Here is a 56,570-nt window from a genome sequence, read left to right on the forward strand (position 1 = left end):
CGCTTGGGTGAAGGGAGGAGGGGCGAAATCTCCCACGGTCTGTACTGCGCGAACAGTCAGAAGCGGATCTAGTCCCTCCTCCTCCCTTCAAGTCCTACCATACAAGCGGCCCCTGTGCCGCGATCGGCCTCGCCAGAGGCCGTAAAATCAGCGACACCTTGCACTCAGGATATACCCGGACGAGCCGCCCTCGCTTACCCATTACCGTACCTTGCCCGCCGTCGGCAACAACGCCTCCTTGTCGAAATCATCCACATCGATGACCTTCCGACGCGCCGTCTCGGCCCGCTGCACGGTCGCCGCCTGCTCGGCATCGAGCACGCCTGCTCGCATCGCCGCATCCAGCAGGGCCTCACCCGGCGCCGGCACGAACTGGCCGTCCTTGAGGGCCTTGTGCAGCGTGCGCTGCAGAGGTGCCGCCAGATCGAGCTGGTCGCACGCGTGTTGCAGCGCCGCGACCGCATCGCCGTCGTGGGTCGGGCGGTAGCAGCCGGTGAGCAGCTCTTCCAGGGCCGGGTCACCCTGATTGCGGCCGATCAGCGCGGCCACTTCGGCGTCCAGGGCATCGCTCGGCCCGGTATGGCGACGGCCGAACGGGAACACCAGCACGCGCAGGGCACCACCGACGAACCGGTTGGGGAAATTGTCGAGCAGCCTGGACAGCGCGTTCTCCGCCTGGCCCAAGCTTTCTTCCATCGCCCAGCGCAGCAGTGGCTGCATGTGCTCGGGCGAGCCGAGGTCGTGGTAGCGCTTGAGCGCTGCCGAGGACAGGTACAGGTAGCTCAACACGTCACCCAGGCGCGCACTCAGCCGCTCGCGGCGCTTGAGCGAACCGCCCAGCAGCATCATAGACAGGTCCGCCAGCAACGCGAACGCCGCCGCCTGACGGTCGAGGGCGCGGAAGTAGCCCTGGCTCAGGGCATCGCCCGGGGCACGCTCGAAGCACCCCAGCCCCAGGCCGAGCACCAGGGTGCTGGCGGCGTTGCGCAGGGCGAAGAGGATGTGCTGGCCGAGCAGGCCGTCGAACGTGCGCAGGGCCTGGTGCGGGTCGTCCTGCGCCGCGGCGGCCATTTCCTTGAGCACGAAGGGATGGCAGCGGATGGCGCCCTGACCGAAGATCATCAGGTTGCGCGACAGGATGTTCGCGCCTTCCACGGTGATGAAGATCGGAGCGCCCTGCCAGTTGCGCGCCAGGTAGTTGTTGGGGCCCATGATGATGCCCTTGCCGGCGTGCACGTCCATGGCGTGCTGGATGCATTCGCGGCCGCGCTCGGTCAGGTGGTACTTAAGGATCGCCGACAGCACCGAGGGCTTTTCACCCAGGTCCACCGCCTGCGCCGTCAGCAGGCGCGCGCTGTCCATCAGCCAGGCGTTGCCACCGATACGCGCCATGGACTCCTGAATGCCCTCGAAGGCCGCCAGGGGCACGTTGAACTGTTCACGGATCCGCGCGTACTGGCCGGTCACCAGGCTGGTGAACTTGGCGGCGCCGGTTCCGACGGCCGGCAACGAGATCGACCGGCCCACCGACAGGCAGTTCATCAGCATCATCCAGCCCTTGCCGAGCATCGGCTGCCCCCCGATCAGGTAGTCCAGGGGGATGAACACGTCCTTGCCGCTGTTGGGCCCGTTCATGAACGCGGCGCCGAGCGGCACATGGCGTCGGCCGATGGTGACACCGGGGGTATCGGTAGGGATCAACGCCAGGCTGATGCCCAGGGTTTCCTGGTCACCCAGCAGGTGATCCGGGTCGTAGGCCTTGAACGCCACGCCGAGCAGGGTGGCGACCGGGCCCAGGGTGATGTAGCGCTTGTCCCAGGTCAGGCGCAGGCCGATCACCTCTTCGCCTTGCCACTGGCCCTTGCACACGATGCCGGTGTCCGGCATGGCGCCTGCGTCCGAGCCGGCCAGCGGGCCGGTCAGGGCGAAGCAGGGGATGTCCTCGCCACGGGCCAGGCGGGGCAGGTAATGGTCGCGCTGGGCGTCGGTGCCGTAGTGCAGCAGCAGCTCGGCCGGCCCCAGGGAGTTAGGCACCATGACCGTCGAGGCCAGGTCGCCGCTGCGGGTGGCCAGCTTCATCGCCACCTGGGAGTGGGCGTAGGCGGAAAAGCCCTTGCCGCCGTACTCTTTGGGAATGATCAGGGCGAAGAAACCATGGCGCTTGATGTGGTCCCAGGCCTCGGGCGGCAGGTCCATGTCCTGGCCGATCTGCCAGTCGCTGACCAGCGCGCAGAGCTCCTCGGTCGGGCCGTCGATGAAGGCCTGTTCTTCCTCGGTCAGGCGCGGGGCCGGGTAGTGCAGCAGCGTGTTCCAGTCGGGGCGCCCGCTGAACAGCTGCCCATCCCACCACACCGTGCCGGCATCGATGGCTTCGCTTTCGGTCTGCGACATCGGCGGCAGGGTCTTGCGGAACCAGTCGAAGATCGGCGCGGTGAACAGCCTCTGGCGCAGGTCAGGCAACAGCACCAGGGCCGCGGTGGCCGCCAGCGCTACCCAGAACACCGCCAGCAGCCAGCCGGACGTGTGACTGAACACCCCCATCGCCACCAGGTACAGCGCCAGGATCGCCAGGATCGCCGTCGGCGCGAGACGCCGGTGCGTGAGGTACGCCGCACCGATCACCAGAACCACCACCCACAACAGCCACATACGCCTTCCTCCGTGAACAGTTCGAATCGAGCCATGTCTCGGAACCGGGAAGTGCGTTCGTCGAACGGCTGGTGTGAACAATGACCTGCCCGCACGCAGGGAGTTCGCAAGCGATTGCCAGAGAATGTGTCTGGAGTAGACTGGGATCTTCCGCGTACTTGACAGGATATCGCCATGCTGAAGATCTGGGGCCGCAAGAATTCGAGCAACGTGCGCAAGGTGCAGTGGATCGCCCAGGAGCTCTGGCTCGACGTCGAGTCGATCGATGCCGGGGGGCATTTCGGGGTGGTCGACGAGCCCCATTACCGAGCGCTCAACCCCAACGGACGGGTGCCGATGCTGGAGGACGGTGACCTGGTGCTCTGGGAGTCCAACGCCATCGTGCGCTACCTCTGCGCCGAGTACGGGCGCGAGCAGGGCTGGTACCTCGAGGACCCGCGCCAGCGCGCCCAGGCGGACAAGTGGATGGACTGGACCACCTCGTCGCTCGCCACGCCCTTCAAGCCGCTGTTCTGGGGCCTGCTGCGCACCCCGGCCGAGCAGCAGGACTGGGTCGCCATCAATGCCGCGCACAAGGCCTGCGCGAGCCTGCTGTCGATCGCCGACCAGGCACTGGCCGAACAACCCTACCTGTCGGGCGAGACCGTCGGGATGGGGGACGTGCCGCTGGGGGCCTTCGCCTACGCCTGGTTCGAGATGCCCATCGAGCATCCGCCGATGACCCACCTGCGCGCCTGGTACGACCGGCTCAAGGCGCGGCCGGCCTACCAGGCCGGGGTCATGACCGAGCTGAGCTGAACACTCAGCCTGATTCGATAGTCACTATCGATACAGGTGACTGTACTTGAGCGGCCTGGCCCCCCACCATGGCCGCCTATCACTGCGTCGGCCCAGGGCCGGTGCGCTCCGACTCCTCTTTCCCGGTAACTGACCTGTTATGAGTTCCGCTCTGTCCATTCGACAGCTGACCAAGACCTACGGCAACGGTTTCCAGGCCCTCAAGGGCATCGACCTGGACGTCGCCGAAGGGGACTTCTTTGCCTTGCTCGGCCCCAACGGCGCCGGCAAGTCCACCACCATCGGCATCCTCTCGACCCTGGTCAACAAGACCAGCGGCACGGTGAAGGTGTTCGGCCATGACCTGGACCGCGACCCGGCGGCGCTCAAGCGTGCCATCGGCGTGGTGCCCCAGGAATTCAACTTCAACCAGTTCGAGAAGACCTTCGACATCGTCGTGACCCAGGCCGGTTACTACGGCATCCCGCCGAAGCTGGCCAAGGCGCGTGCCGAGCAGTACCTGACCCAGCTGGGGCTGTGGGACAAGCGCGACGTGCCTTCGCGCTCGCTGTCCGGCGGCATGAAGCGGCGCCTGATGATCGCCCGTGCGCTGGTGCACGAACCGCGCCTCTTGATCCTCGACGAACCCACTGCCGGGGTCGACATCGAGCTGCGTCGGTCGATGTGGACCTTCCTCACCGAGCTGAACCAGCAGGGCATCGCCATCATCCTCACCACCCACTACCTCGAGGAAGCCGAGCAGCTGTGCCGCCACATCGGCATCATCGATCACGGCACCATCGTCGAGAACACCAGCATGCGCGACCTGCTCGGCAAGCTGCACGTGGAGACCTTCGTGCTCGACCTGCGCCGTGACCTGGCCCAGGCGCCGGTGCTCGAAGGCTACCCGTGCCGGCTGATCACCCCGCATACGCTGGAAGTGCAGGTGGACAAGGCCGTGGGCGTCACCGCGCTGTTCGGCCAACTGGCGCTGCAGGGCATCGAGGTGCTGAGCCTGCGCAACAAGACCAACCGGCTCGAGGAGCTGTTCGTGTCCCTGGTGGAAAAGAACCTGTCGAAGGTGGCGGTATGAGTCTGGACCTGCGCAACAACTGGATCGCCCTCAACACCATCGTCTACCGGGAAGTGCGCCGCTTCCTGCGCATCTGGCCGCAGACGCTGCTGCCGCCGGCGATCACCATGGTGCTGTACTTCGTGATCTTCGGGAACCTGATCGGCCGACAGATCGGCGACATGGGCGGCTTCACCTACATGCAGTACATCGTGCCGGGGCTGATCATGATGTCGGTGATCACCAACTCCTACGGCAACGTGGTCTCGAGCTTCTTCGGCAGCAAGTTCCAGCGCTCGATCGAGGAATTGATGGTCTCGCCGGTGTCGCCTCACACCATCCTGATCGGCTATGCCCTGGGCGGCATCCTGCGAGGGCTGGCGGTGGGCGTGATCGTCACCGTGCTGTCGGGGTTCTTCACCGACCTGCAGGTGCACCACCTGGGCGTGACCGTGCTGGTCGTGCTGCTCACGGCGACGATCTTCTCGCTGCTGGGCTTCGTCAACGCGGTGTTCGCCCGCAATTTCGACGACATCTCGATCATCCCGACCTTCGTCCTGACACCGCTGACCTACCTGGGCGGCGTGTTCTATTCGATCACGCTGCTGCCGCCGTTCTGGCAGACCGTGTCGCTGGCCAACCCGGTGCTGCACATGGTCAACTCGTTCCGCTACGGCATCCTCGGGGTCTCAGACATCCGGATCGGCACGGCCATCACCTTCATGCTGGTGGCCACGGCGGTGCTGTACACCGTCTGCGTGCGACTGCTGGTCAGCGGCCGCGGCATGCGCACCTGACACCCGGGCCTTGCGCCGGCGCCACTGCCGGCCTACCCACCAGCGCCAGTACAGCAGGGTCAGGCTGTAGCCCAGCAGCCCGAGGATCACCCCGCAGACCACCGAGCCGAGCAGAAACGGTTGCCAGACTGTGGACAGCTGCTCGCCGATCCAGGCGAAGGTGAGCTCGTCGGGCAAGTGGCGCGCAGGGACCTGCATCAGCCAGGCGCCGGTCAGGTAGGTCACCAGGAACACCGGCGGCATGGTCAGCGGGTTGGTCAGCCACACCAGGCTGACGGCGATCGGCAGGTTACCGCGCACACCGATGGCCAATGCCGCCGCCAGCAGCATCTGCATCGGCATGGGGATCAACGCCGCGAACAGGCCCACGCCCATGGCCCGGGCGACCGAATGGCGGTTCAGGTGCCAGAGGTTGGGGTCATGCAGCAGCCTGCCCAGAAATCGCAACGACTTGTGTTCGCGGATGCTGGTCGGGTCCGGCATGTAGCGTTTGAAGATTCGGCGCGGCATGGGGGCTCTCGCGGGTGTCGAGCGGCCAGTATGCCCGGATTGCCGAAGGCGCCTTCGACAGAGATTGTGACAATTCTTGAGCAACCGGAACGCGCCAGGCAGCTATGCCTGATCGGGGAATGTTGCCTGGGAGGGCGCTGGCATGCGCGCAAGGATGATGGCGCTGGCGTTGGGGCTGGTCTGTCTGCGGTACCTGCCGGCCTTGCCTTCGGTCGGATGGCTGGGGGCGGGGCTGTTGGTGTCGCTGGGCTGCCTGCTGACGCGAGGGCGGTTACTGGGGTGGTTCGGCCTGGGGCTGTGCTGGGCGTGCTGGTGCGCACACGGTGCCCTGGACGATCGGCTGCCCATGGCCTTGGACGGTCGAACGCTGTGGCTCGAGGGCACGGTCAGCGGCCTGCCTCGGCAGACGGGGCAGGGGGTGCGCTTCGAGCTGAGCGAAGCCCGGTCGCGGCGTGCGGCATTGCCACAGCGCCTGCAACTGAGCTGGTTCGACGGGCCGCCGGTGCGCAGCGGGGAACGCTGGCGCCTGGCGGTGACGCTCAAGCGCCCCCATGGGCTGCTCAACCCGCACGGGCCTGACCAGGAAGCGACGCTGCTGGCACGGCGCATCGGCGCCACCGGTTCGGTCAAGGCCGGCGAGCGGCTTGCTGCCACTGACCCCGGCTGGCGGGACGGCCTGCGCCAGCGGCTGCTGGCCGTCGATGCGCACAGGCGCCAAGCTGCCCTGGTAGCACTGGTGCTGGGCGACGGCAGCGGTCTGTCCCAGGCCGACTGGGACACGCTGCGGGCGACCGGCACGGTGCACCTGATGGTCATTTCCGGGCAGCACATCGGCCTGCTGGCCGGGTTGATCTACGCCCTGGTGGCGGGGGCGGCACGGCTGGGCCTGTGGCCGGCGCGTCTGCCATGGTTGCCGTGGGCATGCGGCCTGGCCCTGGGCGCGGCCCTGGCCTATGGCACGCTTGCCGGTTTCCAGGTGCCGGTCCAGCGTGCCTGCGCCATGCTGGCGATGGTACTGGTCTGGCGCCTGCGCTTTCGCCACCTGGGCGCGAGCTTGCCGTGGTGGACGGCGCTGGTGGGGGTGCTATTGATCGAGCCTTTGGCCAGCCTGTTGCCGGGGTTCTGGCTGTCGTTCGGCGCGGTGGCCGTGCTGCTGTTCTGCTTCAGCGGCCGCCTGGGCGGCTGGCGGCCCTGGCAGGCGTGGACCCGCGCGCAAGGGGTGATCGCCCTCGGCCTGCTGCCGCCCTTGCTCGCCCTCGGCCTGCCGGTCAGCCTGAGTGGGCCGGTGGCCAATCTGCTGGCCGTGCCGGCGATCAGCCTGCTGGTGTTGCCCCTGGCGTTGCTCGGCACGTCGCTGATCGGCCTGCCACCCGTGGGCGACGCCTTGCTCGGGCTGGCCGGCGGGCTGCTGGCCGGGCTGTTTGAGCTGCTGGGTCAGCTCGCGCAATGGCGCCCCGCCTGGCAGCCGCCAGCCCTGTCCCTGGGGGCATGGTGCCTGGTCGGGCTCGGCAGCATGCTGGCGCTGCTGCCCCGTGGCGTGCCGTTGCGCCTGCCCGGCGCGGTGCTGATGGTGGGCGCGCTGTGGCTGCCGAACACCCCGGTGCCCCAGGGCCAGGTGGAGGTCTGGCAACTGGACGTCGGCCAGGGGCTGGCCACGCTGCTGCGCACCCGGACCCACACCCTGCTGTTCGATGCCGGCCCTGCGTACGGCGACGTCGACCTGGGCGAGCGGGTGGTGCTGCCGACCCTGCAGCGGTTGGGCGTGCGCCGGCTCGACCTGCTGATCGTCAGCCATGCCCATGCCGACCATGCGGGGGGCGCGCTGGCCGTGGCCGCCGGACTGCCGCCTGCCCGGACACTGGCAGGGGAGCCCGAGGCGCTGCCTGCGGCATTGCCCGGCCATGCCTGCCGGGCAGGCGAGCGCTGGGACTGGGACGGCGTCACGTTCGCGCTCTGGCAATGGCCTGCCGCACCGGACAGCAACCAGCGCTCGTGCGTGCTGCAGGTCGAGGCCGGGGGTGAACGCCTGCTGTTGACCGGCGACGTGGAGGCGGCCGCCGAACGCCTGTGGCTGGCACAGACCCCCGACCCTCGCACCGACTGGCTGCAGGCGCCCCATCACGGCAGTCGAACCTCGTCCACCGACGCCTTCCTGCGCGCCACGGCGCCGCGCGGCGTGCTGATCTCGCGTGGCCGGCACAACGGCTTCGGCCATCCCCATCCCAGCGTGCTGGCGCGCTACCGGCGCCAGGGCATCGCCCTCCACGACACGGCCCTGCATGGCGCACTGCGCCTGCGCCTGGGCAGCGGGGGCGAGGTCCATCGCCTGCGGGCCGAGCGTCGCTTCTGGCGCGACCCTGGCGAGTGACTTCCGGTGGCTGAGCGCCGCGTCATGCATGTGGTAGAGTGGCGAACTTTTCCGAGGGGTGATTACTGTGTGGGAGTTGGTCAAGTCCGGCGGTTGGATGATGTTGCCGATCATCCTCAGTTCCATCGCTGCCATGGCGATCGTCGTCGAGCGTTTGTGGGTCCTGCGCGCCAGCCGGGTGACCCCGCCGCACCTGCTGGGCCAGGTCTGGATGTGGATCCGCGACAAGCAGCTGACCGGCGACAAGCTCACGGCCCTGCGCGCCGACTCCCCGCTGGGCGAGATCCTCGCGGCGGGGCTGGCCAATTCCCGGCACGGGCGCGAGATCATGAAGGAGTGCATCGAGGAAGCCGCCTCGCGGGTCATCCATGACCTGGAGCGCTACATCAGCACCCTCGGCACCATTGCCGCCATGGCACCGCTGCTCGGCCTGCTCGGCACCGTGCTGGGCATGATCGACATCTTCAGCGCCTTCATGGGCACGCAGATGACCGCCAACGCCGCCGTGCTGGCCGGCGGCATCTCCAAGGCCCTGGTCACCACCGCGGCCGGCCTGATGGTCGGCATCCCGGCCGTGTTCTTCCACCGCTTCCTGCTGCGCCGCATCGATGAGCTGGTGGTGGGCATGGAGCAGGAGGCGATCAAGCTGGTCGAGGTCGTGCAGGGCGATCGCGAGGTCGAGGTGGCCGGAGGCGCGGCGTGAAGTTCCGACGCAACCGTGCCCGCGAGAACGTCGACATCAACCTGGCGTCGCTGATCGACGTGGTCTTCGTCCTCTTGCTGTTCTTCGTCGTCACCACGACCTTCACCCGCGAAACCCAGTTGCGCGTGGAGCTGCCCGAGGCCACCAGCGCCGAAGCGGCGCCAGCGGAGGAAGGCAAGCTGGTGGAAATCACCATCAGTGCCGATGGGGTCTATTCGGTGAACAACCACCTGCTGCCCAGCAGCGACCTGGCGACCCTCACCGAAGCCCTGCAGCGCGAGTCCGGCGGCGACAACCAGCTGCCACTGGCGATCAGTGCCGATGGCAAGACGCCGCACCAGGCCGTGGTGACCGCCATGGACGCTGCGGGCAAGCTGGGCTTCAGCCGTTTGCGCATGACCACCGTCGAGGCGGTTCAGGGAGCGAAGTGATGGCCTTGGGCGAACGCCTGCTTGCCGCCTGGTACGCCGGGCACCCCGCCCTGACCCTGCTGCGGCCCCTGGAATGCCTGTACCGGCGCATCGTGGCCGGCAAGCGGGCACGCTTTCTCGACGGTCGCCGCGAGGCCTACAGGGCGCCGGTGCCGGTGATCGTGGTCGGCAACGTCACCGTGGGCGGCACCGGCAAGACGCCCATGATCCTCTGGCTCATCGCGCAGTGCCGTCGCCACGGCCTGCGGGTCGGGGTGGTCAGCCGGGGCTACGGTGCGCAGCCGCCGCACCTGCCCTGGCGTGTGGAGGCCGGGCAGGGCGCCGAGCAGGCAGGGGATGAGCCGCTGCTGATCGTGCAGCGCACCGCAGTCCCCTTGATGATCGACCCAGACCGCGCCCGCGCGGTGCGTAGCCTGCTGGCCGCCGAACCGCTGGACCTGATCCTGTGCGACGACGGCTTGCAGCATTACCGGCTGGCGCGCGACCTGGAGCTGGTGCTGATCGACGCCGCCCGTGGCCTGGGCAATGGCCGCTGCCTGCCCGCCGGCCCCCTGCGCGAGCCGCCCGAGCGTCTGGCCGAGGTCGATGCCGTGCTGTTCAATGGCGCCCCGACCGACCGCACCGAGGGCTATGCCTTTGGCTTGCGGCCCAGTGCACTGGTCAACGTGCGCACGGGCGAGCGCCGCGGGCTCGCGCATTTCCCGCCTGGCCAGGCCGTGCACGCGGTGGCCGGCATCGGCAACCCGGGGCGTTTCTTCAAGACCGTGCAAGCGCTAGACTGGCAGCCGATTGCGCACCCGTTCGCCGACCATGCCCGGTTCAGCCGCGAGGCCTTGGATTTCAGCCCGGCCCTGCCGCTGGTGATGACTGAAAAGGACGCGGTGAAGTGCCGTGCCTTCGCGGCCGACGACTGGTGGTACCTGGCGGTGGAGGCCGAGCCGTCGCCGGCGTTCGTCGCTTGGTTCGACGCACAGCTCGAACGGTTGCTGCCACACCGACGCGCGTGAGTCGTCGGTGCTCATCCTTTTTCCGGCCCCACATCCTTAGGACGCATTCATGGACACCAAACTGCTCGACATCCTGGCTTGCCCGATCACCAAAGGCCCGCTCAAACTCAGCGCCGACAAGACCGAGCTGATCAGCAAGGGCGCAGGCGTGGCCTACCCGATTCGTGACGGCATCCCGGTGATGCTGGAAAGCGAGGCACGCACCCTGACCGACGACGAGCGTCTGGATAAATGAGCACCGCCTTCACCGTGGTGATTCCCGCCCGGCTGCGCTCCACGCGCCTGCCGGGCAAGCCGCTGCTGCCGATCGCCGGCAAGCCGATGATCCAGCACGTCTGGGAGCAGGCCTGCAAGAGCGCGGCGACGCGGGTGGTGATCGCCACCGACGATGCGAGCATCGTCCAGGCCTGCCAGGCGTTCGGCGCCGAGGTGCTGCTGACCCGCGCCGACCACGAGTCCGGCACGGACCGGCTGGCCGAGGTGGCCGTGCAACTGGGGTTGCCTGCCGACGCCATCGTGGTCAACGTCCAGGGTGACGAGCCGTTGATCCCGCCGGTGATCATCGATCAGGTCGCCGCCAACCTGGCCGCCCATGGGCAGGCCGGCATCGCGACCCTGGCCGAACCGATCGAGCAACCCGATCAGGTGTTCAACCCCAACGCGGTGAAGGTCGTCAGCGACCGTCACGGCATGGCCCTGACGTTCAGCCGGGCGCCACTGCCCTGGGCTCGCGACCTGTTCGCCCAAGGCCAGGACCGCTTGCCCGACGGCGTGCCCTACCGACGCCACATCGGCCTGTACGCCTACCGGGTGAGCTTTCTCCAGGACTTCGTGGGCTGGGGCCCGTGCTGGCTCGAGCAGACCGAAGCGCTGGAGCAGCTGCGTGCCCTCTGGCACGGCGTGCGCATCCACGTCGCCGATGCACTGCAAGCGCCGGCGGTCGGCGTCGACACGCCTGAAGACCTGGCGCGCGTGCGCCGCCTGCTGGAGGCATGATGCGTATCCTGTTCGTTTGCCTGGGCAACATCTGCCGTTCACCCACGGCCGAAGGCGTCCTGCGGCATCAGTTGCAGGCGGCCGGGCTGGCCAAGCGGGTCGAGGTGGCATCCGCTGGCACCGGCGACTGGCATGCCGGTGAGCCGCCTGACGCCCGTACCTGCCGTGCGGCCCTGGCACGGGGCTACGACCTGTCGCGCCAGCGTGCACAACAGGTCAGGCCCGAGGACTTCTTCGAATACGACCTGATCCTGGCCATGGACCCGAGCAACCTCGCGCACCTGCAGGCCATGCGTCCGCCTGCCTCGACCGCCGAGGTCGACCTGTTCCTGCGCCGCTATGGCGGCGCGCGTGCCGACGTGCCCGATCCTTACCACGGCGGCGCTGCCGGGTTCGAGCAGGTGCTGGACCTGATCGAGGCTGCCTGCCAGGCCATGGTGGCCGAGCTGCGGGGTCGTCCATGACCCTCGTGCTGCGCGAGCACGCCTCGCTCAAGCCCTACAACACCTTCGGCATCGATGTGCACGCCGCCGTGCTGGCCGAGGCCCACAGCGACGACGAGGTGCGCGAGGCCCTCGACGAAGCGCGCCGGCGATCGTTGCCCCTGATGATCATCGGAGGGGGCAGCAACCTGCTGCTGACCGCCGACGTCCAGGCCCTGGTCCTGCGCATGGTCAGTCAGGGCCGCCGTGTGGTGGCCGAGACCGACGGGCAGGTCATCGTCGAGGCCGAGGCCGGCGAACCCTGGCACCCCTTCGTGCAATGGACGCTGGCCCAGGGGTTCTGTGGCCTGGAGAACCTCAGCCTGATCCCTGGCACCGTCGGCGCAGCGCCCATGCAGAACGTCGGCGCCTACGGGGTGGAGATCAAGGACGTGTTCGCCGGGCTGACCGCCATGGACCGCCACGACGGCCAGGTGCGTGAGTTCAGCGTGCAGGACTGCCACTTCGGCTACCGGGACAGCGTGTTCAAGCGCGAACCCGGCCGCTGGATCATCTTGCGCGTGCGCTTTGCCCTGGACCGCCAGCTGCGGGCGCAGCTCGACTATGGCCCGGTTCGCCAGCGTCTGCTCGAACAGGGGGTCGAGCAGGCGAACGCTCGGCACATCAGCGAGGCCATTTGCAGTATTCGCCGTGAGAAACTGCCCGACCCGGCGACCCTGGGCAATGCCGGCAGCTTCTTCAAGAACCCGGTGGTGCCTGCGCAGGTGGCCGAGCGGATTCGCCGCGATCACCCCGGCGTCATCGCCTATCCTCAGGCCGATGGTCAGGTCAAGCTGGCAGCGGGTTGGCTGATCGAGCAGGCCGGCTGGAAAGGCCACCGTGAAGGCGATGCCGGTGTGCACGGCTTGCAGGCCCTGGTCCTGGTCAATCATGGGCACGCCACCGGCGCCGAGCTGCATGCCCTGGCGTGCCGCATCCGGCAGGACATCCAGGCCCGTTTCGGCGTGACGCTGGAGATGGAGCCCAACGTGCTGTAGAACAGGGCATGCTCAGGGTTCGCCTGCCTGCCATCGTGTCTGTCCGCAAGGGCAGGCACGATGGGCGACCTGTCGCGAAACGTTTGTCGCGACCTGTTGCCCAAGCCCGCAAGCGGCGGCATGCCTGGTAACGGGTGCTGTGCGTCATCCACCTTTCGTTTTCGACCGCCCGGTATCCCATGACCCTAGCTCCTGCCTACACCTTCCTGGATTTCCCTGGCGAAATGGCGCGCTTGATGCGCGAAAAGGAGTGGTCACAAACGCCCTTCGGCCCGCTCGAAGGCTGGTCCCAGGCCTTGCGCTCGGCCGTCAGCATCTGCCTGGGGTCGCGCTTCCCGATGGTGCTGTACTGGGGTGAGACCCGCGCCCTGATCTACAACGACGCCTGGAGCCCGGTGCCGGGGCGCAAGCACCCAGCGGCCCTGGGCAGCCCGGGGCCCGAGGTGTGGGCCGAGATCTGGGACATCATCGGGCCGATGTTCGACCACGTGATGGACACCGGCGAGGCCACCTGGTCCGAAGACCAGCTGCTGCCGCTCAACCGCTTCGGCTACACCGAAGAGTGTTACTTCTATTACAGCTACAGCCCGGTCCGCGGTGAGGACGGGCGAGTGGAGGGGATCTTCACGGCGGTCACCGAGACCACCTACCGTGTGTTGGCCACGCGTCGTGAACGCCTGTTGCGGCAGGTGGCCGAAGCCACTGCGCAGACGCGCACCCCAGCGGATGCCTGTCAGGCGGTGGCCCGGCTGCTTCACGGCGTGCCGCAAGAGGCGCCCTTCGTGCTGGTCTACCTGGCCGACCCGGCCTCCGGTGGCTACCGCCGTGTGGCCATCGAAGGCTGCGCGGCGGCCGACGATCTGGCACCGGCGGTGATCCTGCCGGGCGAGCACGTGACGCCCTGGCCGCTGCACAGCGCCCTGGACGCCCCGGTGCCGGTCGAAGGGCTTGCGTCACGCTACCCGGGACGGCTGTCCGGGCAGCCCTGGCCGGAGCCGCTGGAGCAGGCGCTGGTGGTGCCGGTGCCGAGCGCGCGTGCCGGTGTGCCCTATGGTTTCCTGATCCTCGGCATCAGCCCGCGTCGACGCATCGACCCGGATTACATCACCTTGTTCCAGCGCGCCGCAGGGCACGTGAGCACCGCGCTGAGCAACATCGAGCGCTATGAAGAAGAGCGTCGACGCTCGGAGGAACTGGCCGAGCTGGACCGGGCCAAGACCGTGTTCTTTTCCAACGCCAGCCATGAGTTCCGCACCCCGCTGACGCTCATGCTCGGCCCCCTGGAAGACATGCTGGGCCAGCACACCGAAACGCCCGGGCAGCTGACGGTCGCGCGCGAGTCGCTGCACCTGGTCCATCGCAACGGTCAGCGGCTGCTGCGGCTGGTCAACACGCTACTGGACTTCTCCCGTATCGAGGCCGGCCGCGTGCGCGCCGACTTCATGCCCGTTGACCTGTCCGCGTTCACGGCGGAACTGGCCAGCAGTTTTCGCTCGGCCATGACGCGCGCCGGGCTGGCGTACCACATCGACTGCGACGTGCTGGGCGAGGCGGTCTGGATCGACCAGGAGATGTGGGAAAAGATCGTCCTCAACCTCATCTCCAATGCCTTCAAGTACACCTTGAGCGGGCAGGTCAGCGTGCACCTGGCGCGTGTGCCCGAGGGCGCGCGCTTGCAGGTTCGGGACACCGGGGTCGGCATCCCGCAGCAGGAGCTCGAGCGCATCTTCGATCGTTTTCACCGCATCGAAGGCCAGATCGGTCGCACGCACGAGGGCACGGGGATCGGCCTGGCCCTGGTCAAGGACCTGACCCGGCTGCACGGCGGGCAGGTCGGCGTACGCAGCGAAATTGGCGTGGGCACGTGCTTCGAGGTGCTGCTGCCGTTCGGCAATGCGCACCTGCCGGCCCGCAAGGTCCAGGGCAATGCCCTGACCTCGACTGCCATCCATGCCGACACCTTCGTCGCCGAAGCCTTGCGCTGGCTGCCCGAGCCTGGCGGCGATGCGCTGCCGATGGGCGAGCGTACCGTTGGCCAGGCCAAGCCCAGCAACGGCCTGCACATCCTGCTGGCCGACGACAATGCCGACATGCGCGGCTACGTGCAGCGGCTGCTGACCGAGGCCGGTTTCGCCGTGACCGCCGTGGCCGATGGGCGCGAGGCGGTCGATCAGGCTCGCCGGGTGCGGCCCGACCTGGTGCTGTCGGACATCATGATGCCGGTGCTCGACGGCTTCGGGGTGATCCGGGCCCTGCGCGACGACCCGGCGACCCATGAACTGCCCATCATCCTGCTGTCGGCCAGGGCCGGCGAGGAAGCGTCCATCGAGGGCATCGCCGCCGGTGCCGACGATTACCTGGTCAAGCCGTTCAGCGCCCGGGAGCTGATCGCGCGGGTGGACGGGGCGCTGCGCCTGGCCAAGCTGCGCCAGGAGTCGGCCGCTGCGCTGCGCCAGGCCAACGAGGTGCTGGAGTCGCGGGTGCGCGAGCGTACCCGCGAGCGTGATCAGGTCTGGGCCTTCAGCCATGACATGATCGGCATCGCCGACCTCGAGGGCGTATGGCTCAGCGTCAACCCGGCCTGGACTCGGGTGCTCGGCTGGCCCGCCGAGCAGATCGTCGGCAAGACGTCGGCGTGGCTGGAGCACCCGGACGACAGCACCCGCACGCGTGAGGAAATCCAGGCGCTGGCCATTGGCGCGCCGACGTTCAACTTCGAGAACCGCTTCCGCACCCGGCTGGGCAGCTACCGCACGCTGAACTGGACGGCCGTGCCCGAAGGCGGCCTGCTGTACTGCGTGGCGCGCGATGTCACGGTCGAGCGCGACCGGCTGGCCGAACTCGAACAGGCCAAGGACGCCTTGCGCCAGAGCCAGAAGATGGAAGCGATCGGGCAACTGACCGGTGGCATCGCTCACGACTTCAACAATTTGCTGACCGGCATCATGGGGTCGATGGAGATGCTGCAGCGCCATGCGCTGCCCGAGCACCCCCGTGCCCAGCGCCATATCGGCAACGCCATCGTCTCGGCGCAACGCGCCGCCGCATTGACCCAGCGCCTGCTCAGCTTCAGTCGGCGCCAGGCGCTGGACATGCGGCCGGTGGACGTGAACCGGCTGATCACCGGCATGGAGTTCCTGCTCCAGCGCACCGTGACCGAGAACATTCAGGTCGAGCGTGTCCTGCAGCCCGAGGCCTGGACCGTCCATACCGATGCCAACCAGCTGGAAAACGTGCTGCTGAACCTGTGCATCAACGCCCGCGACGCCATGGGCGAGACGGGGCGGCTGCGGATCTGCACGCGCAACGTCGTGCGCTCGGGCCCCGTGACGAGCGATGGGCCCCTGGCCGGCGACTACCTGTCGCTCGAGGTCAGCGACACCGGCGAGGGCATCGCGCCAGACCTGCTGGACAAGGTCTTCGAGCCGTTCTTCACCACCAAGCCCCAAGGCAAGGGCACCGGGCTGGGTCTGTCCATGGTGTACGGCTTCGTCAAGCAGACCGGTGGCCATGTGGAAGTCCAGAGCACGCCAGGGCAGGGCACCTGCATGACCCTGCTGCTGCCGCGCCACCGGGGCACGGTGACAGGCCTTGCGTCCGAACTGCCGGCGGCAGCCAGCGTGCTGAAGACCGGCACCGGTGAACGTGTGCTGTTGGTGGAGGACGAGCCCAGCGTCCGTCTGGTGGCCACCGAGCTGCTGACCGAGGCGGGGTACCATGTCGCCGAGGCCGAGGATGCGCAGGCGGCCCTGGCACTGGTCGACCGCGAGCCGGCCTTCGACCTGATGGTGTCCGATGTCGGTCTGCCGGGGCTGAGCGGTCGCGAACTGGCCGACCGGGTCAGGAGCCGCCAGCCGACGATCAAGGTGCTGCTGATCACCGGCTACGCCAAGGACGCCGGTAACCTCCGGCACTTCCTCGGCGAGGGCATGCACATCCTGCAAAAACCCTTCTCGGTAGAGGCCCTGGCCATGAAGGTTCGGGACGTGCTGCACGGCGCTTGAGCGCAGCGCGCCGGGAACCGTGCGGGCTCAGAGCTTGAAGCGCACGTGGATCTTGCTGGTCGGCGCCGTTCGGTCGACCGAGATGCCCCGGTCGCCGAACCCGGAGTAGCCCTTGATCAGGCGCATGCCCAGGCCTGTGCCGTTGGGTTTGGGGTAGGCCTCGGGGAAGCCGTCGCCTTCGTCGATGACGATCACCTCGATGGCCTCGGCATCGACCTCCTCGACCCGTACGACGATGTCCCCCTTGCCGTACTTCAAGGCATTGGTCACCAGCTCGCAGATCACCAGGCCCAGGGGCGCCAGGCGCTCGGCCCTGATCGAAGTCGGCTCGATCGACAGCTGGATGTCACGGTCGTCGAACGCCTTGCCGACGTCCTCCATCAAGGCATGCAGGTACTCGCTGACGCTGGCTTCGTGGCAGTTGTCGTCCAGGTAGAGTCGCTCATGCACCGCAGCGATGGCCAGCACCCGATTGGCTGCAGTCTGCAACTGGAGCTTGACCGTTTCTTCGGTCGCCACGTTGGCCTGCAGCAACAGCAAGGTGTTGACCAGTTGCAGGCTGTTCTTGATCCGGTGGTGGATCTCGTGAAGCTGCAGATCGCTCTCGCTGATCCGGGTGGTCTGCGCATCGATCAGCGACATCAGCTGGAGTTCATGGTTACGCCGCTCGGTGACGTCCCGGGAAATCGCGATGATCTTGTCGATGTTCTGGTGCTTGTCGTAGATCGGCGCCGCCGTGACGTCCCACCATTTCGGTTCGCCCTTGGCGGTAGGGCAGAACGACTCGAACCGTACCGATTCACCCATGACCAGGCGCTGCATGGCATTGCGAACGGTCGGCTTGGCGTCTTCCGGCCACAGCTCGACCCAGTTCGAGCCGTTGACCTGCTCGGCATTGTCGAGCTGCATGCGGCATACCCCGGCCTCGTTGAAGAACTCGATGGTGCCGCACGGTGAGAGGATCTTGACGCAATCGGGGCTGGCGTTGAGCACGCTTTCGGAATACGGAAGCGGGTGGGCTTCCTCGTCGCGCATGGCCATGCGTTCGACCGCCATCGCAATGACGTTGGCGATGCCCTCCATGAACACCAGATCGCTTTCGATGAAGTCGGTGTCGTCGCCACTGTCGGCTTCCAGCACGCCGTAGGGGCTGGACGGCCCTCGGATCGGGACGTTGATCGCACGCCGGATCTCATAGCGCTTGAGCAGCGAGGGGGTTCGGAAACGGTTTTCCTGGCCCAGGTGGTTGGAGATCACCGGTCGATCGGTCATGAACGCATAACCTGCCGGGCTGGCCTCGTCGGCACCGATCGTGGCATGGCCGATGTCCTGCGCGTCCCAGCCCACCCCGTGTGAAAGCAGGAAGTGCTCGGCGTCGGGAAGCGGGGTCAGGATCTTGGCATAAGGCGTGCGCATGCCTTCGGCGACCGTGGCACAGGCTTGCGTCAGCAGCGCATCGATGTCCGTGGCATGCAGCGAACCTACGCCGAAGTTGACGACCAGCTCGTGCTGCTTGCGCAGCCGGGCATGGGAGATCTGCAACGCCGCACGAACCGTTTCGTCGGGAGAAGTATCAGGCATGGAGTGTCCAGGGGGGGTAACGAGCTGTTCGAACGGGTCACGCCCGCGACAGGCAAGCGGCGACAGCGCGCAAATGTACACAAGCGCGCGCCTGCGGCATAGCGGTGAGTCAAGAGGCGTTGTCTGTCGTCTTTCGCATCGGACGAGCGGCGTTTGCCAGAACGGCGTCCCGCCCCACGAAAAAGGCCCCGCCAGTGTGCACTGGCGGGGCCTGTTCAGGCTACCGGTACCTTAACCGTGGGGCTTGTGAGCCTCGGTCGAGGCAGGCAGCTCCGAGGCCCGCTCGCCAGGGGCGGCAGAGATGGCCTGGTCGGCAGCAGCCTGGGCGGCAGCCGCAGCTGCTGCCGCGGCGGCTTCGGCTTCACGCTTGCGGCGACGCACTTCACGTGGGTCGTTCGGCGCGCGGCCGTTGGGCAGCATGATGGTCGAAGGCTCGACCGTCGCCAGGTCCGCCGCTACAGGGTCCGCTTCGGCCTTGGGGGCTTCAGGCTGGGCCTCGGGCTTCACTTCGGCGCTCACCGGTTCGCTGGCCGGCGTCTCGACGGCAGGCGCGACGGCCGGGGTGTCGACCTCGGTCGCGGTCTGCTTCTCGATTTCACCGGCTTCGCTTGGCGCTGCCTGGGTCACGGACGTCTCGACCGAAGGCTGCTCGGCAGGGACGTCGACATCGGCGGCGACAGGGGCGGGCGCGGCGTCGGCGTCGGCCTTGGGCTGCACGACATGCACCGGATCGGCTTCGTCCGAGGCCACCGGTGCCGCTGGCTGCGACTCGGTCTCGCCTGTTTCGGCGATGGCTGCGGCGCTCGGCGCTTCGGCCGCTGGCGGCGGGGTCACTTCGACCACCGGCTCCAGGCCTGGCTCGACGCGGGCGGCGGGTGCCTGAACAGGCTGCTCGACCACTGGCGCGACGGTCACTTCGTCGGACGAGGTCACCACGGGGGTGGCGTCGGCGACGGCGTCGGCAGACACGTCCACGGCCGGGGCCTCGACACGCGCGGTCGCACGCTCGGCCTGCTCGTTGGCCTGGGCATGGGCCTCGCTGCTGACGGCGCTGCTGGCCACGGCGGCGGTCACGGCCAGGCCTGCGGCCAGGTCGGCGCTCTGCGGGGAGGGCGTGTGCTGGCGCGGCGACTCGTCACCGGATTCCTCGTCGGTGCCTTCGATCAGCTCGCCGTTGGCATTGCGCTGGCGTTCACGACGATTGCTGCGACGACGCTGGCCGCGCGAACGACGGCGCGGACGCTCCTCGTCGCTGCCATCGTGCGTGTCGTCCTGCTGCGACTCGTCCACAGACAGGGCCTCGGCAGTGGCGTCGGCAGCCTCTTCCTGGACCTGTTCGGCCGCACGTGGCTGACGCTCTTCACGAGGCTGACGCGGCTGGCGCTCTTCGCGAGGGGCAGAGGCCTCCTGCTCAGCGCGTTCTTCCTGCTGTGGACGCTCTTCGCGCGAAGCAGGTGCTGCGTGTTGCGCGTGCTCTTGCGGCTGAGCCTGCACGTCCTGCGCAGCCTCGTCCTCGCGGGCGACACGCTCTTCGCGTGGTGCGCGTTCTTCACGGGGTGCACGCTCTTCACGAGGCGCACGCTCTTCGCGTGGGGCGCGTTCTTCACGAGGTGCGCGCTCCTCGCGGGGTGCACGCTCTTCACGTGGGGCGCGTTCTTCACGCGGTGCACGCTCTTCACGGGCCGGGCGTTCCTCGCGGGCGACGCGCTCCTCACGGGGTTGACGCTCTTCACGTGCTACCGGGGTAGCGTCCAGCGGCTCGCGCAGTTCGCGTACCGGGCGCTCGTCGCGGTTGCCACGACGGTCATCACGCGACGAGCGGTTGTTACGCTCTTCACGCGGTGCACGTTCTTCACGGGGCTGGCGTTCTTCACGTGGCTGACGCTCTTCGCGGGGGGTGCGCTCGTTACGCTCCTCGCGTGGCTTGCGCTCTTCGTCACGGCGACCGTTGCGGTTGCGGGTCTGCTGACGGCCGTTGCGACGCTCCTCGTTGCGCTGGGGGCGCTGCTGTTGCGGCTCGGCAGGTTTCTCGGCCTTGGCGACCGGGGCCGGGGCAGGCTCTTCCTTACCGGCGAACAGGCTGACCAGGGACTTGACCAGGCCCTTGAACAGGCTGGGCTCCGGTGCGCTCTGCGGCTTGGCGACCGGGGCAGGCGCCGGTGCCGGTGCGGCAGGCGCTTCCTCGACGGCGGCTGGGACCGGTGCATCCCCTCGCGGTGGCGCGGTCTTCACGGCGGCTTCCTGGCGAACCAGGGTGCGCGTGGCCGGGGCCTGCGGGGCTTCCTCGACTTCGGTGGCGGCGATTTCGTAGCTGGACTGGCAGGTCAGCACGTCCGGGTTGTCATCGCGCAGGCGCTGCACTTCGAAGTGCGGCGTCTCGAGGTGATCGTTCGGCAGGATGATAATGCGCGCACGGGTACGCAGTTCGATCTTGGTGATCGAGTTGCGCTTCTCGTTGAGCAGGAACGCCGCGACCGGGATCGGCACCTGGGCACGGACTTCGGCGGTGCGGTCCTTGAGGGCTTCTTCCTCGATCAGGCGCAGGATCGCCAGCGACAGCGATTCGACGTCACGGATAATGCCGGTGCCGCTGCAACGCGGGCAGACGATGCCGCTGCTTTCGCCGAGCGAAGGACGCAGGCGCTGACGGGACATCTCCAGCAGGCCGAAGCGCGAGATGCGACCGACCTGCACGCGGGCACGGTCGGCCTCGAGGGCTTCGCGCACGCGCTCTTCGACGGCGCGCTGGTTCTTCGCCGGGGTCATGTCGATGAAGTCGATGACGATCAGGCCGCCGATGTCACGCAGGCGCAGTTGGCGAGCGATCTCTTCGGCTGCTTCGAGGTTGGTCTGCAGGGCGGTCTCTTCGATGTCGCTGCCCTTGGTGGCGCGCGCCGAGTTGATGTCGATGGAGACCAGGGCTTCGGTGGGGTCGATCACGATCGAACCACCGGACGGCAGCTCGACGACGCGCTGGAAGGCGGTCTCGATCTGGCTTTCGATCTGGAAGCGGTTGAACAGCGGGACGCTGTCTTCGTAGAGCTTGACCTTGCTGGCGTACTGCGGCATCACCTGGCGAATGAAGGTGAGGGCTTCTTCCTGGGCATCGATGCTGTCGATCAGCACTTCGCCGATGTCCTGGCGCAGGTAGTCGCGGATGGCGCGGATGATGACGTTGCTTTCCTGGTAGATCAGGAACGGCGCGGAGCGGTCGAGGGAGGCTTCCTTGATCGCGGTCCACAGCTGCAGCAGGTAGTCGAGGTCCCACTGCATCTCTTCGCTGCTGCGGCCCAGGCCGGCGGTGCGAACGATCAGGCCCATGTCGGGCGGGATGGACAGGCCGTTGAGGGCTTCGCGCAGCTCGTTGCGCTCTTCGCCTTCGATGCGGCGGGAGATGCCGCCGGCACGTGGGTTGTTGGGCATCAGCACCAGGTAGCGGCCGGCCAGGCTGATGAACGTGGTCAGGGCTGCGCCCTTGTTGCCGCGTTCTTCCTTCTCGACCTGGACGATGACTTCCTGGCCTTCGCTGAGCACTTCCTTGATGTTGACCCGGCCTTCAGGGGTCTTCTTGAAGTACTCGCGGGAGATTTCCTTGAGCGGCAGGAAGCCGTGGCGTTCGGAGCCGAAGTCGACGAAGGCGGCCTCGAGGCTGGGCTCGATACGGGTGATGCGGCCCTTGTAGATGTTGGCCTTCTTCTGCTCGCGCGCACCGGACTCGATGTCCAGGTCGTAGAGGCGCTGGCCATCCACCAGAGCTACACGCAACTCTTCGGGTTGAGTTGCGTTAATCAGCATTCTTTTCATGTAGTACCGTCGGTTTCCGGGCTGCCGGAAACGGCGTTCGGCACACACGACTTCTCATGGTCGGTGCCAAGGTGCGCAAGCAGTGGCGGGCCACTGCTCTTGTCCAGCGACGTACGGTACCGACCGGTTGCCCGGTGCGGCCGAGGTCGCGACGACGCGTCCTGTTTGCTGCGGTGCCTACTGCACTCAGTCAGGAGGAGGAATCAGCTTTCGGCCGTGGATGCCCGCGGGCATCTGCATCGAGACCAGGTTCACCCGCCAGGCCTTGCAATGGCCAGGAGAGGCGGACACCGTGCTACACGGTCCGAGGAGCTGTGCATCTCCACCCTGCACATGTCCCTGAAAATTCGGGTGCTGCCGCGCGCTGAATCCGCAACGGGTTGCATGGTTCGCCCGCGTCGATGGGAGCGCGGACGGATTCGTGTCCGAGGCAGGTATTTCCGAAGCGTTCGCCGTGCGCTGCGTGGAAGCGCCAGGCTGGCAGAGGGACTGAAAGCAACGGGGAAGGAGGTGAAACACCGCACTTGTCGTTTTTTTTCGGGCTTCTCTACGCGGCGCTGGTGGCGATTCCAGGCAATTCGTTAAACTGGCAAAGCTCCGTCGGACGGCCTCGCGTCCTCGAGAATTGCGTCGATCAGGGGCGGGCGAGCTGTCGCTTTTCATCACGTGCCGCACCAATTGCCGCTGACCTGCCACTTTTGGCGGCACTCGCGACTATAACAGCAATGATTAAGTGCTTCAATTCCATAAAAATTGTATGATTCGGGCCATGACGACCAATACTTCCCCGACCTCCGGCGTTCAGCTGATCGAGGTCCCGCCTGAGCTTGCCGGCCAGCGCATCGACAATTTCCTCATCACCGCGCTCAAGGGTGTGCCCAAGACGCTGGTCTACCGCATCGTGCGCAAGGGCGAGGTGCGGGTCAACAAAGGCCGCATCAAGCCCGAGTACAAGTTGCAGGCCGGCGACATCGTGCGCGTGCCGCCGGTGCGCCTGCCCGAGCGCGACGAGCCTGCGCCCGTCGCCCAGGGCTTGCTGCAGCGCCTGGAGGCGGCCATCGTCCACGAGGACAAGGCGCTGATCGTGCTCAACAAGCCGGCCGGCATCGCGGTGCACGGTGGCAGTGGCTTGAGCTTCGGCGTGATCGAGGCGCTGCGCCAGTTGCGTCCGGACGCCAAGGAGCTGGAGCTGGTGCATCGCCTGGACCGCGACACGTCCGGGCTGCTGATGATCGCCAAGAAGCGCAGCATGCTGCGCCACCTGCACGCCGCCCTGCGGGGCGATGGCGTCGACAAGCGCTACATGGCGCTGGTGCGTGGCCACTGGCCCACGTCGAAGAAGCAGGTCAACGCGCCCTTGCAGAAGAGCAACCTGCGCTCCGGCGAGCGCATGGTCGAGGTCAACGACGAGGGCAAGGAGGCGCTGACGCTGTTCCGTGTCCTGCGCCGTTTCGGCGAGTTCGCCACCCTGATCGAGGCGCGGCCGGTGACCGGGCGTACCCACCAGATTCGCGTGCACACGCTGCATGCCGGGCACTGCATCGCCGGTGACAGCAAGTACGGCGACGAGGACTTCACCCGCGAGATCCGCGAGCTGGGTGGCAAGCGGTTGTTCCTGCATGCCTACGCCCTGACCGTGCCGCTGCCCGATGGCGGCGAACTCAAGCTCGAGGCGCCGGTGGACGAGACGTGGGCCAGTGCCGTGGAGCGTCTCGGTGCGGCCTGACTACGACCTGCTGATCTTCGACTGGGATGGGACGCTGGCCGACTCCATCGGCCGTATCGTCACGGCCATGAACACGGCCGCCGAGCGTTTCGGCGAAGCGCCGCGCAGCGAGCAGGCGGTCAAGGGCATCATCGGCCTGGCGCTGGACGAGGCGATCCTGACCCTCTACCCGCACCTGTCGCCTGAGCAGGTCATCGTCTTCCGTCAGCACTACGCCGACGTCTACGTCGACCTGGATCAGGCCCCGTCGCCGTTGTTCGAGGGCGTGGTCGAGACCCTTCAAGCCTTGCGTGCCGACGGCTACCGGCTGGCCGTGGCGACCGGCAAGGCGCGCCGCGGACTCGATCGCGTGCTGCGGGCCAATGGTTGGGAAGACTACTTCGAAATTACCCGTGCGGCCGATGAAACCCGCGGCAAGCCTCACCCTCTGATGCTCGAGCAGATCCTCGCGCACTGTGGCGTGACGGCCGAGCGCGCGCTGATGATCGGCGACTCGACCTTCGACTTGCTGATGGCCCGCAACGCGGGCATGCATTCGGTGGCGGTGGGCTACGGCGCGATGCCGCTTCAGGCACTGAGCGAATTCGGGCCGCAGGTCTGCATCGAGCACTTCAGCCAGCTGCGCACGTGGCTGACGACGACCCAGCGGTTTTCAATTCAGGGTGAATGAGCATGGTGGACGAATGGAAGGCACCGGGCCGACGTGAGCCGGAGGCGCCCAGGGAGGCCGCTTCCGAGGCGCAAGAGGAAGTCTGGATCGAGGTGAAGGGCAAGGACCAGCTGCGCGAGGAGCGCGAGGACCGGCGCAGCTGGAGGCTGCTGGAAGACACCCTGCAGGCCGGTATTCGCGAGCAGCGCCGCTCCCGTCGCTGGGGCATCTTCTTCAAGCTGCTGACCTTCGCCTACCTGTTCGGGCTGCTGGCGCTGTTCTGGCCGCACATGAGCTTCGACGGCGCCACCGCGAGCGGCGGCCGGCATACGGCCGTGGTGGACGTGCGCGGCGTGATCGCCGACAAGACCCTGGCCAGCGCCGACAACCTCGTCGGCAGCCTGAGAGCGGCGTTCAAGGACAGCGGCACCCAGGCAGTGGTACTGCGCATCAACAGTCCGGGCGGCAGTCCGGTGCAGTCGGGGTACGTCTATGACGAGATTCGTCGGCTGCGCGCCGAGTACCCGGCCATCAAGCTGTACGCGGTGATCACCGACCTGGGCGCTTCCGGGGCGTACTACATCGCCAGCGCCGCGGACGAGATCTACGCCGACAAGGCCAGCCTGGTCGGCTCGATCGGGGTGACGGCGGCCGGTTACGGATTCGTCGGCGCCATGGAAAAGCTCGGCATCGAGCGGCGCACGTACACGGCCGGCGAGCACAAGGCCTTTCTCGATCCGTTCTCCCCGCAAAAGCCTGAAGAGACCGCGTTCTGGCAGGGTGTACTGAACACCACGCACCAGCAGTTCATCGCCAGCGTGAAGGCCGGCCGGGGCGAGCGCCTCAAGGACAAGGAGCATCCCGAGCTGTTCAGTGGATTGATCTGGACCGGCGAGCAGGCCAAGGCGCTGGGTCTGGTGGATGGTCTGGGCAGCGTCAGCTACGTGGCGCGTGAAGTGGTCGGGGCAGAGAAGCTGGTCGATTTCACCGTCAAGGAGTCGCCTCTGGAATTGGTCTCCAAGGGTCTGGGCGCGAGCCTGGCCGAGCACCTGGCGCTGTGGATGGGCTTTGCAGGCCCTTCGTTGCGCTGATCCAGGCGCTCGGCATGGCAGCCTCGGGCTGTCATGCTCACCCGCTCAAGGCACGCTGATGCCTTCTTCGGCCAGCATCTGCACCAGACGGATCAGCGGCAGGCCGATCAAGCTGGTCGCGTCGCTGCCCTGGGTCTCGCGGAACAGGCTCACGCCCAGCCCTTCGGCCTTGAAGCTGCCGGCGCAGTCGTAGGGCTGCTCGGCCTGCAGGTAGCGCTCGACCTGGGCGCTGTCCAGGTCGCGCAGGATGACCGTGAACGGCACGCAGTCGACCTGGCAGTGCCCCGTGGCGCTGTTGAGCAGCGCCACGCCGGTCAGGAAGGTGACGGCACGGCCACTGGCATCCAGCAGTTGCTCGTGCGCCCGTTCGAAGGTGTGCGGCTTGCCGAGGATCCGCTCGTCCAGGACGGCGACCTGGTCGGAGCCGATGATCAGGTGGGCAGGGTGCGTGGCCGTCAGGGCGCGGGCCTTCGCTTCGGCCAGGCGACGCACCAGGGCCTCGCCGGGTTCGGCGGCCCGCCGTGCTTCGTCGATGTCCGGGCTGGCCCAGTCGAAAGGCAGGCGCAGGCGTTGCAGCAGGTCGCGGCGATAGGTCGAGCTCGAGGCCAGTAACAGGGGAAGCATGGCGGACTCCTGGTCAGATCGAGCGAGTCTAACATGCGTGGGTCGACCGAATTTCCTTTGACAGGTGCCGGGGGCATCCCTAGAATGCTGCGCCTATGTTGAATGACCCGATTCCATCTCACGTTGACCCGCGCAAATTGGCTGATCGCGGCGTAACCCTCAAGGGTTCGCTGGCGCTTGCCGATTTGGAAAGACTCTGCGACCCGCTGTCCGACACTGTCGGTACGGTGCAGGCACAATTCGATTTTGAGCGAGACGAGCAAGGCGCTGTGGTCTTCCACAGCGCGCTGGACGTCGAGGTCAAGATGGTCTGCCAGCGTTGTCTTGAACTGGTCACCCTGCCGATCCACAGCGAATGTACGTACGCCGTGGTGAAGGAGGGTGCGAACACCCAGTCGTTGCCGAAAGGCTATGACGTGCTGGAACTGGGCGAGGATCCTTTGGATCTGCAGGCGCTGGTCGAGGAGGAGCTGTTGCTCGCCCTGCCCATCGTGCCTGCTCATCATCCGGAAGAATGCCAGCAGCCGGCGGGTGTCAACGAGCCCGAGCCGAGCGAGGACGAGGTATCGCGGTCCAACCCGTTCAGTGTTTTGGCGCAGTTAAAGCGTGACCCAAACGTTTAGGAGTTAATCAGTATGGCTGTTCAGCAGAACAAAAAATCCCGCTCTGCCCGCGACATGCGCCGTTCCCACGACGCCCTGTCGGAAAACGCACTGTCGGTCGACAAGAGCACCGGTGACGTTCACCTGCGCCACCACGTTTCGCCAGAAGGCGTTTACCGTGGCCGCAAAGTGATCGACAAGGGCGCTGACGAGTAAATCTTGTCTGCCCGGATCATCGCGATCGACGCAATGGGCGGGGACTTCGGTCCCCGTCGCATTGTCCAGGCGAGTCTCGCCTGCCTGCGCTCCACCCCCTCGCTTCACCTGACCCTGGTGGGTCACGCTTCCCTTCTCGAAGAGCTCGTCGGCAACCAACTGGCTGCGGACCGCGCACGCCTGCGCATCGTCGCGGCCAGTGAAGTGATCGGCATGGACGAGCGGCCTTCGCAAGCCCTGCGCGGCAAGCCCGACGCCTCCATGCGCGTGGCGCTGCAGCTGGTGCGCGATGGCAAGGCCCAGGCCTGCGTCAGTGCAGGCAATACCGGGGCGCTGATGGCGTTGTCGCGGCAGGTGCTCAGAACCTTGCCGGGCATCGACCGCCCTGCCATGGTCGCCGCGATCCCAACCCAGGCCGGTTGCTGCCAGCTGCTGGACCTGGGGGCCAACGTCGATTGCAGTGCCGAGCACCTGTATCAGTTCGCCGTCATGGGGTCGGAGGCGGCCCGTGCGTTGGGCATCGCCCGCCCGCGGGTGGCGCTGCTGAACGTGGGCACCGAGGACATCAAGGGCAACCAGCAGGTCAAGCAGGCCGCAGCGTTGCTCCAGGAGGCGCCCGGCCTGAACTACGTCGGCTTCATCGAGGGGGACGGGGTCTACCGAGGCGAGGCGGACGTCGTGGTCTGTGACGGGTTCGTCGGCAACGTCCTGCTCAAGTCCAGCGAAGGGCTGGCTACCTTGATCGGCACGCGGATCCAGTCGCTGTTCCGCACGAGCGCGCTGGCCCGGGTCGCCGGTTTCGTCGCCATGCCCTGGCTGCGTCGCCTGCACATGGAGCTGGCGCCGGCCCGCCACAATGGCGCGAGCCTGCTGGGGCTGCAGGGCATCGTCGTCAAGAGTCACGGTTCGGCCAGTGCCGAAGCGTTTCAGAGTGCGATCCACCGTGCACTCATCGAGATCCAGGAGGATCTGCCACGACGCCTGCAAGGGCGGCTGGGGGATCTGCTGCGCTAGACACGCGTTCATCACGGAGAATGTGACCACGTGGTCGCGTTCACCATCCAAGTTTCATCATCGTGCGTACCCGGCTGCATCGGGTACGCGTTTCGACAAGACCACAAGGGTTCGTTTCCATGTCCGCATCCCTCGCATTCGTCTTTCCAGGTCAAGGCTCCCAGTCGCTGGGCATGCTGGCCGAGCTCGCCGACCAGCACCCGCTGATCCTCGAGACCTTCAAGGAAGCTTCCGAGGCTCTGGGTTATGACCTCTGGCACCTGGTCCAGCAGGGCCCGGAAGAGCAGCTCAACCAGACCGACAAGACCCAGCCCGCCATCCTGACCGCCTCGATCGCCCTGTGGCGTCTGTGGCTGGCCGAAGGGGGCGTGCGTCCGGCCTATGTGTCGGGTCACAGCCTGGGCGAGTACAGCGCACTGGTCGCCGCGGGCAGCCTGTCGCTGCAGGACGCCGTCAAGCTGGTCGAGCGCCGTGGACAGTTGATGCAGCAGGCCGTGCCTGCAGGCCACGGCGCCATGGCCGCGATCCTCGGCCTGAGCGATGAGCAGGTGCTGGACGTCTGCGCCGAGGCGGCCGAAGACGAGGTGGTCAGCGCCGTCAACTTCAACTCGCCAGGCCAGGTCGTGATCGCAGGCAACAAGGCCGCCGTCGACCGTGCCATCGAGCTGTGCAAGGCCAAGGGCGCCAAGCGTGCATTGCCGCTGGCCGTCAGCGTGCCTTCGCACTGCGCCTTGATGAAGCCTGCCGCCGAGCGTTTCGCCGAGTCCGTCAATGCCATCGACTGGGCTGCACCGCAGGTGCCGGTGGTCCAGAACGTCAGGGCCGCCGTGGCGGCCGACGTCGATACCCTCAAGCAAGACCTGCTTGCCCAGCTCTACCAGCCCGTGCGCTGGGTGGAGTGTGTGCAGGCACTGGCCGCGCACGGCGCGGTCGATCTGGTGGAGTGCGGTCCGGGCAAGGTCCTGGCCGGGCTGAACAAGCGCTGCGCCGATGGCGTGACCACCTACAACCTCAACACCCCTGACGCCTTCGCCGCCACCCGTGCGGCGCTGGCCTGAATTCGGAGAAACCTGCATGAGCCTGCAAGGCAAAGTTGCACTGGTCACTGGCGCCAGCCGTGGCATCGGTCAGGCAATCGCCCTTGAGCTGGGTCGCCTTGGCGCCACCGTCATCGGCACTGCCACCACGGCCTCCGGCGCCGAGCGTATCGCGGCGACCTTCAAGGAGCACGGCATTACCGGCACCGGCCTGGCCCTGGACGTCACGTCCAGCGAGTCGGTCGACGCCACGCTGAGCACCATCCAGGAGCAGTTCGGCGCGCCGGCGATTCTGGTCAACAATGCCGGCATCACCCGCGACAACCTCATGCTGCGCATGAAGGACGACGAGTGGTTCGACGTGATCGACACCAACCTCAACAGCCTCTACCGTCTGTCCAAGGGCGTCCTGCGCGGCATGACCAAGGCACGCTGGGGCCGTATCATCAGCATCGGTTCGGTGGTCGGCGCCATGGGCAACGTCGGGCAGGCCAACTACGCTGCCGCCAAGGCGGGCCTGGAAGGCTTCAGCCGTGCGCTGGCACGTGAAGTCGGCTCGCGTGGTATCACCGTCAACGCGGTGACCCCGGGCTTCATCGACACCGACATGACCCGTGAGCTGCCCCAGGCGCAGCACGAAGGTCTGCTGAGCCAGATTCCGCTGGGCCGTCTGGGCCAGGCCGAAGAGATCGCCAAGGTGGTCGGCTTCCTGGCCTCGGAGGGTGCGGCCTACGTCACTGGCGCTACCGTGCCGGTCAACGGCGGGATGTACATGTAAGGCGTGAACCAATCAGGCGAATCCTTTCGAAAAAACCATACTTGGTCTCGAAAATCCGCTATAACGCTGCAACCAGATTCCAGGCGCAGGACACGGTCCAGGTCGGGAGGATGCGAACCGCTTGAAAAGCGGGCGTCTTTCTATAAACTTGGTCGCCGGCCAGCTGCCTGACATATGTCCACTAGGAGTGAAACATGAGCACCATCGAAGAACGCGTCAAAAAAATCGTCGCCGAACAACTGGGCGTCAAAGAAGACGAAGTCTCCCCTGAGAAATCCTTCGTCGAAGACCTGGGCGCCGACTCGCTTGACACTGTAGAGCTGGTGATGGCTCTGGAAGAGGAATTCGAGACCGAAATCCCTGACGAAGAAGCCGAGAAGATCACTACCGTACAAGCTGCCATCGACTACGTTAAAAACCACCAGGCCTAATCGCCTGTAGTCGTCGCTTCTTGTCGGAAAAACCGCACTGCCTTCGTAGGCGTGCGGTTTTTTCTTTGAAGGAACCGAGGATCGTCGCCGACCCTGTCACACGGGGCGCGTGACGGAATCTGTCAATAAAATAAGGAGAGTACTGTGTCGCGTAGACGCGTCGTGGTCACCGGTATGGGCATGCTGTCACCGTTGGGTACGGATGTACCGAGCACCTGGCAGGGCATTCTGGCTGGCCGCAGTGGCATTGGTCCGATCGAGCACACGGACCTGTCTGCCTACTCCACCCGTTTTGGCGGCTCGGTGAAAGGGTTCGACGTCGAGCAGTACCTGTCGGCCAAAGAGGCCCGCAAGCTCGACCTGTTCATCCAGTACGGCCTGGCCGCAGGGTTCCAGGCGATCCGCAATGCCGGCCTCGAGGTCAACGATGCGAATCGCGAGCGCATTGGCGTCGCCATGGGTTCGGGCATTGGCGGTCTGACCAACATCCAGGAAACCAGCAAGACCTTGCATGATCAAGGCCCTCGGCGCATTTCGCCGTTCTTCGTGCCTGGCTCGATCATCAACATGATTTCCGGCTTCCTGTCCATCCACCTGGGCTTGCAGGGGCCGAACTACGCGGTGTCCACCGCGTGCACCACGGGCACCCATTGCATCGGCATGGCCGCGCGCAACATCGCCTACGGTGAAGCCGACGTCATGATCGCCGGGGGCGCCGAAATGGCGGCCTGTGGCCTGGGCATGGGCGGCTTCGGCGCATCCCGCGCCTTGTCCACGCGCAATGACGAACCCACGCGCGCCAGTCGCCCGTGGGACAAGGGGCGCGATGGTTTCGTGCTGTCCGACGGTGCTGGCGCGCTGGTGCTCGAAGAGCTCGAGCATGCCAAGGCCCGTGGGGCGGTCATCCACGCCGAGCTGGTGGGCTTCGGCATGAGTGGCGATGCCTACCACATGACCTCGCCACCCGAAGATGGCGCCGGTGCGGCGCGCTGCATGACCAACGCACTGCGCGACGCCGGGCTTGCGCCGGAGCAGGTGAGCTACATCAACGCCCACGGCACCTCGACGCCAGCGGGCGACCTGGCCGAAGTGGCGGCCATCAAGCAGGTCTTCGGTGAGCATGCGTACAACGTGGCGATCAGCTCCACCAAGTCCATGACCGGTCATCTGCTGGGCGCCGCCGGTGCCGTCGAGGCGATCTTCAGCGTGCTGGCGATCAACAGCCAGATCGCGCCGCCGACCATCAACCTGGACGAGCCGGACGAGGGCTGCGACCTCGACTTCGTGCCGCACCAGGCGCGCAGCATGCCCATCGAGGTGGTGTTGTCGAACTCCTTCGGTTTCGGCGGTACCAACGGGTCGTTGGTGTTCCGTCGGTTCGTGGACTGATGCAGCACTGGCTGGACGGTCAACCGGCGAACGCCATCGACCTGCACAACCGCGGGCTGGCGTACGGCGACGGGGTGTTCGAAACCATCGCCGTGCGTCAGGGCCGTCCCAGCCTGCTGGGCCTGCACCTCGAGCGTCTGGCGCTCGGGTGCAGCCGCCTGGCGATCCCCCTCGACCTGCCGCAGGTGCGTGACGAGCTGCTGCGCTTCGCCCGAACGCTGGGTGACGGCGTGGCCAAGCTGGTCGTGACCCGTGGCGATGGGCTTCGCGGTTATGCGTCGGCGCCCGACGTACCCGCCCGCCGGGTGCTGCTGGCCGGCCCGGCGCCGGCCTATCCGGCTCGGCATGCCGAACAGGGCATCACGCTTTTTCCGTGCCAGACGCGTCTCGCCGAACAGCCGCGCCTGGCCGGCCTCAAACACCTCAACCGCCTTGAGCAGGTCCTGGCCCGTGCCGAGTGGCAGGGGAGTGATCCGGCCGAAGGCCTGATGCGCGACACCAGCGGCCGTCTGATCGAAGGGGTCTACAGCAACCTGTTCCTGGTGCACGACGGTGGCCTGCTGACGGCCGACCTGAGCCGCTGCGGTGTGGCTGGCGTCATGCGCGCGGCCCTGATCGAGGCGGCCCGCGCCGAGGGCCTGGCCGTCAGCGTCACCGACCTGGCAATGGCGGACCTCGCCCAGGCCGACGAAGTTTTTCTCTGCAACAGCCTGTACGGCGTCTGGCCCGTGGTGCGTCACGCCGAGCTGAGCTGGTCGCCGGGGCCGGTGACCCGTAAACTGCAGGCCCTTGCCCAGACGTTATTGGATGCCTGATTCGTGAGACGCCTACTGCTTCTGACCGTGGAGGCCCTGTTGATCCTGGCCGGGCTCGCTTTGGGCTGGTCGGCCTGGAAAGTGGCCTCGGTGGTCGATCAACCCCTGGCCGTGAGCCAGGAGCGCATGCTCGACGTGCCCACTGGCACGACCCCCAATCGCATGTTCTACCGCATGCAGGACGACGGCCTGCTCAAGGACGCCTTCTGGCTGCGCCTGTACTGGCGCTTCAACCTGGCCGGCACCCCCCTGCACACCGGTGAGTACCGCATCACCCCTGGCATGACCGTCGCCGACCTGTTCGCCGCCTGGCGGCGGGGCGACGTGGTGCAGTACAACCTGACCATCGTCGAGGGCTGGACCTTCCGCCAGGTGCGCGCGGCGATCGCCCGCCACGACAAGCTCGAGCAGACCCTGACCAACGTGTCGGACGAGGCGGTGATGGAGCGCCTGGGCCATCCGGGCGTGTTCCCGGAGGGCCGCTTCTTCCCCGACACCTACCGCTTCGTGCGTGGCATGAGCGACGTCGAGCTGCTGCAGCAAGCCTACATGCGCCTGGAGGAGGTCCTGGCGCGGGAGTGGGCCGAGCGCGCCACCGACCTGCCGTACCGCGATCCCTACCAGGCCCTGATCATGGCCTCGCTGGTGGAGAAGGAAACCGGCGTGCCGCAGGAGCGTGGGCAGATCGCCGGGGTCTTCGTGCGTCGCCTGCGCCTGGGCATGATGCTGCAGACCGACCCGACCGTGATCTACGGCATGGGCGAGCGCTACAACGGCAAGATCACCCGCGCCGACCTGCGTGCGCCGACCCCGTACAACACCTACACCATGACCGGCCTGCCGCCGACGCCGATCGCCATGGTCGGCCGTGAAGCCATTCATGCCGCGCTCAATCCGGCGTCGGGCAGCAGCTTGTACTTCGTGGCGCGTGGCGATGGCAGCCATGTGTTCTCCGACGACCTTGGCGATCACAACACGGCCGTGCGCGAGTACCAGCTCAAGCGTCGCGCCGACTACCGCTCCAGCCCGGCACCGCGTGCCACGCCGGAGGCGACGCCGTCGAGCGATGCCACGCCTGGCCAGGAGGCCGCTCCTGACCAGCAGGTCGAACCGGACAAGACACCCGATACACGCACCGACGATGCCGATCCGGCGTCCGATTCCGCCGAACCTGTGCGCGCCCCGCAAGCGGACGCGCCCCATTCTCGATAAGGACTGCGCGTGAGCGGTTTGTTCATTACCTTGGAAGGCCCCGAAGGCGCGGGCAAGAGCACCAACCGTGACTACCTGGCGGCGCGTTTGCGCGAGCAGGGGCTGGACGTGGTCCTGACCCGCGAGCCTGGCGGTACGCCGCTGGCCGAGCAGGTGCGTGGGCTGTTGCTCACCCCCAGTCAGGAGCCCATGGCCGCCGACACCGAGCTGTTGCTGGTGTTCGCCGCACGTGCCCAGCACCTGGCCGAAGTCATTCGGCCGGCTCTGGCGCGCGGGGCGGTGGTGCTGTGCGACCGCTTCACCGATGCGACCTATGCCTACCAGGGCGGCGGCCGTGGCCTGAGCCAGGCGCGCATCGCCCAGCTCGAAGAGTTCGTGCAGGGCGACCTGCGCCCTGACCTGACCCTGGTCTTCGACCTGCCGGTGCACATCGGCCTGCAGCGGGCCGCCGCGCGCGGCCGCCTGGATCGCTTCGAACAGGAGGGTCAACCCTTCTTCGAGGCCGTTCGCCAGGCCTACCTGGCGCGGGCCCAGCAGGCGCCACAGCGCTATGCACTGCTCGATGCCGCGCAGCCGCTGGCGGCCGTCCAGCGTGACCTGGATGCGCTGTTGCCGATGCTCCTGGACCGTTGCCGTGGCTGACGCCTATCCCTGGCAGGCGGCGCTCTGGCAACACCTGGCCGGGCGTGAGCGGCATGCCCACGCCTACCTGCTGCACGGGCCGCGCGGGATCGGCAAGCGCGCCCTGGCCGAACGGCTCATGGCGCGTCTGTTGTGCCAGCGGCCCCAGGCGCTGGAGGCCTGTGGCCAATGCAAGGCCTGCCTGCTGCTCAAGGCCGGCAGCCACCCCGACCATTTCGTGCTCGAGCCTGAAGAGACCGACAAGCCGATCAAGGTCGACCAGGTGCGCGACCTGGTCGCCTTCGTGGTGCAGACCGCCCAGCTGGGCGGGCGCAAGGTGGTGCTGATCGAGCCGGTCGAGGCGATGAACGTCAATGCCTCGAACGCCTTGCTCAAGAGCCTCGAAGAGCCGTCCGGCGACACGGTGCTGATCCTGGTCAGCCACCGGCCCAGCCTGCTGCTGCCGACCCTGCGCAGCCGCTGTCAGCAGGTCAGCTGCCCGGTGCCGAGCGCGGCGCAGAGCCGTCAATGGCTGGCCACGGCCCTGCCTGACACGGATGAGCCCGAGCGCGAGCTGTTGCTGGCGCTGGCGGCCGGTTCGCCACTGATGGCCGCCAGCCTGCAGGCGCAGGGCGTGCGCGAGCAACGGGCCCTGGTGACCGGCGGGGTCAAGCAACTGCTCAAGCAGCAGCAATCGCCCAGCCAGTTGGCCGAGGCCTGGAAAACCGTGCCCATGCTGTTGGTGTTCGACTGGTTCCATGACTGGGCCTATCGGATCCTGCGCTACCAGCTGACCCAGGACGAAGACGGCCTGGGCCTGGAGGACATGCGCAAGGTGATCCAGTACCTGGCCCAGAAAAGCCGCCAGGACCAGGTGCTCGAGGTGCAGGACTGGATCCTCCAGCAGCGCCAGAAGGTGCTGTCCAAGGCCAACCTCAACCCGGCCCTGCTGCTCGAAGCCTTGCTGACGTCCTGGGCGCGTTTGCCCGGTGCGCGTTGAGCCCCGCTCTCATCCACTTTCTTCCTGACTGGTTCCCATGCTCGTAGACTCCCATTGCCACCTCGACCGTCTTGACCTCACCGCCCACCAGGGCTGCCTCGACACCGCCCTGCAAGCGGCGCGTGACCGTGGCGTCGGGCACTTCCTGTGCATCGGCGTCAGCGCCGACAATGCCCAGGCGGTCAAGACGCTGAGCGAACGGTATGCCGACGTCGACTGCTCGGTCGGCATCCACCCCCTCGACCTGACGCCTGGTGAAACGCCGGCGCTGGACTGGTTGCTGAGCGAACTGGCCCACCCCCATGCGGTGGCGATCGGCGAAACAGGCCTGGATTACCACTACGAGCCCGAAGCGGCCTCCGTGCAGCAGGCGTCTTTCCGCCTGCACCTGGAAGCGTCCCGCCAGACCGGCAAGCCGGTCATCGTGCACACCCGCGCCGCACGGGCCGATACCCTGGCGCTGCTGCGCGAGGCCGACCTGCCCCAGGCCGGCGTGCTGCACTGCTTCACCGAGGATTGGGACATGGCCAGGGCGGCCCTGGACCTGGGCTACTACATCTCGCTGTCGGGGATCGTCACCTTCCGCAATGCCGAGGCGCTGCGCGAGGTCGCCCGGCGGGTGCCGGCCGATCGCCTGCTGGTGGAGACCGACTCGCCTTACCTGGCGCCCATCCCTCACCGTGGCAAGCCCAACCTGCCGCAGTACGTGCGGGAAGTCGCCGAGTTCGTCGCCTCGCTGCGCAGCGAAAGCCTGGAGTCCCTGGCGGCGCAGACCACGGCCAACTTCAAGCGGTTGTTCCCGCTTGCCCGCGTGGCCTGAGGCCGGCAAAAAAAACCCGAACTCCGGGGGGAAGAGTTCGGGTCAAGACCATTAGGAGTGGAACGAAGACACCCGGTCCTTGGTGCCTCCATTGCCCGATGCGCGGGGGGAAGGCATCGGAGCAACATAAGAAGTATCGATGATGGATCCCGGCGCGCCACTGCCGATCGGCCGATTCTTAAACGGTTTTGGAATACGCGACGGGGTTGCTTGTAGCGCGGCGCTACAAGCGCAAGTCAATGCGCCTCCGGCAGCGACGAGTGGCGGTCTGAAGGAGGCCGGTCCAGACCGTTCGGCACGCCTGACATGTCATTCGCTGCTACAACCCAACGTGTAAGATCCGTGCAATTTCCCGCCAGTTAGGCATAATAATCCGCTTTGAACGCTACCCAAGCCTACTTATGCAGAAAGAACCTCGTAAGGTCCGTGAGTTTCGTCGTCGCGAGCAGGAAATCCTCGATACGGCCCTGAAGCTGTTCCTCGATCAGGGTGAGGACAGTGTGACGGTCGAAATGATCGCCGACGCCGTCGGCATCGGCAAAGGCACCATCTACAAGCACTTCAAGTCCAAGGCCGAGATCTACCTGCGGCTGATGCTCGACTATGAGCAAGAACTCAACGCGCTGCTGCATTCGGCCGACGTCGACCGCGACAAGGAGGCGTTGTCCCGCGCCTACTTCGAGTTCCGCATGCGTGATCCGCAGCGCTACCGCCTGTTCGACCGGCTCGAAGAGAAGGTCGTCAAGGGCAATCAGGTCCCGGACCTGGTGGAGGAGCTGCACCGCATCCGTGCCTCGAACTTCGACCGCCTGACGGTCCTGATCAAGGGCCGCATCAGCGAGGGCAAGCTCGAGGACGTGCCGCCGTACTTCCATTACTGCGCGGCCTGGGCACTGGTGCATGGCGCGGTGGCGCTGTACCACTCGCCGTTCTGGAGCAGCGTGCTGGAGGATCAGGAGGGCTTCTTCCAGTTCCTGATGGACATCGGCGTACGCATGGGCAACAAGCGCAAGCGCGAGCCGGACGCCGGCTGACGCGTTCACGTCGGCCTCCAGGGCGGTTCTGGCGCAAAAGCTGCATCTGGCCGCTGTCTGTCGGCTTTCCGTCGCCGGCCTCTGGAGGAACGATGCGTAGCCTGGTCTTGCTGTCGGCGCTCATGGCGTTGGGCGGCTGCATGAATGTCAGCGACATGGGGGAGGGGGTGCGCTACCACCTGAGCGATGCCGGCCTGCTCGACCATAGCGACACGCGCCGAACGCTGTCGGTGCGTCTGCAGCCGGACTCGTTCATCTACATCGGCCAGGGGTCGTTCGTGCCGCCCGGGCGCGGGCCGATCCCGCGCTCCAACGCGGTGGCCCAGGCAGCCTTCGACAGCTTCATCGAGTACTTCCCCCTGGTGCGGCGTGCACAGGGCCCGCTGGGCCTGGAAGAGGCGCTTGCCGAAGCGCGCGATGTCGGCGCCCATTACGTCCTGTATACCCGCTTCGCGCGCACCGACGACCGTGTGGGTAACGATGAGGAATGGTACGACGAACAGGCCGTCGATCGCCTGGGGGTCGACACGGGCGTGGTGCAGATGATGCTGATCGAGACCAGCACGCGCTACCTCATCGACACGGTGCGCATCAAGAGCCGTGGCGGCTTGTTGACGCTGCACGACAACAAGCCCGAAGATCTGTTGGGCCCGCCGATGCGAGACTACGCTCGCAGCTTGCTGGGCATGAGCCGATGAAGGAGGCGACATGGCCGACCAAGACACGCCAGGCGATCTGATCGCGCATTTGCCCAAGGCAGGCAGGGGCCTGCCGCCCGTTCACCTGTGGAACCCGGCGTTCTGTGGCGATATCGACATGCGTATCGCGCGGGACGGCACCTGGTATTATCAGGGCACCCCGATCACCCGGCCGGCGATGGTGCGCCTGTTTTCCGGGATCCTGCGTCGCGATGAAGACCGCTACGTGCTAGTCACCCCGGTGGAGAAGGTCGGCATCCGCGTCGACGACGCGCCCTTCGTCGCCGTGACCTTGGAGGTCAGCGGGGAAGGCGAGGGCCAGTCGCTCCGGTTCGTCACCACGGTGGGCGATCAGGTCGAGGCAGGGCCGTCCCATCCGTTGCGTGTCGACCTCGACCCGCACACCCAGGCGCCTTCGCCCTATGTGCTGGTGCGCACCAACCTCGAGGCGCTCATCCACCGCAACGTGTTCTACCAGCTCGTCGACCTGGCGGTCGAGCGGCAGGTCGAGGGCGTGCCGTGGCTGGGGGTGTGGAGTGGCGGCGTATTCTTCCCGATCGGTCGTGTGGACTGAGGCACCGCCTTTCACGGGGCGCTGAAACGAAAAAACCTCCAGGGGGTACGCCTCTGGAGGTTTTCATCATCTGGCTCCGCGACCTGGACTCGAACCAGGGACCCAATGATTAACAGTCATTTGCTCTACCGACTGAGCTATCGCGGAATCTGCACGTATCTTACTGATACCTAAAGAGAAGTCAAGCTTCTCCCCGGCACCGGCTCGATCACAGCACCTCGACGATGGCCTTGGTCACGACATGGATATTGTTCTGGTTCAGCGCCGCCACGCAGATGCGGCCGGTGCTCAGCGCGTAGATGCCGAACTCGTCCTTCAGGCGGCCGACCTGCTCGGCGGTCAGGCCCGAGTAGGAGAACATGCCGCACTGCCGGGCGACGAAGCTGAAGTCCTGCTTGGCACCGTACTGGGCCAGCAGCTCGACCATCTGCTTGCGCATGCCGTGGATCCGGCCACGCATCTCGGCCAGTTCGGTTTCCCACATCTGGCGCAGCTCAGGGTCGTTCAGCACGGCTGCGACGATGCTGGCGCCATGGGTCGGCGGGTTGGAGTAGGTGGTGCGGATCACCCGCTTGACCTGGGACAGGACTCGCGTGGCCTCGTCGCGGGAGTCGGTGACGATCGACAGCGCACCGACGCGCTCGCCATACAGCGAGAACGACTTGGAGAAGGAGCTGGACACGAAGCACTGCAAGCCGGAGTCGGCGAACAGGCGCACGGCGAAGGCGTCCTCGGCGATCCCGTCGCCGAAGCCCTGGTAGGCCATGTCGAGGAACGGCACGTGGCCCTTGGCCTTGATCACCGCCAGCACGTTCTTCCAGTCGTCCAGGCTCAAGTCGACGCCGGTCGGGTTGTGGCAGCAGGCGTGCAGCACGATGATCGAGCCGGACGGCAGGGCCTCGAGGTCTTCGAGCATGCCGGCACGGTCGACGTCATGGCTGGCGGCATCGTAGTAACGGTAGTTCTGCACCGGGAAGCCGGCCGTCTCGAACAGCGCGCGGTGGTTCTCCCAGCTCGGGTCGCTGATGGCGACGGTGGCGCCTGGCGACAGGCGCTTGAGGAAGTCCGCACCGATCTTCAGCGCGCCCGTGCCACCGACGGCCTGCACGGTGACTACGCGACCGTCGCGCAGCAGGGGCGAGTCGTTGCCGAACAGCAGCGTCTGCACGGCCTGGTCGTAGGTGGCGATGCCGTCGATCGGCAGGTAGCCCCGCGAGGCGTGTTGCGCGGCACGCCGGGTCTCGGCTTCGATGACGGCGCGCAGCAGCGGGATGCGACCCTCTTCGTTGCAGTACACGCCGACGCCGAGGTTGACCTTGTCGGTACGTGGGTCGGCGTTGAACGCTTCGTTGAGGCCCAGAATGGGGTCGCGGGGTGCCAGCTCGACAGCGGAAAACAGGCTCATTGTTACCTTGGCTCTGATGGAGAGTGATAGGGGTCGCACGCTCCAGCCAGATGCACTGAAGCGGTGCACAAACGGGGAGTCAGTATAGTGATACGTCGGCCGGACTGCGACAGTCTGGCGCAGCTTTTCGAGGCCTGGAGGCGATTATTTTTCAACCCTTGGACCGCTTCCGGGGTCGCATGCAGGAAGAGGGTGACGGCAGGCTGCTCGCCGGGCTGCCGAAGGCACCTGAATCAGTGTAGACTACTGGTTAAATTTACAGTTAAGCACGACGACCGAGGTACTTTCATGTCCGAGTTTGAGCTCGTCACCCGATTCGCGCCCGCAGGCGATCAGCCGGAGGCCATCCGTCAGATGGTCGAGGGTATCGAGGCAGGGCTGGCGCACCAGACCTTGCTGGGCGTGACCGGCTCGGGCAAGACCTTCAGCATCGCCAACGTGATCGCCCAGGTGAAACGCCCGACGCTGATCCTGGCGCCGAACAAGACCCTCGCCGCGCAGCTGTACGGCGAGTTCAAGACGTTCTTCCCGAACAACGCGGTGGAGTACTTCGTCTCGTACTACGACTACTACCAGCCCGAAGCCTACGTGCCGTCCTCCGACACCTTCATCGAGAAGGACGCCTCGATCAACGACCACATCGAGCAGATGCGCCTGTCGGCGACCAAGGCCCTGCTGGAGCGTCGCGATGCGATCATCGTCACCACGGTGTCGTGCATCTACGGTCTGGGCAGCCCGGAAACCTACCTGAAGATGGTCCTGCACATCGACCGCGGCGACAAGCTCGATCAGCGTGCGCTGCTGCGCCGCCTGGCCGACCTTCAGTACACCCGCAACGAGATGGACTTCGTCCGTGCCACCTTCCGCGTGCGCGGTGACGTGGTGGACATCTTCCCGGCCGAATCGGACCTGGAGGCCATTCGGGTCGAGCTGTTCGACGACGAAGTCGAGAGCCTGGCGGCCTTCGACCCCCTGACCGGCGAGGTGATCCGCAAGCTGCCGCGTTTCACGTTCTACCCCAAGTCGCACTACGTGACCCCGCGCGAGACGTTGCTGGGCGCCGTGGAGGGCATCAAGGAAGAGCTGAAGGACCGGCTCGAGTACCTGCACAAGAACAACAAGCTGGTCGAGGCGCAGCGCCTGGAGCAGCGCACCCGCTTCGACGTGGAGATGATCCTCGAGCTGGGCTACTGCAACGGCATCGAGAACTACTCGCGCTATCTGTCGGGCCGACCTGCCGGGGCGCCACCGCCTACCTTGTACGACTATCTGCCAGCAGACGCGCTGCTGGTGATCGACGAGTCCCACGTCAGCGTGCCGCAGGTGGGAGCGATGTACAAAGGCGACCGCTCGCGCAAGGAGACCCTGGTGGAATACGGGTTCCGCCTGCCGTCGGCACTGGACAACCGGCCCATGCGGTTCGACGAGTGGGAGGCGGTCAGCCCGCAGACCATCTTCGTGTCGGCCACGCCCGGCCCCTATGAGCAGGAACATGCCGGCCGGGTGATCGAGCAGGTGGTGCGACCGACCGGTCTGGTCGACCCGGAGATCGAGATTCGCCCGGCGTTGACCCAGGTGGACGACCTGCTTTCGGAAATCCGCAAGCGCGTCGCCATCGACGAGCGGGTGCTGGTCACCACCTTGACCAAGCGCATGTCCGAAGACCTGACCGACTACCTGGCCGACCACGACGTGCGGGTGCGCTACCTGCACTCGGACATCGACACGGTCGAGCGGGTCGAGATCATTCGCGACCTGCGCCTGGGCACCTTCGATGTGCTGGTGGGGATCAACCTGCTGCGTGAGGGCCTGGACATGCCCGAGGTGTCGCTGGTGGCCGTGCTCGATGCCGACAAGGAAGGCTTCCTGCGTTCCGAGCGGTCGCTGATCCAGACCGTGGGCCGTGCGGCGCGTAACCTCAACGGGCATGCGATCCTCTACGCCGACCAGATCACCGGCTCGATGCAGCGAGCCATGGACGAGACCGCTCGACGCCGGGAAAAGCAGGTCGCCTTCAACGAAGCCAATGGCATCGTGCCCAAGGGCGTGGTCAAGGACATCACCGACATCCTCGAAGGTGCCAGCGTGCCAGGGGCGCGGAGCAAGAAGCGCAAGGGCGCGGCCAAGGCAGCCGAAGAGACCGCACGTTACGAGGCCGAACTCAGCACGCCGGCGGACATCACCAAGCGGATCAAGCAGCTCGAAGAGAAGATGTTCCAGTTCGCCCGCGACCTGGAGTTCGAAGCGGCTGCGCAGCTGCGTGACGAGGTCAACCAGTTGCGCGAGCGATTGCTGACGGCATGAGAAGTGGGTTCCAGGCGGGTCGTCATCGAGACCTGTGTGCTGCAGCCGGCAGGAGCGGCATGGTACGTGTCCGCCTGGGACATGGAGTGGGCTGATCTTATGGCCCCAGCGGGCCAGGCCCTTCAACGGCTTTGGAAAAAGCCTCAAGACAGGGTCACTATTGCACCCATGGATCCACCGGCACGATACAAGCACACGCAGCCCTCCTGTGGGAGATTCTATGGTTTCTGCCAAGTGCTAATGTGGGCCTTGCAGGCCCAATCGCGGCACAGGGGCCGCTCCTACACCCGTAGCCACACCGCGGGGTTGCAAAGCTATCGCGGTCACCTGTGGGAGCGGCCCCAGTGCCGCGATTGGGCCCGCAGGGCCCACAGGATCAGCCCCCACGTCAGCTCAGAAAAGCCCGCCCCTACGAAACTGCTGGCCCGCGATCACGTCAATGCCACCGACCTGTGAGGGCTTGCCCGCGATAGCGTCCGGTCCATCACCGCCTGCATCGCGGGCAAGCCCGCTCCCACACACGAAGTGAACCGCTCTGCCAGATCGGCAATGTGGTCCGCCTCGTTAGGTAAGGCCCGCAGGGCCTACAGCACCCGGACGGAGGCCAGGGCAGGGCGCATCGGTCTCCCATGGCTGGAGCCCGATACCCGCTCCCTGCTAACATCCGGGCTTCGTTTCATTCCAGCCCGAGAGTCCAATGACCACCGTTCGCACGCGTATCGCGCCGTCGCCCACTGGCGATCCCCACGTAGGCACTGCCTACATCGCCCTGTTCAACTATTGCTTCGCCAAGCAACACGGCGGCGAGTTCATCCTGCGCATCGAGGACACCGATCAGTTGCGCTCGACGCGCGAGTCGGAACAGCAGATCTTCGACGCCCTGCGCTGGCTCGGCATCGAATGGAACGAAGGCCCGGACGTGGGCGGCCCGCATGGCCCGTACCGGCAGAGCGAGCGGGGCGAAATCTACGCCAAATACGCCAAGGAACTGGTCGAGGCCGGTCACGCCTTCTACTGCTTCTGCACCGCCGAAGAGCTCGACCAGATGCGCGCCGAGCAGACCGCCCGTGGTGAAACGCCACGCTATGACGGTCGTGCCCTGAAGCTCGAGCCACAAGAGGTCCAGCGTCGCCTGGCCGCCGGCGAGCCGCACGTGATCCGCATGAAGGTGCCGAGCGAGGGCGTCTGCGTGGTGCCGGACATGCTGCGTGGCGAGGTCGAGATCCCGTGGGACCGCATGGACATGCAGGTGCTGATGAAGACCGACGGTCTGCCGACCTACTTCCTGGCCAACGTGGTCGACGACCACCTGATGGGCATCACCCATGTCCTGCGTGGCGAGGAATGGCTGCCATCGGCGCCCAAGCTGATCAAGCTGTACGAATACTTCGGCTGGGAGCAGCCCAAGCTGTGCTACATGCCGCTGCTGCGCAATCCGGACAAGAGCAAGCTGTCCAAGCGCAAGAACCCCACGTCCGTGACCTTCTACGAGCGCATGGGCTTCATGCCCGAGGCGATGCTCAACTACCTGGGGCGCATGGGCTGGTCGATGCCCGACGAGCGCGAGAAGTTCTCGCTGGACGAGATGGTCGAGCACTTCGACCTGTCGCGCGTCTCGCTGGGTGGCCCGATCTTCGACATCGAGAAACTCTCCTGGCTCAACGGCCAGTGGCTGCGTGACCTGCCCGTCGAAGCGTTTGCCCAGCGCGTGCGTGACTGGGCCTTCAACCCTGATTACCTGATGGCCATCGCGCCGCACGTGCAGGGCCGCGTCGAGACCTTCAGCCAGATCGCGCCCCTGGCCGGCTTCTTCTTCGAAGGGGCGGTCAAGCTCGATACCACGCTGTTCGCCCACAAGAAAATCTCGCCCGACCAGGTGCGCCAGGTCATGCAGCTGATCCTGTGGAAGCTCGAGAGCCTGCGTCAGTGGGACAAGGAGCGCATCACCGCGACTATCCAGGCCGTGGTCGACGGGCTCGGCCTGAAGCTGCGCGATGCCATGCCGCTGATGTTCGCCGCGATCACCGGCCAGTCCAGCTCGGTCTCGGTGCTCGACGCCATGGAGATCCTGGGCCCCGACCTGACGCGCTACCGCCTGCGCCAGGCGCTGGAGCAGCTGGGTGGCGTCTCCAAGAAAGAGAACAAGGAGTGGGAAAAGCTGCTGCTCACCCTCGACTGAGTGCGGGGCAGGGGGCGGTAAGTCGCACGCAGCAAGCAGAAGCGTATCAGCGCTGCCGCCCAGCGTGCAGCTTGCCGCTCACCTCCAAGGTAAGTGATTGTTATGCCAGAAAATTTTTTTCAACTTTTTTGAAAAATATGTTTGACAGGCGTTCGATCCGATCTTAATATGCGCCCCGTCCACAGCGATGAACGAAACGAAACGCCAGACACCCAGTTAGGCGAATCGAGTTCAAAGCGACAACGTGGGGCTATAGCTCAGCTGGGAGAGCGCCTGCATGGCATGCAGGAGGTCAGCGGTTCGATCCCGCTTAGCTCCACCATATTCCGCTTCACGACCTCTCGGGGTTGGGAAGCAAGACCGGGTCCAGCAACCGGGTCTTGAAGGTAAGAAGGTTCGTCCCCTTCGTCTAGTGGCCTAGGACACCGCCCTTTCACGGCGGTAACAGGGGTTCGAGTCCCCTAGGGGACGCCAGTTTCACACAAGTGCCATCATCGATGACGCTGGGCCGCGAGGCTAGAAATCTGGGGCTATAGCTCAGCTGGGAGAGCGCCTGCATGGCATGCAGGAGGTCAGCGGTTCGATCCCGCTTAGCTCCACCAATTTTGCCAGGGTTCGTGAAAACGGACCTGCACGAAGGTTACATGTCCCCTTCGTCTAGTGGCCTAGGACACCGCCCTTTCACGGCGGTAACAGGGGTTCGAGTCCCCTAGGGGACGCCATTTTTACCCGCGTTTTGCGGGACCTTTAAGGCTCATTCGAATATTGAATGGGCCTTTTGTTTGTCCGTCGTAAACACCCTGTCGCCATATGACGCCGTCGAGTTCGAGCAGGTGCGAGCGGTCAGGGCCTTGCATCCGGTACACTGGTGCGGTCCTCACGATCAGGAGACGGCATGAGCTGGGATCTGGAAACGCCATTCATCATCGACCTGCGCGTCGGTGCCGAAGACATCGACGGGTTGGGTCATGCCAACAACGCGGTCTACGTCACCTGGCTGGAGCGTTGCGCGTGGCGCCATTCCCAATGGCTGGGGCTGGACCTGGCCGAGTACCGGCGCCTGGATCGTGCGATGGCCGTGCACCGCCACGAGATCGACTACCTGGCCGCGACCCACCAGGATGACGAACTGCAACTGGCCACCTGGATCGTGGACTGGGACCAGCGCCTGCGCATGAACCGCCGCTTCCAGCTCAAGCGCCCCAGTGACGGCACGACCGTGCTGCGCGCCCAGACCACCTTCGTGTGCATCGAGCTCTCCACCGGCAAGCCCAAGCGCATGCCGAGCGAGTTTCTCGAGCGTTACCAGCCCGTGCAGGCGGACGGCGAGCGGTAAGCCGCCCGCTGCGCGTGGCCAGCTACATGCCACATGCCACAAGCCACATCGCGGCGCGGTTCGTTTGCTGGCCGTGTGCCCCTCACAGCCCCAACGTCATGCATCACCTGTCCCCACACCGATCCACTCGAAACGGCCGCCGCCTTCCTCGGAGACCCCCATGCAAATAGCCTTGGCCCCAATGGAAGGGCTGGTCGACAACATCCTGCGTGACGTGCTCACCCGCACCGGCGGTATCGATTGGTGCGTCACCGAGTTCATCCGCGTGTGCGATCGGCTGTTGCCGCCTGCGCAGTTCGACAAGCTGGCGCCCGAGCTTCGGCAGGGTGCCCGGACGGCCGCAGGCGTGCCCATGCGTGTGCAGCTGCTGGGGTCCGACCCGGTGTGCCTGGCCGAGAATGCCGTGCTGGCCTGCGAACTGGGCGCCCCGGTCATCGACCTCAACTTCGGGTGCCCAGCCAAGACCGTCAACAAGTCGCGTGGGGGTGCGGTGCTGCTCAAGGAGCCCGACCTGCTGCATGCGATCGTCAGTGAAGTCCGGCGCGCCGTACCGGCGCACATTCCGGTCACGGCCAAGATGCGCCTGGGCTTCGAGACGCCCGATGGCGCGATGGACTGCGCCCGGGCCTTGGCCGACGGTGGCGCAGCGCACCTGGTGGTGCATGCACGGACCAAGGTCGAAGGCTACAAGCCGCCGGCCCACTGGGAGTGGGTGGCCAAGGTGCAGGACGTGGTCGGCGTGCCGGTGTTCGCCAACGGCGAGATCTGGAGCGTGGACGATTGGCGACGCTGCAAGGCGGTGAGCGGCGCACGTGACATCATGCTCGGCCGTGGTCTGGTGTCGTGCCCCGACCTGGCCCTGCAGATCGCCGCAGCGCACGAAGGGCGCGAATATCGTCCCATGACCTGGCATGCGTTGCTGCCGCTGCTCCAGGCGTTCTGGCAGCAGGCCCAGGCCAAGCTCTCGCCCCGCTATGCGCCGGGGCGCATGAAACAGTGGGTTTCCATGCTGACGCGCAATTACCCCGAGGCCGTGGCGCTGTTCGCCGAGCTGCGCCGCGAGAGCGATTGCGCGCGCATCAGTGCGCTGTTGGGGCTGCCGGCGGTGTCGACCGAGCCGTGCGTCGCCTGAGCTGATATTTTTTTGAGTGTGCGCCTTGAAAAGGCACGTCGGGTCCTTATCTCTTCAGTACGCGATGCCGAAGTCGGGTCGCGTGATGACTGAACTCGCTGAATCTCAGGAGATGAACCATGACTACTGCTTTTTCGCTCGCTCCACTGTTCCGCCATTCCGTCGGTTTCGACCGTTTCAACGACCTGTTCGAGTCGGCGGCACGTAACGAGACGGGTAGCAGCTACCCGCCCTACAACGTGGAAAAACATGGCGATGACCACTACCGCATCGTGATCGCCGCGGCCGGTTTCCAGGAAGCCGATCTCGACCTGCAAGTGGAAAAGGGCGTGCTGACCGTGACCGGTGGCAAGCGTGACAACGCCAATGGCGAGGTCACCTACCTGCACCAGGGCATCGCTCAACGCGCCTTCAAGCTGTCGTTCCGTCTGGCCGACCACATCGAGGTCAAGGCCGCGGACCTGGCCAATGGCCTGCTCAGTATCGATCTGCTGCGTCTGGTGCCGGAAGAAGCCAAGGCCAAGCGCATTCCGATCAATGGCGAAAAGCCTGCGCTGAACTGAGCCTGTCGGGTCATGTAACGAGAGCGCCGGTCTGGGGTATGTCACCCTGACCGACACCGGGGTCGCCTAGCGACCCCGGTTTTCGTTGTGCCTTCTGATCCTGTCGTCTTCTCGACACCGTGGCCGCCCCAGGGCTCCCGCGCTGGCTCAAGGCTCCGCAGGTCGATGGGCCAGCAGGGCCCGGAAGGTGTCCAGCGGCAGCGGTCGGCTGTACAGGTAGCCCTGGTACAGGTGACAGTCGAGCTGCTCGAGAAAGGCCAACTGCTCGGCCAACTCCACGCCCTCGGCGATCACCGTGAGGCCCAGGCTGTGCGCCATCGCCACGATGGCCCGGACGATCGCGGCGTCGTTGGTGTCCAGCAGCGCGTCACGCACGAAGGTCTGGTCGATCTTCAGCGTGTCCACCGGCAGGCGCTTGAGGTAGGTCAACGACGAGTAGCCAGTGCCGAAGTCGTCCATGGCGAAGCCCACCTCGTGGTGCTTGAGTTCGCGCATCTTGTCGATGGTATCGTCCAGGTTCTGGATGACGATGCCTTCGGTGATCTCCAGTTTCAGCAGGCGCCTGGGCAGCCCGCACTGATCGAGGCTGCGCAGGGTGCGCTCGACGAAGTCGCGCTGCCGGAACTGGCGCGGGCTGATGTTGACGCACAGGCTGAAGCGCGCCGGGTCGATCAACCCGTCGGCGAGCAGGTCCGCGCACGCCTGGCAGGCCTGGTCCAGAATCCATCCCCCGACCTCGACGATCAGCCCGCTTTCCTCCAGCACCTGAATGAACTGGGCCGGGGACTGCTGGCCCAGCACGGGGTGATACCAGCGCAACAGCACTTCGGCGCCGACGATCTGCTGGTCGCGTGCATCGACCTGGGGCTGGAAGTGCAAGGCCAGTTCGTTGCGGGCCACCGCCAGGCGCAGGTCGCTTTCCAGGCGCAGGCGCTCGCTGGCGGCCGTCTGCATGCTGCTGTGGAACAGCTCGGTGGCATTGCGCCCGGCATCCTTGGCGCGGTACAGGGCGATGTCGGCCCGCTTGAGCAGGTCGGCAGGCGTGGTGCCATGGTCAGGGATCAGTGCCACACCGATGCTCGGCGTCACCTGCAACTGTTGCCCGTCCAGCGCCATGGGCGCGGCCAGCAGCTGACGCAACCGGCTGGCCCGCTCGCCAACCTGCGCCTCGACCGCTTCTCGACTGCCCCTCAGGCCGCCGAGCAAGACCACGAACTCATCGCCACCGAGCCTGGCCACGGTGTCCTGGACGCGAACGCTGGCCTCCAGGCGCGCGGTGACGATCTTGAGTACCGTGTCGCCCACCGGGTGGCCGAGCGAGTCGTTGATGTGCTTGAAGTGGTCCAGGTCCAGGAACAACAGGGCCCCGCGTGACTGGTTACGTTGCAGCACGTCGATCTGCTGGCTCAAGCGGTCCATCAGCAAGGCGCGATTGGGCAGGTTGGTCAGCGGGTCGTGGTAGGCCAGGTGACGGATCTGGGCCTGGGCGTTCTTCAGCTGGGTCACGTCGCGCGCGTTGACCAGCAGGCAGTCGGTTTCGTTGAGGGTGATCGGCTCCACCGACATTTCCACGACGAGTGCGTCGCCGCATTTGTGGCGTCCGAGCATCTCGCGCCGGTGCACGCGGCCCTGTTCGAGCAGTTCGGCGAGCAGGGCGCTGCGTTGCTCCTCGTCGGCCCAGATGCTGAGTTCGAACACACTGCGCCCCACCACGTCCTCGAGCCGATAGCCGGTCAGGCGACAGAACCCCTCGTTGACCTCCAGGTAGCGTCCCGTATCGCGCTCGGTGATGGTGATGGCATCAGGGCTGGAGTGGAAGGCCTTGGCGAACTTCTCTTCACTGGCCTTCAGGGCGGCCTCGGCGCGCTGCTGCTGGGTAATGTCGCGCAAGGTGGTGACGCTGCACGCTTGACCCTCGACATCGATCATCCGGCTGGCGATCACGCACGTCAGCCGCTCGCCCTGGGCGGTCTGGGCCACGACGGCCACGTTGCTCAGGCCCTGGTCGCGGATGACCTGCTCGATGCGCCGGGCCCGTTCGGGCGCTTCGGCCCACAGCCCCAGTTGTTCGGCGGTACGCCCGATGACCTGGTCGGCACGCCAGCCGAAGGTCTGGGTGAAGGCCGGGTTGACCTCGATGAACTGACCGGTGTCCTGGCGCGTCACGCAGATGGGGTCGGTGCTCACCTGAAACAGGCTGGCGAACTTCGCCTCCGAGGCGCTCAGGCGCTGTTCACGTTCGACCTGCTCACTGAGGTCGACGAAGGTGGTCAGCAGGTGGGTGACCCCGGCCATCTCGACGCCTTGCGTGCTGAGGATGCCATCGTGCACCTTGCCACCGCTGTCGCGGAACGACACCTCCAGCGTGATCGGCCCGCTGGCATGCTCGGTGGCCTCGAGGACCTGCTGGCGGTGCGCGGGATCGACCCACAGGTCCAGCTCTGCGGTGGTCTTGCCGATGGCCTCGGCCAGCGGCCAGCCCAGGCTGTGCTCGAAGCTCTGGTTGGCTTCCAGGATCAGCCCATCGTGGCGGCGGGTGAGCAGGATCACGTTGGGGCTCAGGCGGAACAGCGTGGCGAAGCGCTGCTCCGACTGCATCAACGCGACCTCGCGCTCACGCTGCCGGGTGACCTCGCGGACCACGCCGATCATCTGCGCGCGGCCTTCGGCGTCGTGCAGCAGGCTGCCACTGATCTCCAGCCAGTGCAGGCTGCCGTCGGGCCAGCGAATGCGATGGCGCATGGCCTGCTCGAAGGGCTGACCGGCGATCACGGCCTCGAAGGCCTGGCGCGCGCGATCGCGATCCTGGGGCGGGAGCAGGTCGAGGTACTCGATGTCGGCAGGCAGCGGCTGGCTTGGATCGAAGCCGAACAGCGCCTGGGTGCCCCGTGACCAGCTCACGCCACCTGACGGGATGTCCCACAGCCAGGCGCCAAGGCGTGCGCCGTTGAGCGCGGCCAGCAATTGCGGGGCGTTCTGCCAGGCCTGCTCCGAGGCACCGGGATCGGAGGCCAGGATGCGTGGCAGGCGGGGAAAGCGGTGTGTGGAAGTGGGCATCGGTACCAGACCTTTGGCGATGACGCGTCCTGGGGGGCGAGCGACGAAAATGAAGCCTGTTCAATCAGGTGCAGCATGGGCATCGAGCAACGCCATGAACGCCCGAGCGGCGTTCGACAGCGTTCGTTCCGTATGCAGAATGTAGCCCAGCTGGCGCGATAGCTCGATGCCGGGCAAGGGGATCGGCGCAACTTGTTCATCGAGCATGGTACGCGGCAGCACGCTCCACGCCAGACCGATCGACACCATCATCTTGATGGTCTCCAGGTAATTGGTGCTCATGGCGATGTTCGGCGTCAGCCCCTGGCTTTCGAACAGCCGATGGACGATGTGATGGGTGAACGTGTTGCCGCCCGGGAACACCGCCGGATGCCGCGCCACGTCGGCCAGGCCGACCGCCCGGTCGTTGGCCAGCGGATGCTCGGGCGAGGCGACGAAGTCCAGCCAGTCGCGCCAGACCGGCGTGGCGCGGATCAGCGCATGGGGTTCGGGCGCCAGCGTGATGACCGCGATTTCGGCGCGACCGTGCAGCACTTCGTCATAGGCGGCCTCCGAATCGAGGAACTGAATGTCCAGCGCGACCTGGGGGTACTGGCGGGTAAAGGCGCGCAACACCGGCGGCAGGCGGTGCAGGCCGATGTGATGACTGGTGGCCAGGGTCAGGCGGCCCCCGACTTCGCCTGCAAGGTTGGTCAGCGCGCGCCGGGTATCGTCCAGCACGTTGAGGATCTGGTAGGCACGCGGCAGCAGGGCCCGTCCGGCTTCGGTGAGGGTGACTTCACGGCCCAGGCGATCGAACAGCCGGGTGTCGAGCTGCTGCTCGAGGTTGGCGACCCGCTTGCTGATCGCCGGCTGGGTCAGGAACAGCCGTTGTGCGGCGCCGGAAAAACTGCCGGTCTCGGCGATCGCGATGAAGGCGCCCAAGGTCGCAAGGTCCATCTGTGATTCCTGAAGGTTATCCAAAGCATGAAAATTATGAATTTGAGTTATTCAATCTAGCGCCTTAGCATTCGTCCGTACAAGCCAAGTGGTCTTTGGCACAGAAAGTCGCTGATGAGGAAACGCTCCATGGCCGGCAGAACGCTTTACGACAAACTCTGGGACGCGCACGAAGTGAAGCAGCGTGACGATGGGTCGTCGCTGATTTACATCGACCGCCACATCATTCATGAAGTCACCTCGCCCCAGGCGTTCGAAGGGCTGCGCCTGGCGCAGCGCAAGCCATGGCGGATCGACGCCAACATCGCCACGCCCGACCACAACGTGCCGACCACCCCGGAACGCAAGGGCGGCATCGACGCCATTGCCGACCAGGTCTCGCGCCTGCAGGTCAAGACCCTCGATGAAAATTGCGACGAGTACGGCATCGTCGAGTTCAAGATGAACGACGTACGTCAGGGCATCGTGCACGTCATCAGCCCGGAGCAGGGCGCGACCCTGCCCGGCATGACCGTGGTCTGCGGTGACTCGCATACCTCGACCCACGGCGCCTTCGGGGCCTTGGCCCACGGCATCGGTACCTCGGAAGTCGAGCACGTGCTCGCCACCCAGTGCCTGGTCGCCAAGAAGATGAAGAACATGCTGGTCAAGGTAGACGGCACCTTGCCCCAGGGCGTCACGGCCAAGGACATCGTCCTGGCCGTGATCGGCCAGATCGGCACCGCTGGCGGCAACGGGCATGCCATGGAGTTCGCCGGCAGCGCCATCCGCGCCTTGTCGATGGAAGGCCGCATGACCATCTGCAACATGTCCATCGAGGCCGGCGCGCGCGTCGGCCTGGTGGCCACCGACCAGACCACCATCGACTACGTCAAGGGGCGCCCCTATGCGCCGACCGACGCACAGTGGGAGCAGGCGGTCGCCGCCTGGCAGGACCTGGTCTCGGACGACGACGCGGTGTTCGACACCGTGGTCGAGCTGCGTGCCGAGGACATCAAGCCGCAAGTCAGCTGGGGCACGTCGCCGGAGATGGTGCTGGCCGTCGACCAGCGCGTGCCCGACCCGGCCGCCGAGCCCGACCTGGTCAAGCGCGGCTCGATCGAGCGTGCCTTGAAGTACATGGGCCTGTCGGCCAACCAGGCGATCACCGACATCCGCCTGGACCGCGTGTTCATCGGCTCGTGCACCAACTCGCGTATCGAGGACCTGCGCGCCGCCGCCGAGATCGCCCGCGGTCGCAAGGTCGCGGCCAGCGTCAAGCAGGCCATCGTGGTGCCCGGTTCCGGCCTGGTCAAGGCACAGGCCGAGCGCGAAGGCCTGGACAAGATCTTCCTCGCCGCCGGCTTCGAATGGCGTGAACCAGGCTGCTCGATGTGCCTGGCGATGAACCCGGACCGGCTGGAGAGTGGCGAGCACTGCGCGTCCACCTCCAACCGCAACTTCGAAGGTCGTCAGGGGGCCGGTGGGCGTACCCACCTGGTCAGCCCGGCCATGGCCGCCGCCGCCGCGGTCGCCGGTCACTTCATCGATGTCCGCGAGTTGATCCAAGGGAGCGCAGCATGAGAGCCTTCACCCAGCACACCGGCCTGGTCGCACCGCTCGATCGCGCCAACGTCGACACCGACCAGATCATTCCCAAGCAATTCTTGAAGTCGATCAAGCGTACCGGCTTCGGTCCGAACCTGTTCGACGAGTGGCGCTACCTGGACGTCGGCCAGCCTTACCAGGACAACAGCACGCGTCCGCTGAACACCGAGTTCGTGCTCAACCACGACCGTTACCAGGGCGCCAGTGTCCTTTTGGCCCGCGAGAACTTCGGCTGCGGCTCAAGCCGCGAGCACGCGCCCTGGGCCCTCGACGAATACGGATTCCGCAGCATCATCGCGCCGAGCTTCGCCGACATCTTCTTCAACAACAGCTTCAAGAACGGCCTGTTGCCGATCGTCCTGCCGGCTGACGAGATCGACGAGCTGTTCAGGCAGGTCGAGGCCATGCCCGGCTACCAGCTCACCATCGACTTGCAGGCCCAGGCGGTGACACGCCCGGACGGCAAGGTGCTGACGTTCGAGATCGACGCCTTCCGCAAGCATTGCCTGCTCAACGGCCTGGACGACATCGGCCTGACCCTGCAGGACAGCGAGGCGATCGCGGCCTTCGAACAACGCCACCGTGCCAGCCAGCCCTGGTTGTTCCGGGGGTGAGACGAGCGACACGACGCGCCACGCGCGGACGGTAGCGCGGTGCGTCAGCTGTGACCAGGATGTCGAGGCGGCGCTGACGCGCTGACGTGCAGCGTGCAGATCCCAAGGAGACCCCGATGAACGAACACCACACCGACGTCGTGCAGCGCCAGTTCGGCGAGCAGGCCAGTGCTTACCTGAGCAGCGCCGTGCATGCGCAAGGCAGCGAATTCACGCTGCTGCGTGAGGCGGTCAGCGGGCAGGGCGCTGCGCGGGTCCTGGACCTGGGCTGTGGCGCCGGGCACGTGAGCTTCCAGGTCGCGCCCCTGGTGGGCGAGGTGGTGGCCTACGACCTGTCGTCGGCCATGTTGGCGGTGGTCGCCGCGGCGGCCGGGGAGCGTGGGCTGGACAATGTGGTCACCGTCCAGGGGCCTGCCGAGTGCCTGCCATTCGAGGACGGTACGTTCGACTTCGTCTTCAGCCGCTATTCCGCGCACCACTGGAGCGACCTGGGCCTGGCGCTCCGGGAGGTGCGTCGCGTCTTGAAGCCAGGCGGTGTGGCGGCCTTCATCGACGTGATGTCGCCGGGCAGCCCGTTGCTCGACACCTACCTGCAAAGCGTCGAGGTGCTGCGCGACACCAGTCATGTGCGCGACTATACGGCGGCCGAGTGGATCGGCCAGGCGAGCGAGGCCGGTTTGCAGGTTCGCAGCCATGCCCGCCAGCGCCTGCACCTGGAATTCGCCTCCTGGGTCGAGCGCATGCGCACGCCCGAAGCGATGCGCGTGGCCATTCGTGCGTTGCAGCACGCCATGGGCGAAGAAGTACGGCAGTATTACCAGATCGACCCCGAGGGTTCGTTCAGCACCGACGTGCTGGTCCTGTGGGCCGAGCGTTGAATTCGTTTCGGCGGGGCCGGTCTGGCCGCGCCGCTTGATTGGATAGAGGAAAGCATGAGCAAGCAGATTCTGATTCTCCCGGGTGACGGCATCGGTCCGGAAATCATGGCCGAAGCGGTGAAGGTGCTGGAGCTGGCCAATGACAAGTTCCAGCTCGACCTGACCCTGGAGCATGACGTGATCGGCGGCGCGGCCATCGACCAGCACGGTGTGCCGCTGGCCGACGAGACGCTCGAGCGTGCCCGCCGTGCCGATGCCGTGCTGCTGGGCGCCGTGGGTGGGCCGAAGTGGGACCGTATCGAGCGCGACATCCGTCCCGAGCGCGGCCTGCTGAAGATCCGCTCGCAACTGGGCCTGTTCGCCAACCTGCGCCCGGCCATCCTCTACCCGCAACTGGCCGACGCCTCCTCGCTCAAGCCCGAGATCGTCGCCGGCCTGGACATCCTCATCGTCCGCGAGCTGACCGGTGGCATTTACTTCGGCGCGCCCCGTGGCACCCGTGAACTGGACGGCGGCGAGCGCCAGGCGTACGACACCTTGCCCTACAGCGAGAGCGAGATCCGCCGCATCGCCCGTGTCGGTTTCGACATGGCCCGCGTGCGCGGCAAGAAGCTCTGCTCGGTGGACAAGGCCAACGTGCTGGCCTCCAGCCAGTTGTGGCGCGAAGTGGTCGAGGAGGTCGCCAAGGACTACCCGGACGTGGAGCTGAGCCACATGTACGTCGACAATGCGGCGATGCAGCTGGTGCGTGCGCCCAAGCAGTTCGACGTGGTAGTGACCGACAACCTGTTCGGCGACATCCTGTCCGACGAAGCCTCGATGCTGACCGGTTCGATCGGCATGCTGCCGTCGGCCTCGCTGGACGCCGACAACAAGGGCATGTACGAACCGTGCCACGGTTCGGCCCCGGACATCGCCGGGCAGGGCATCGCCAACCCTCTGGCGACCATCCTCTCGGTGTCGATGATGCTGCGCTACAGCTTCAACCAGCACAGCGCCGCCGACGCCATCGAGCAGGCCGTGAGCCGGGTGCTGGACCAAGGCCTGCGCACCGGCGACATCTGGTCGAGCGGCTGCGACAAGGTCGGTACGCAGGAAATGGGCGACGCAGTAGTCGCGGCCCTGCGGAATCTGTAATCTCTCTGGCCCGCTATCGTTTATCCATCGGGTAGCGGCCCACTTTTAGCAAAGGTGTAGTTGCGATGAAACGTGTAGGTCTGATCGGTTGGCGCGGCATGGTTGGCTCCGTGCTCATGCAGAGGATGCTGGAGGAGAAGGACTTCGACCTGATCGAGCCGGTCTTCTTCACCACCTCGAACGTCGGGGGCCAGGGCCCGGCGGTGGGCAAGGACATTGCCCCGCTGAAGGACGCCTACAACATCGACGAGCTCAAGACCCTCGATGTCATCCTGACCTGCCAGGGCGGCGACTACACCAGCGAAGTCTTCCCCAAGCTGCGTGAAGCCGGCTGGAAAGGCTACTGGATCGATGCGGCCTCCAGCCTGCGCATGCAGGACGACGCGGTCATCGTGCTGGACCCGGTCAACCGTCGGGTGATCGACCAGCAGCTCGACGCCGGCACGCGCAACTACATCGGCGGCAACTGCACCGTCAGCCTGATGCTGATGGGCCTGGGTGGCCTGTTCGAGGCCGGGCTGGTGGAATGGATGAGCGCCATGACCTACCAGGCCGCCTCCGGCGCCGGTGCGCAGAACATGCGCGAGCTGATCCGCCAGATGGGCGCCACCCACGCGGCCGTCGCCGATGACCTGGCCAACCCGGCCAGCGCCATCCTCGACATCGACCGCAAGGTCGCCGAGAGCATGCGCGGCGAGGCGTTCCCGACCGAGCACTTCGGCGTGCCGCTGTCGGGCAGCCTGATCCCGTGGATCGACAAGGAGTTGCCCAACGGCCAGAGCCGCGAAGAGTGGAAGGCCCAGGCCGAGACCAACAAGATCCTCGGCCGCTTCAAGAACCCGATCCCGGTGGATGGCATCTGCGTGCGCATCGGTGCCATGCGCTGCCACAGCCAGGCGCTGACCATCAAGCTGAACAAGGACGTGCCG

General features: G+C 66.3%; 47 protein-coding genes, 5 tRNA genes and 1 pseudogene (1 of these 53 running past the window's edge). 44 read left to right on the plus strand and 9 right to left on the minus strand.

The window, feature by feature from the left end; genetic code table 11:
- Positions 1-201: 201 nt before the first annotated feature.
- Positions 202-2,649 (minus strand): acyl-CoA dehydrogenase, encoded by a 2,448-nt coding sequence (locus tag G7Z99_RS15990; RefSeq protein ID WP_181095463.1) that lies wholly within the window; start codon positions 2,647-2,649, stop codon positions 202-204.
- Between the two features lie 174 nt (positions 2,650-2,823).
- Between G7Z99_RS15990 and G7Z99_RS15995 the strand changes: the two genes are divergently transcribed.
- The 3 genes from G7Z99_RS15995 (at position 2,824) to G7Z99_RS16005 (ending at position 5,295) form a co-directional block, all read left to right on the plus strand.
- Positions 2,824-3,447 (plus strand): glutathione S-transferase, encoded by a 624-nt coding sequence (locus G7Z99_RS15995; protein ID WP_181095465.1) that lies wholly within the window; start codon positions 2,824-2,826, stop codon positions 3,445-3,447.
- A 139-nt stretch (positions 3,448-3,586) separates the two neighbouring features.
- Positions 3,587-4,519 (plus strand): ABC transporter ATP-binding protein, encoded by a 933-nt coding sequence (locus tag G7Z99_RS16000; protein WP_181095467.1) that lies wholly within the window; start codon positions 3,587-3,589, stop codon positions 4,517-4,519.
- Positions 4,516-5,295 carry an ABC transporter permease gene (locus G7Z99_RS16005; protein WP_181095469.1) on the plus strand — a complete coding sequence of 260 codons (780 nt, stop codon included), beginning with the start codon at positions 4,516-4,518 and terminating at the stop codon, positions 5,293-5,295. Before G7Z99_RS16000 ends, G7Z99_RS16005 begins: the two co-directional genes overlap by 4 nt.
- Before the next feature lie 12 nt (positions 5,296-5,307).
- Here the strand turns inward: G7Z99_RS16005 and G7Z99_RS16010 are convergent.
- Positions 5,308-5,805, minus strand: a pseudogene (locus tag G7Z99_RS16010) (DUF2062 domain-containing protein); the annotation flags it as partial.
- Between the two features lie 142 nt (positions 5,806-5,947).
- Here G7Z99_RS16010 and G7Z99_RS16015 point away from each other — a divergent pair.
- From G7Z99_RS16015 to G7Z99_RS16055, 9 genes are all read left to right on the plus strand, one after another.
- On the plus strand, positions 5,948-8,173 hold the full coding sequence (locus tag G7Z99_RS16015; protein ID WP_181095473.1) for a DNA internalization-related competence protein ComEC/Rec2: 2,226 nt from the start codon (positions 5,948-5,950) through the stop codon (positions 8,171-8,173).
- 67 nt (positions 8,174-8,240) lie between these two features.
- Positions 8,241-8,876: a MotA/TolQ/ExbB proton channel family protein gene (locus G7Z99_RS16020; protein WP_181095475.1), complete on the plus strand. Its 636-nt coding sequence runs from the start codon at positions 8,241-8,243 to the stop codon at positions 8,874-8,876.
- Complete coding sequence (locus G7Z99_RS16025; protein ID WP_181095477.1) at positions 8,873-9,307, plus strand: ExbD/TolR family protein; 435 nt, start codon at positions 8,873-8,875, stop codon at positions 9,305-9,307. Before G7Z99_RS16020 ends, G7Z99_RS16025 begins: the two co-directional genes overlap by 4 nt.
- A complete protein-coding gene (gene lpxK / locus G7Z99_RS16030; RefSeq protein ID WP_181095479.1) occupies positions 9,307-10,314 on the plus strand; it encodes a tetraacyldisaccharide 4'-kinase in 1,008 nt (335 codons plus the stop codon). The genes G7Z99_RS16025 and lpxK overlap by 1 nt, the downstream gene beginning before the upstream one ends.
- A 49-nt stretch (positions 10,315-10,363) precedes the next feature.
- On the plus strand, positions 10,364-10,549 hold the full coding sequence (locus G7Z99_RS16035; RefSeq protein WP_060394512.1) for a Trm112 family protein: 186 nt from the start codon (positions 10,364-10,366) through the stop codon (positions 10,547-10,549).
- Positions 10,546-11,310 (plus strand): 3-deoxy-manno-octulosonate cytidylyltransferase, encoded by a 765-nt coding sequence (gene kdsB, locus G7Z99_RS16040; protein WP_181095481.1) that lies wholly within the window; start codon positions 10,546-10,548, stop codon positions 11,308-11,310. The genes G7Z99_RS16035 and kdsB overlap by 4 nt, the downstream gene beginning before the upstream one ends.
- Positions 11,310-11,774 carry a low molecular weight protein-tyrosine-phosphatase gene (locus tag G7Z99_RS16045; protein ID WP_181095482.1) on the plus strand — a complete coding sequence of 155 codons (465 nt, stop codon included), beginning with the start codon at positions 11,310-11,312 and terminating at the stop codon, positions 11,772-11,774. The genes kdsB and G7Z99_RS16045 overlap by 1 nt, the downstream gene beginning before the upstream one ends.
- A complete protein-coding gene (murB, locus tag G7Z99_RS16050; protein ID WP_181095484.1) occupies positions 11,771-12,790 on the plus strand; it encodes a UDP-N-acetylmuramate dehydrogenase in 1,020 nt (339 codons plus the stop codon). The genes G7Z99_RS16045 and murB overlap by 4 nt, the downstream gene beginning before the upstream one ends.
- Before the next feature lie 179 nt (positions 12,791-12,969).
- Positions 12,970-16,794, plus strand: coding sequence for an ATP-binding protein (locus tag G7Z99_RS16055; protein WP_181095486.1), 3,825 nt, complete (start codon positions 12,970-12,972; stop codon positions 16,792-16,794).
- 27 nt (positions 16,795-16,821) lie between these two features.
- On the opposite strand, the gene G7Z99_RS16060 is transcribed toward G7Z99_RS16055, so the two are convergent.
- Both G7Z99_RS16060 and rne read right to left on the minus strand, forming a co-directional pair.
- Positions 16,822-18,375 (minus strand): sensor histidine kinase, encoded by a 1,554-nt coding sequence (locus G7Z99_RS16060; protein ID WP_181095488.1) that lies wholly within the window; start codon positions 18,373-18,375, stop codon positions 16,822-16,824.
- A 231-nt stretch (positions 18,376-18,606) separates the two neighbouring features.
- Positions 18,607-22,179 (minus strand): ribonuclease E, encoded by a 3,573-nt coding sequence (gene rne, locus G7Z99_RS16065; RefSeq protein WP_181095490.1) that lies wholly within the window; start codon positions 22,177-22,179, stop codon positions 18,607-18,609.
- A 769-nt stretch (positions 22,180-22,948) separates the two neighbouring features.
- On the opposite strand from rne, the gene rluC reads away from it, so the two are divergent.
- The 3 genes from rluC to G7Z99_RS16080 are packed head-to-tail and all read left to right on the plus strand — an operon-like array spanning position 22,949 to position 25,645.
- A complete protein-coding gene (gene rluC / locus G7Z99_RS16070; RefSeq protein WP_181095492.1) occupies positions 22,949-23,905 on the plus strand; it encodes a 23S rRNA pseudouridine(955/2504/2580) synthase RluC in 957 nt (318 codons plus the stop codon).
- Positions 23,895-24,575, plus strand: a complete 681-nt coding sequence (locus G7Z99_RS16075; RefSeq protein ID WP_181095494.1) for an HAD family hydrolase — start codon at positions 23,895-23,897, stop codon at positions 24,573-24,575. The genes rluC and G7Z99_RS16075 overlap by 11 nt, the downstream gene beginning before the upstream one ends.
- A 2-nt stretch (positions 24,576-24,577) precedes the next feature.
- Complete coding sequence (locus G7Z99_RS16080; RefSeq protein WP_181095496.1) at positions 24,578-25,645, plus strand: S49 family peptidase; 1,068 nt, start codon at positions 24,578-24,580, stop codon at positions 25,643-25,645.
- 45 nt (positions 25,646-25,690) lie between these two features.
- Here G7Z99_RS16080 and G7Z99_RS16085 read toward each other — a convergent pair whose 3' ends face one another.
- Positions 25,691-26,269 (minus strand): Maf family protein, encoded by a 579-nt coding sequence (locus G7Z99_RS16085; RefSeq protein ID WP_181095498.1) that lies wholly within the window; start codon positions 26,267-26,269, stop codon positions 25,691-25,693.
- 95 nt (positions 26,270-26,364) lie between these two features.
- Between G7Z99_RS16085 and G7Z99_RS16090 the strand changes: the two genes are divergently transcribed.
- The 15 genes from G7Z99_RS16090 to G7Z99_RS16160 all read left to right on the plus strand — a co-directional run bounded on the left by G7Z99_RS16090 (position 26,365) and on the right by G7Z99_RS16160 (position 38,510).
- Positions 26,365-26,892, plus strand: coding sequence for a YceD family protein (locus G7Z99_RS16090; RefSeq protein ID WP_181095500.1), 528 nt, complete (start codon positions 26,365-26,367; stop codon positions 26,890-26,892).
- Positions 26,893-26,904: 12 nt separating this feature from the next.
- On the plus strand, positions 26,905-27,087 hold the full coding sequence (rpmF, locus tag G7Z99_RS16095; protein WP_060394502.1) for a 50S ribosomal protein L32: 183 nt from the start codon (positions 26,905-26,907) through the stop codon (positions 27,085-27,087).
- A gap of 3 nt (positions 27,088-27,090) precedes the next feature.
- The gene (plsX, locus tag G7Z99_RS16100) at positions 27,091-28,101 is read left to right on the plus strand and encodes a phosphate acyltransferase PlsX (protein WP_181095502.1); all 1,011 of its coding nucleotides are present in this window, start codon (positions 27,091-27,093) and stop codon (positions 28,099-28,101) included.
- A gap of 119 nt (positions 28,102-28,220) precedes the next feature.
- Entirely contained in the window at positions 28,221-29,159 is a 939-nt protein-coding gene (gene fabD, locus G7Z99_RS16105) for an ACP S-malonyltransferase (RefSeq protein WP_181095504.1), read from the plus strand.
- Between the two features lie 16 nt (positions 29,160-29,175).
- Positions 29,176-29,916, plus strand: coding sequence for a 3-oxoacyl-ACP reductase FabG (gene fabG, locus G7Z99_RS16110; RefSeq protein ID WP_181095507.1), 741 nt, complete (start codon positions 29,176-29,178; stop codon positions 29,914-29,916).
- A 194-nt stretch (positions 29,917-30,110) separates the two neighbouring features.
- Positions 30,111-30,347 carry an acyl carrier protein gene (acpP, locus tag G7Z99_RS16115; protein ID WP_181095508.1) on the plus strand — a complete coding sequence of 79 codons (237 nt, stop codon included), beginning with the start codon at positions 30,111-30,113 and terminating at the stop codon, positions 30,345-30,347.
- 144 nt (positions 30,348-30,491) lie between these two features.
- Positions 30,492-31,736: a beta-ketoacyl-ACP synthase II gene (gene fabF / locus G7Z99_RS16120; RefSeq protein ID WP_181095510.1), complete on the plus strand. Its 1,245-nt coding sequence runs from the start codon at positions 30,492-30,494 to the stop codon at positions 31,734-31,736.
- Positions 31,736-32,551: an aminodeoxychorismate lyase gene (pabC, locus tag G7Z99_RS16125; protein WP_181095512.1), complete on the plus strand. Its 816-nt coding sequence runs from the start codon at positions 31,736-31,738 to the stop codon at positions 32,549-32,551. The genes fabF and pabC overlap by 1 nt, the downstream gene beginning before the upstream one ends.
- 3 nt (positions 32,552-32,554) lie before the next feature.
- Positions 32,555-33,763, plus strand: a complete 1,209-nt coding sequence (gene mltG, locus G7Z99_RS16130) for an endolytic transglycosylase MltG (RefSeq protein ID WP_181095514.1) — start codon at positions 32,555-32,557, stop codon at positions 33,761-33,763.
- A gap of 9 nt (positions 33,764-33,772) precedes the next feature.
- Positions 33,773-34,405 (plus strand): dTMP kinase, encoded by a 633-nt coding sequence (gene tmk / locus G7Z99_RS16135; RefSeq protein ID WP_181095516.1) that lies wholly within the window; start codon positions 33,773-33,775, stop codon positions 34,403-34,405.
- Positions 34,398-35,384, plus strand: coding sequence for a DNA polymerase III subunit delta' (locus G7Z99_RS16140; protein ID WP_181095518.1), 987 nt, complete (start codon positions 34,398-34,400; stop codon positions 35,382-35,384). The genes tmk and G7Z99_RS16140 overlap by 8 nt, the downstream gene beginning before the upstream one ends.
- Before the next feature lie 37 nt (positions 35,385-35,421).
- Positions 35,422-36,204 (plus strand): TatD family hydrolase, encoded by a 783-nt coding sequence (locus G7Z99_RS16145; RefSeq protein ID WP_181095520.1) that lies wholly within the window; start codon positions 35,422-35,424, stop codon positions 36,202-36,204.
- A 401-nt stretch (positions 36,205-36,605) separates the two neighbouring features.
- A complete protein-coding gene (locus G7Z99_RS16150) occupies positions 36,606-37,238 on the plus strand; it encodes a TetR/AcrR family transcriptional regulator (RefSeq protein ID WP_181095522.1) in 633 nt (210 codons plus the stop codon).
- A gap of 92 nt (positions 37,239-37,330) precedes the next feature.
- A complete protein-coding gene (locus tag G7Z99_RS16155; RefSeq protein WP_181095524.1) occupies positions 37,331-37,936 on the plus strand; it encodes a DUF4823 domain-containing protein in 606 nt (201 codons plus the stop codon).
- A 10-nt stretch (positions 37,937-37,946) separates the two neighbouring features.
- Complete coding sequence (locus tag G7Z99_RS16160) at positions 37,947-38,510, plus strand: DUF1285 domain-containing protein (protein WP_181095526.1); 564 nt, start codon at positions 37,947-37,949, stop codon at positions 38,508-38,510.
- A 71-nt stretch (positions 38,511-38,581) separates the two neighbouring features.
- On the opposite strand, the gene G7Z99_RS16165 is transcribed toward G7Z99_RS16160, so the two are convergent.
- Both G7Z99_RS16165 and G7Z99_RS16170 read right to left on the minus strand, forming a co-directional pair.
- A tRNA-Asn gene (locus G7Z99_RS16165) sits at positions 38,582-38,657 on the minus strand.
- A gap of 61 nt (positions 38,658-38,718) precedes the next feature.
- A complete protein-coding gene (locus tag G7Z99_RS16170) occupies positions 38,719-39,915 on the minus strand; it encodes an amino acid aminotransferase (protein WP_181095528.1) in 1,197 nt (398 codons plus the stop codon).
- A gap of 288 nt (positions 39,916-40,203) precedes the next feature.
- Here G7Z99_RS16170 and uvrB point away from each other — a divergent pair, with 288 nt between their 5' ends.
- The 9 genes from uvrB to G7Z99_RS16215 all read left to right on the plus strand — a co-directional run bounded on the left by uvrB (position 40,204) and on the right by G7Z99_RS16215 (position 47,429).
- Positions 40,204-42,219, plus strand: coding sequence for an excinuclease ABC subunit UvrB (gene uvrB, locus G7Z99_RS16175; protein ID WP_181095530.1), 2,016 nt, complete (start codon positions 40,204-40,206; stop codon positions 42,217-42,219).
- A gap of 697 nt (positions 42,220-42,916) precedes the next feature.
- Positions 42,917-44,398 carry a glutamate--tRNA ligase gene (gene gltX / locus G7Z99_RS16180; RefSeq protein WP_181095532.1) on the plus strand — a complete coding sequence of 494 codons (1,482 nt, stop codon included), beginning with the start codon at positions 42,917-42,919 and terminating at the stop codon, positions 44,396-44,398.
- Positions 44,399-44,644: 246 nt separating this feature from the next.
- Positions 44,645-44,720 (plus strand) — tRNA-Ala (locus tag G7Z99_RS16185).
- A 76-nt stretch (positions 44,721-44,796) separates the two neighbouring features.
- Positions 44,797-44,872, plus strand: a tRNA-Glu gene (locus G7Z99_RS16190).
- A 52-nt stretch (positions 44,873-44,924) separates the two neighbouring features.
- A tRNA-Ala gene (locus tag G7Z99_RS16195) sits at positions 44,925-45,000 on the plus strand.
- A gap of 44 nt (positions 45,001-45,044) precedes the next feature.
- Positions 45,045-45,120: transfer RNA gene (locus tag G7Z99_RS16200), tRNA-Glu, on the plus strand.
- Positions 45,121-45,293: 173 nt separating this feature from the next.
- The gene (locus G7Z99_RS16205; protein ID WP_181095533.1) at positions 45,294-45,734 is read left to right on the plus strand and encodes an acyl-CoA thioesterase; all 441 of its coding nucleotides are present in this window, start codon (positions 45,294-45,296) and stop codon (positions 45,732-45,734) included.
- A 160-nt stretch (positions 45,735-45,894) separates the two neighbouring features.
- Positions 45,895-46,866 (plus strand): tRNA dihydrouridine synthase, encoded by a 972-nt coding sequence (locus tag G7Z99_RS16210; protein WP_181095535.1) that lies wholly within the window; start codon positions 45,895-45,897, stop codon positions 46,864-46,866.
- A gap of 119 nt (positions 46,867-46,985) precedes the next feature.
- Positions 46,986-47,429, plus strand: a complete 444-nt coding sequence (locus tag G7Z99_RS16215; RefSeq protein ID WP_060394484.1) for an Hsp20 family protein — start codon at positions 46,986-46,988, stop codon at positions 47,427-47,429.
- 147 nt (positions 47,430-47,576) lie between these two features.
- Here the strand turns inward: G7Z99_RS16215 and G7Z99_RS16220 are convergent, their stop codons facing one another.
- On the minus strand, positions 47,577-50,486 hold the full coding sequence (locus tag G7Z99_RS16220) for an EAL domain-containing protein (protein ID WP_181095537.1): 2,910 nt from the start codon (positions 50,484-50,486) through the stop codon (positions 47,577-47,579).
- A 60-nt stretch (positions 50,487-50,546) separates the two neighbouring features.
- Positions 50,547-51,425: a LysR family transcriptional regulator gene (locus G7Z99_RS16225; protein ID WP_181095540.1), complete on the minus strand. Its 879-nt coding sequence runs from the start codon at positions 51,423-51,425 to the stop codon at positions 50,547-50,549.
- A 129-nt stretch (positions 51,426-51,554) separates the two neighbouring features.
- Here G7Z99_RS16225 and leuC point away from each other — a divergent pair, with 129 nt between their 5' ends.
- From leuC to asd, 5 genes are all read left to right on the plus strand, one after another.
- Positions 51,555-52,988, plus strand: a complete 1,434-nt coding sequence (leuC, locus tag G7Z99_RS16230; protein ID WP_181095542.1) for a 3-isopropylmalate dehydratase large subunit — start codon at positions 51,555-51,557, stop codon at positions 52,986-52,988.
- Positions 52,985-53,626 (plus strand): 3-isopropylmalate dehydratase small subunit, encoded by a 642-nt coding sequence (gene leuD / locus G7Z99_RS16235; RefSeq protein WP_181095544.1) that lies wholly within the window; start codon positions 52,985-52,987, stop codon positions 53,624-53,626. The genes leuC and leuD overlap by 4 nt, the downstream gene beginning before the upstream one ends.
- A 116-nt stretch (positions 53,627-53,742) precedes the next feature.
- Positions 53,743-54,504 carry a class I SAM-dependent methyltransferase gene (locus G7Z99_RS16240; RefSeq protein WP_181095546.1) on the plus strand — a complete coding sequence of 254 codons (762 nt, stop codon included), beginning with the start codon at positions 53,743-53,745 and terminating at the stop codon, positions 54,502-54,504.
- A 54-nt stretch (positions 54,505-54,558) separates the two neighbouring features.
- Positions 54,559-55,641 (plus strand): 3-isopropylmalate dehydrogenase, encoded by a 1,083-nt coding sequence (leuB, locus tag G7Z99_RS16245; protein WP_181095548.1) that lies wholly within the window; start codon positions 54,559-54,561, stop codon positions 55,639-55,641.
- Between the two features lie 65 nt (positions 55,642-55,706).
- On the plus strand, positions 55,707-56,570 hold the 5' portion of the coding sequence (asd, locus tag G7Z99_RS16250; protein WP_181095550.1) for an aspartate-semialdehyde dehydrogenase. 249 nt of this gene lie beyond the right edge of the window; the window shows 864 of its 1,113 coding nt (coding positions 1-864); the start codon lies at positions 55,707-55,709; its stop codon lies beyond the right edge, outside the window.

The organism is Pseudomonas entomophila (assembly GCF_013523165.1).
Classification (GTDB): domain Bacteria; phylum Pseudomonadota; class Gammaproteobacteria; order Pseudomonadales; family Pseudomonadaceae; genus Aquipseudomonas; species Aquipseudomonas entomophila_A.

What these genes read in the sequence shown, in the direction of transcription:
- G7Z99_RS16160 (WP_181095526.1), top strand. Translation starts at nt 37,947, where the DNA reads ATGGCCGACCAAGACACGCCAGGCGATCTGATCGCGCATTTGCCCAAG.
- G7Z99_RS16240 (WP_181095546.1), top strand. Translation starts at nt 53,743, where the DNA reads ATGAACGAACACCACACCGACGTCGTGCAGCGCCAGTTCGGCGAGCAG.
- G7Z99_RS16150 (WP_181095522.1), top strand. Translation starts at nt 36,606, where the DNA reads ATGCAGAAAGAACCTCGTAAGGTCCGTGAGTTTCGTCGTCGCGAGCAG.
- G7Z99_RS16215 (WP_060394484.1), top strand. Translation starts at nt 46,986, where the DNA reads ATGACTACTGCTTTTTCGCTCGCTCCACTGTTCCGCCATTCCGTCGGT.
- G7Z99_RS16060 (WP_181095488.1), bottom strand. Translation starts at nt 18,375, where the DNA reads ATGCCTGATACTTCTCCCGACGAAACGGTTCGTGCGGCGTTGCAGATC.
- G7Z99_RS16035 (WP_060394512.1), top strand. Translation starts at nt 10,364, where the DNA reads ATGGACACCAAACTGCTCGACATCCTGGCTTGCCCGATCACCAAAGGC.
- G7Z99_RS15995 (WP_181095465.1), top strand. Translation starts at nt 2,824, where the DNA reads ATGCTGAAGATCTGGGGCCGCAAGAATTCGAGCAACGTGCGCAAGGTG.
- G7Z99_RS16055 (WP_181095486.1), top strand. Translation starts at nt 12,970, where the DNA reads ATGACCCTAGCTCCTGCCTACACCTTCCTGGATTTCCCTGGCGAAATG.
- G7Z99_RS16045 (WP_181095482.1), top strand. Translation starts at nt 11,310, where the DNA reads ATGCGTATCCTGTTCGTTTGCCTGGGCAACATCTGCCGTTCACCCACG.
- G7Z99_RS16220 (WP_181095537.1), bottom strand. Translation starts at nt 50,486, where the DNA reads ATGCCCACTTCCACACACCGCTTTCCCCGCCTGCCACGCATCCTGGCC.
- rluC (WP_181095492.1), top strand. Translation starts at nt 22,949, where the DNA reads ATGACGACCAATACTTCCCCGACCTCCGGCGTTCAGCTGATCGAGGTC.
- G7Z99_RS16080 (WP_181095496.1), top strand. Translation starts at nt 24,578, where the DNA reads ATGGTGGACGAATGGAAGGCACCGGGCCGACGTGAGCCGGAGGCGCCC.
- G7Z99_RS15990 (WP_181095463.1), bottom strand. Translation starts at nt 2,649, where the DNA reads ATGTGGCTGTTGTGGGTGGTGGTTCTGGTGATCGGTGCGGCGTACCTC.
- kdsB (WP_181095481.1), top strand. Translation starts at nt 10,546, where the DNA reads ATGAGCACCGCCTTCACCGTGGTGATTCCCGCCCGGCTGCGCTCCACG.
- fabG (WP_181095507.1), top strand. Translation starts at nt 29,176, where the DNA reads ATGAGCCTGCAAGGCAAAGTTGCACTGGTCACTGGCGCCAGCCGTGGC.
- lpxK (WP_181095479.1), top strand. Translation starts at nt 9,307, where the DNA reads ATGGCCTTGGGCGAACGCCTGCTTGCCGCCTGGTACGCCGGGCACCCC.
- acpP (WP_181095508.1), top strand. Translation starts at nt 30,111, where the DNA reads ATGAGCACCATCGAAGAACGCGTCAAAAAAATCGTCGCCGAACAACTG.
- G7Z99_RS16210 (WP_181095535.1), top strand. Translation starts at nt 45,895, where the DNA reads ATGCAAATAGCCTTGGCCCCAATGGAAGGGCTGGTCGACAACATCCTG.
- uvrB (WP_181095530.1), top strand. Translation starts at nt 40,204, where the DNA reads ATGTCCGAGTTTGAGCTCGTCACCCGATTCGCGCCCGCAGGCGATCAG.
- G7Z99_RS16205 (WP_181095533.1), top strand. Translation starts at nt 45,294, where the DNA reads ATGAGCTGGGATCTGGAAACGCCATTCATCATCGACCTGCGCGTCGGT.
- G7Z99_RS16155 (WP_181095524.1), top strand. Translation starts at nt 37,331, where the DNA reads ATGCGTAGCCTGGTCTTGCTGTCGGCGCTCATGGCGTTGGGCGGCTGC.
- rpmF (WP_060394502.1), top strand. Translation starts at nt 26,905, where the DNA reads ATGGCTGTTCAGCAGAACAAAAAATCCCGCTCTGCCCGCGACATGCGC.
- murB (WP_181095484.1), top strand. Translation starts at nt 11,771, where the DNA reads ATGACCCTCGTGCTGCGCGAGCACGCCTCGCTCAAGCCCTACAACACC.
- G7Z99_RS16005 (WP_181095469.1), top strand. Translation starts at nt 4,516, where the DNA reads ATGAGTCTGGACCTGCGCAACAACTGGATCGCCCTCAACACCATCGTC.
- leuC (WP_181095542.1), top strand. Translation starts at nt 51,555, where the DNA reads ATGGCCGGCAGAACGCTTTACGACAAACTCTGGGACGCGCACGAAGTG.
- G7Z99_RS16000 (WP_181095467.1), top strand. Translation starts at nt 3,587, where the DNA reads ATGAGTTCCGCTCTGTCCATTCGACAGCTGACCAAGACCTACGGCAAC.
- rne (WP_181095490.1), bottom strand. Translation starts at nt 22,179, where the DNA reads ATGAAAAGAATGCTGATTAACGCAACTCAACCCGAAGAGTTGCGTGTA.
- leuD (WP_181095544.1), top strand. Translation starts at nt 52,985, where the DNA reads ATGAGAGCCTTCACCCAGCACACCGGCCTGGTCGCACCGCTCGATCGC.
- G7Z99_RS16145 (WP_181095520.1), top strand. Translation starts at nt 35,422, where the DNA reads ATGCTCGTAGACTCCCATTGCCACCTCGACCGTCTTGACCTCACCGCC.
- G7Z99_RS16085 (WP_181095498.1), bottom strand. Translation starts at nt 26,269, where the DNA reads ATGCTTCCCCTGTTACTGGCCTCGAGCTCGACCTATCGCCGCGACCTG.
- G7Z99_RS16225 (WP_181095540.1), bottom strand. Translation starts at nt 51,425, where the DNA reads ATGGACCTTGCGACCTTGGGCGCCTTCATCGCGATCGCCGAGACCGGC.
- gltX (WP_181095532.1), top strand. Translation starts at nt 42,917, where the DNA reads ATGACCACCGTTCGCACGCGTATCGCGCCGTCGCCCACTGGCGATCCC.
- leuB (WP_181095548.1), top strand. Translation starts at nt 54,559, where the DNA reads ATGAGCAAGCAGATTCTGATTCTCCCGGGTGACGGCATCGGTCCGGAA.
- pabC (WP_181095512.1), top strand. Translation starts at nt 31,736, where the DNA reads ATGCAGCACTGGCTGGACGGTCAACCGGCGAACGCCATCGACCTGCAC.
- G7Z99_RS16015 (WP_181095473.1), top strand. Translation starts at nt 5,948, where the DNA reads ATGCGCGCAAGGATGATGGCGCTGGCGTTGGGGCTGGTCTGTCTGCGG.
- G7Z99_RS16170 (WP_181095528.1), bottom strand. Translation starts at nt 39,915, where the DNA reads ATGAGCCTGTTTTCCGCTGTCGAGCTGGCACCCCGCGACCCCATTCTG.
- fabD (WP_181095504.1), top strand. Translation starts at nt 28,221, where the DNA reads ATGTCCGCATCCCTCGCATTCGTCTTTCCAGGTCAAGGCTCCCAGTCG.
- G7Z99_RS16090 (WP_181095500.1), top strand. Translation starts at nt 26,365, where the DNA reads ATGTTGAATGACCCGATTCCATCTCACGTTGACCCGCGCAAATTGGCT.